Raw genomic sequence first — 56,433 nt, forward strand, 5'->3', positions numbered from 1 at the left:
GCGAGGTCCGGTAACATCATTAACCAGAGCCCTCAAAGCTTTGAGCCGGAACATCGATCTTCTCTGGTAGTTCGTCCTGGTCCGGGGATGGTGGGGCTCGAGACTCCTACAGTAGGTTGACACGATCCCGGTAAAGCCCACTTGGGATGAAAGGCGGCCCTGGTGTTAAAATAGATTAAAACGCCTGGAAATACTTCCAGGCCCAGAAGCAAAGCAGAGGCATGACCAAGGCCGAACAAATAAGGAACACCATCCGGGAAACAGGAGAGCGGCGAAAGGCCTTGAGGCCCGTTGTCTTCCAGCTCAAACTCCAGAACCTGTCCAGGAAGAAAGCAGAAATCCTTGAAAGAGCCTTCCTGGAGGCCAAGTGGCTCTATAACTGGCTGGTGTCGGACCTGGAAAGACTCAACGTGCCGGCCAACAAGGTGGACACGGTGGAGGTCAAGGTGGGAGACGTTTTCGAAGAGAGGCGACTTGTCGTCCTCGGCTCCCAGGTCAAGCAGGAGATAGCCGACAGGTTGAAAGACAACCTTCGTGCCCTCGCAAAGCTGAGAGAGAACGGCCACAAGGTGGGCCGTCTCAAGCCCAAAAGGTTCGTCAACTCGATTCCCCTCAAGCAGTACGGCATAACCTACAGCCTGGACTTTGCCCGGAACAGCTTGAAGGTGAGGATACAGAAGTTAGGAAGCTTCCGCGTCCTGGGACTTCACCAGATACCTCCTGATGCAGAAATAGCAAGTGCCGTGCTGGTGCGCAAGCCCGGCGGGTACTACCTCCACATGACCTGCTACCTCGCGAGGGAGTACTTCTGCTGCCCCTGCAAGCTGGGCGGAGCCGTGGGAGTGGACTTCGGCATCGGGACCAAACTGCAAGGAGTAGCACCGCCATGAGAGACTGGTTGGCTGGTTTGCGAGCTAGCCTGCCTATCGCTGTAGGCTACCTTCCTGTAGCCGTAGCCTTCGGGTTGGCAGCCTGCTCTGCGGGCCTGAGTGTGTTTGAAGCCGTTTTCGCGTCGGCTGCAGTCTTTGCCGGTGCCAGCCAGTTTGCTTTAGTTGGGCTGGCAGGGGCAGGAAGTGCATCGGTGGTAGCTCTAGCTACGGCGTTAGCGCTTAATGTGCGCCACTTGCTGTACGGGCCGGTTCTGGCACCACTGTTGCGCGGTTGCGCACGCGGCTGGCAAGCTTTGCTCGCGTTTGGGCTCACAGACGAGGTTTTCGCCGCTGCTGCAGCTAGGCTCGCAACCGTTCCCGAAGGTGTCCGACATCGGTAGCTATTGGGTCTGGTGACCGGTGCCTACGGAGCGTGGGTGGCCGGCACGTGGCTAGGGGCTGCCGGGGGTCGCTACTCATAGTTCTCCTTCCCCGGCTAGGGCCGGTGCTTGCATTCGCACTGCCCGTACTTTTTCTCGTGCTGCTCCTTCCTTTGCTACACGGCTCTGCGGCCGTGACCGCCGCAGTGACGGCAGTAGTCACGCTTCCCCTGCACCTCGCAGGCCGCACCGGACTGGGGCTGCTGGTCGGCACCATAATGGGAGTCCTGGCAGGGATGGTGTGGGACCGCTGGATGACTCAGAAGCACAGCCGGAGGGGGTTAATTAGCGGTGTCGTGGATCCTGCTGGTTCTGCTTGTGGCTATCGGGACATACCTCATGCGGCCCTTGCCCCTTTGGGTAACCCTCAGGGCCAAACCGGCCAGAACATCAGGGGGCAAGGCGTGTAGCCGCGCGCTGGCCCTCGCTGCACCCGCGATTATTGCTGCGCTCCTGGTGGCATCGGTAGTGCCGGTAAAACCCGAAGCTACGGCGTCCGAAATGGCGCGACGATTGATTGGCCTTTCGGTCGCTGCGGTGGCCTTCCGCTGGCGCCCGCATCTCGCAATGGCGGTGTTCGTGGGAGTTGCGGTATACGCTGTACTCTCGCTACTTTAAGCTGTCCACATCCCTCACTTCCGCCACGTCGTGGCCCATCTCCCGGAGCCACCTGGCTAGCCGGTGCCGGCGCACACGTCAACGAGAAACCTCACCGCGTCGCCTCCAGCCGGACCCCGCTCAGTTCCTCGTTGGCCACCAGACACCTGGCGTAGGCTATGCAGGCGAAGAAGCCCAGGGCATCATTGCTCTCTGATAAGGTATAAGGTTTAAAAGTTTTCACTCATAGCGGAGAGCTTCTGCCGGGTTGAGAGCCGCCGCCCTGCGGGCAGGGTAGTACCCGAAGAATACACCCACGAGCACGGCAAAGGAGGTAGCCAGCAGAATGGCCCGCGGGGAAATTACCGTCGGCCACCCGGCCAGAGCGGAGAGAAGATAGCTGCCCAGCACTCCTAATACAATCCCTATCAATCCTCCTGTGAGACTCAAAAGCACTGCTTCCAACAGAAACTGCCACAAGATCATCTGTTCGGTTGCTCCCACGGCCATGCGGATGCCGATTTCCTTGACCCGCTCTGTAACCGATACCAGCATAATGTTCATTACCCCTATGCCTCCCACCACCAAGGACACGGCGGCTACCGCTGCCAGCAGAACCGTCATAGTTTTGGCGGTGTTCTCGGCTGCCTCCATGATGGCGGTAGGATTACGGATGGTGAAGTCGTCTTCTGCGTTGGGAGGAAGGCGGTGACGCTCGCGCAAAAGAGTAGTGATCAAATCCGGGAGCCGGCTAAGATCAGCAGAAGTGGCAGCCCGCACGTAGATCAGGCGCACGTAGTCTACACCCAGAAGACGCGTCTGGGCGGTGGTCAAAGGTATGTATACAATATCGTCCGCGTCGCGCCCCATGGTGGTGGCCCCCACGGGCGCCAGAACCCCAATGACTCGGAAGGCCATCCGGTTCAAGAGCACGGTTTGACCTACCGGATCCACACCCGGGGGAAAGAGGTTTTCGGCCACCGTTTTCCCCAAGACGGCCACGTTGGCCAGGCTGCGCAAATCCTGCTCATCGAAAAAGCGGCCGCTTTCTACCTGCCGGTTGAGGACGTAGCAGAGATCGGGAGTGGTTCCGGAAACACTGGTCACCCAGGTCTGGTTTCCCCAGGCAGCGGTGGCTCCCGTGCTTATCTCCGGGGCCACCCCGGACACGCCGGGAAGCTGGGCAATAGCCTGAGCATCCTGAGCTTTCAGAGTGTTTACCGCCCCACCGGCACCCCTCACCTGACCCCCCGTCGCGCCAGCAAAGACCACCAGGAGGTTGGTCCCCATCCTCTGCATTTGCGCGGCAATGCTTTGGGAAGCTCCTTGGCCAATCCCGATCATCACGATCACTGCCGCTACCCCTATGACCACTCCCAGAACGGTCAGCAACGAGCGCAACCTGTTGGCTTGCAGGGCGGTCAAGGCTTCTTTTAGCAAAGCGCTCAAGGCAAGCATCATTCTTCTCCGCTCCTTTGCGTGGCGGCCAGTTCCTCCTTGGCCCTTCGCGGCTCCGTTACCTTCCCCTCTCCTCTTATGAGGCCGTCCTGCAGGTAAACGATGCGCTGGCAGAAGCGGGATATCGTCTGGTCATGGGTGACCAGGATTATGGTTACCCCCATCTCCTGGTGCAGTTCCTGAAAAAGGGCCATTACTTCCAGGCCCGTACGGCTGTCGAGCTGCCCCGTAGGCTCGTCGGCCAGCAGGAGAACGGGCTGGTTGACCAAGGCTCTGGCTATGGCCACCCGCTGCTGCTGACCGCCCGACAACTGTACCGGCCGGTGGTGAGCGAAGTCTTTTAGACCCATCCTCTCCAGGAGGAAAAAGGCCCTCTCCCTGCGCCTGGTGGCAGGAACACCGGCATACAGGAGGGGTAGCTCTACGTTCTGCAAGACCGTAGCGCGGGGCAAGAGGTTGAACTGCTGGAAGACAAATCCGATCTTTTGGTTGCGCACATAGGCCCGCTCTTTCCTGGAAAGCCGGTGCACCTCTCTTCCTTCCAGCCGGTAGACTCCGGAGCTGGGCTGGTCGAGAAGGCCAATGATGTGCAGTAAAGTACTCTTCCCCGAGCCGGAGGCCCCCATAACAGCCACCATTTCTCCCGCATTCACCTGCAGGGTAATCCCTTTGAGCACCCGGAAGGGCCGGCCTCCTATGGAATAGTCTTTAGTGATTTCCTCTAGCTCCACCAGAGGAGTTATCGTCGTCCACCTCCCTGCGGCGGGCCCATGGGCAAGAAGGGAGAAGCCGTCGCCGGTCTTCCTGTGTTGTCTCCTTTCCGGCCAACGATCACCAACTCGCCCTGGTTTAGTCCCCTGGTTACCTCCACCCTGTCACCGCTGCTTATTCCCAGGGCTATCGGGCGTGGCTCTGCCTTCCCGTTGTGGTAGACCAGCACCACCCCTTGGTTCTGAGCCGGGACCGAAGCTGCTCTCTCAGAGGTAAAGGATATCTTCTGGGTGGCCAGGTAGCTGCGGGCGAAGTTCAGCGCTTGGCGGGGAATGGCCAAAACCCCTTCGCGCTTCTGGGTAATAATCTCCACGTTGCAAGTCATGCCTGCTTTCAGCCCCGAAGCTTCTCCCTTTATGTCCAAGAGGACATCATAAAGCTGCACATTGGCCACCGTGTTCGCACGGGGAGTTATGGCGCTAACTTCGGCCTCAAAAACGCGTCCCGGAAAGGCATTGACGGTAAAGGTGGCTTTTTGCCCCACTTTTACCTGGCCGACATCGGCCTCGTTGACTTGGGCCCGTACGCGGAGCTCTTTACTGATCAAGGTCAGCAGGGGGCGCGTGCCGGTGCCCGCTCCGCTCACTGTCACCCCGGTCACCCGTTGTCCTGGAGTGGCGTTGACCTCCGCCACAATCCCATCGAAAGGAGCGTAAAGGCGCGTGGCCTCCAGGTTGCTCCGGGCCTGCGCCACCTGCGCTTCCGCAATCTTCACCGCTTCCCTGGCCTGGTCGATCTCTTCTTTCCTCGGACCTGCCTTCTTCAAGGCCAGGTTGCTCTGGGCCTGCCGCCAGCGCGCCTGGGCGGCGGCGAAGTTATTCTGTGCGTCATCCAGCTCCTTCTGGGTAGCTGCCCCCTGGCTGAAAAGCGTTTTCACCCGTTCTAGCTGCCTAAGAGCGGTGTCCCGGTTAATCCGTGCCGCTTCCTCTTCGGCCTGCGCCTGGGCTATCTCCTCTGGGCGGTTACCACTTTCGAGTTCAGCCAGGCGGGCACGAGCGCTTCGCAGGTTGGCCTCAGCGGAGGCCAGTTGGGCTTGCTGGTCGCTGTCGTCCTGGGCTAAGAGCAGTTGCCCTTTCTTCACCTCCTGCCCTTGCTCTACGGCCACCACTTTTATCGTCCCGGGGTTCTTAAAGGAAAGGTCCAGACTTTGCACAGGCTCTATGGTTCCGGTGGCCGGAACGGTGGCTACCAAATCTGCCAGAGCCACCAAAGCCGTAAGGAATTCTACCTTTGTCTGGCTTTTCTGGCGGTACCAAAGCCACCCGCCGACTCCGCCTGCAACCAGCAAAAGGAGAAAAGCACCGATAAACCAGGTACGGTGCCGTGAGAGAAATTCCGTAGCGGTTATAGTCCCTGCCCCCTTTCACTTTTGACCAGTTTTTCACTGCTTAAAGAAGGATTATAAGAGACATCTGTTACGAAATTGTGACGAAGGACAGCGCTTCTGTTCCCGGGCGGTTAAACTTTCGCATCGAGACCCCCGGCTGGTATACTAGCCTCTAGATAGAATAGAAAGGCGGGTAAGACCGGGCGTGAAGGAAAAAACCCTGCTCCTCTTGGACGGCTCGAGTATAGCCTACCGGGCCTTCTTCGCTCTTCCCTCCCTCCGCACCCGTACCGGCCTGCCCACCGGTGCCGTGTACGGCTTTACCTCCATGCTCTTCAAAGTGCTGGAAGAAAAGCGTCCCACGGCCATAGTGGCCGCCTTTGATAAAAGCAAAACCACCTTCCGGCACGCCCTGGCGGAGACCTACAAGGCCCAACGCCCCGCCACCCCGGACGAATTGCGCCAGCAGTTCAACCTCATCAAGGAGGTGCTGACCGCCCTCAATATTCCGGTAGTAGAAAAAGAAGGCTTTGAGGCCGACGACCTCATCGGCACTCTGGTAAGCCGGGCGGAAAAAGAGGGTTGGCGGTGTCTTATCGTCACCGGTGACCTCGATGCCCTGCAGCTGGTCTCCCCCTTCACCACCGTTGTCCTCATGCGCAAGGGGATAAGCGAGATAGCGGTCTTTAACGAGACCGAGGTGAAGCAACGCTTTGGTATCGCGCCCGGCCAGCTTCCCGACTTTAAGGCTCTGGCCGGAGACGCCTCGGACAACATCCCTGGCCTTCCAGGCATAGGGCCCAAGACGGCTTCCCGCCTATTGCAATCCTACCACAGCTTAGAAAATCTGCTAGAAAGCAAGGAATCTCTTCCGGCCAAGCTGCGCGAGACTCTAGAGAAGCACAAAGAAGAAGCGCTTCTGGCCAAGAAGCTGGCCCTTATCCGCCGCGACGTACCGCTGGAAGAAGACGTAATCCGGCCTTGGTCGGGACCCGACCTTCGGGCCACCCTGGAGGTCTTCTCACGCCTGGAGTTCCGCACCCTGGTTAAGAGATTCCTCGAGCTTTTCCCTGAGGCCCGCTTGCTTGGTCTCGAGGGGCTGGCCACCAACGCCGTCCGCGTAAAGATAGAAAGACCTGAAGAACTGAGGAGATTAGGAGAAGAGCTCAAAAGTCAGGAATTCGTGGCCCTGGCCTACCCTCCTGTTCTCAGGCGCAAGCTCACTTCTCCGACTTTAGCCCTCTGTTTGGGAGGAGAAAAGGTCTTCCTGCTGGAAGGGCCGGAAGTGCTCAAAAGCTTCCTCCGCTTGCTCGAAGCAAAGGAAAGCCTTATCAGCACTTACGACGCCAAATCCTGCCTCCACGCCCTGGAGCCTTATGGCCTAAAGCCCGAAATGATCGGGTTCGACGTTCTGCTGGCAGCCTACCTGGTGAACCCGGCTGCCAATAACGAGCTGGGGGCGATCGCCTTCGAACATGCGGGACTCACGCTCTCCCCGGGGGCTGAACTCCCGGAAAAAGCCCAAGCGATTTGCCGGCTCACCCCCATCCTAAAAAGCAAGATTAAGCTCCAGGAGCAGGAGTATCTCTATTACTCGGTGGAGCTCCCCCTGGCTGCCGTCTTGGCGGACATGGAAAAAGCCGGAGTAAAAGTTTCGGAGGAAAAGCTGCGCGCTCTCTCCCAGGAACTGGGAGAACAGCTGGCTCAGCTTTCCGAAGAAATCTACAAGCTCGCCGGCGAGCGCTTCAACCTGAACTCCCCTCGGCAGCTCGGCTACATCCTGTTTGAGAAACTGGGGCTCAAACCGGTCAAGAAGACCAAGACCGGCTACTCCACTGACGCTTCGGTTCTGGAAAAGCTGGCCGAACACGAAATCGTGGCCAAGGTGCTCGCCTACCGGCAATTGGCCAAGCTCAAGAGTACTTACACCGACGCCCTTCCGGAACTCATCGACCCGGCCACCGGGCGCCTGCACACCACCTTCCTGCAGGCGGGGACAGCGACGGGAAGACTGGCCTCCGCCGAGCCCAACCTACAGAACATCCCCGTCCGCGATTCTTTGGGGAGGCGCATTCGGCAGGCCTTTGTGGCCGAGGGGCCCGAGTATGTGCTACTAAGCGCCGACTATTCCCAGATAGAACTTCGAGTCCTGGCCCACCTTTCCGAAGATCCGGGGCTGTGTGAAGCCTTCGTCAAAGGAGAAGACATCCACGCCCGCACAGCAGCCGAGATATTCGGCGTCCCTCCTCAGGAAGTGACACCGGAAATGCGGGCCAAGGCCAAGGTGGTGAACTTTGGGATCGTTTACGGTATGAGCGATTACGGCCTTTCCCAAGAACTCAAGATCGAGCCTAGCGAGGCGCACGAGTACATAGAACGTTACTTCCGGCGCTATCCGCGGGTGAAACAGTTCATCGAACGCGTAATTTCCCAGGCCCGGGAGAAAGGCTACGTGACTACCATTCTCAACCGCCGTCGCTACATCCCCGAAATACTGAGCAGCAATCGTACCCAGCACCAGCTGGGGGAGCGCCTGGCCATCAATACCACCATCCAAGGAAGCGCGGCCGATCTCATAAAGAAAGCCATGGTGGACATTCATCGGCAACTGAAAGGGCAGGGGTTTAGATGCCAGATGATCCTCCAGGTGCACGACGAACTCCTCTTCGAAGTGCCTAAAGGAGAGCTAGAGAAGGTGGCGCCTATGATAAAAAGCACCATGGAGCAGGCCTTGCCCTTCAAGGTTCCTATAAAGGCCAATCTTAAGGTGGGGCCTAACTGGCAAGACATGGAAGAGTATGAGGTGGAATGATGCCTGAGTTACCGGAAGTGGAAACCATACGTCGCCAGCTGGTGGAGAAGGTGGTGGGGGCACGCATCAAGAAGGTGGAAGTCCGGCTGGCGAAGGTGATGAAAAACTCCACATCCGGCACGGAGCTCCTGGAGGGAAAGGCGATAACCGGGGTTTTCCGGCGGGGAAAGTGGCTCTGGCTCGCCCTGGAGGGAGATTGGGCCCTGGCTTTCCATCTGGGAATGACGGGACAGCTGGTTTGGGAAGGAAAAGGGGAGCTTCCCCCTCATACCCACCTCCTGATCGAGCTTGACCGGGGGAGACTACGCTTCACCGACTTTCGGCAGTTCGGCCGGGTAAGGCTGGGGAAGAGCAAAGAGATTCGGGATTATCTCGAGGAAAAGCTCGGTCCCGAACCCTTATCCCCCATTTTCTCCGCTAGCTACCTAGAAAACGTCCTGGCAAAAAGCCGGCGTCCGGTGAAAGCCTTGCTGCTGGATCAAAAGGCGGTGGCCGGCTTAGGGAACATTTACACCGACGAGGCTCTTTTTCTGGCCGGCATCGATCCTCGGCGCCCCGCTTGCACCCTCGCCGAAGACGAGGTAAAGAAGCTGCACGAAGCCATCCAGAAAGTGCTGGCAGAGGGAATCGCGCACCGGGGGACCAGCATACGCAATTACGTAGACGCCACGGGGGTGGCGGGAGAACACGGCCTTTTTCTGCACGTTTATGGCCGGGGAGGCCAGCCTTGCCTCCGCTGCGGCACTCTTATAAAGAAAATTAAACTTTGTGGGCGGGGAACCCACTTTTGCCCCCACTGTCAGCGCTGATATATTTGGGAAAAGAAAGGGGGTAACCGAGCGACATCATGAAGATAATCGGACTTACCGGCAGCGCCGGCACCGGCAAGACTAGCGTAGCTCGCTATCTCAAAACGCTGGGAGCAGAGGTAATCGAGGCCGACCTCATAGTGAAAGAGTTCACCGCCCCCGGCCAGCCGCTACTTGATAAAATAAGGGAGGTTTTCGGAGAAGAGTATTTTCTTCCCGACGGCTCGCTCGACCGGGCCAAGCTACGGCGGCTTATCTTCGCCGATGCCGCCGCCCGACGACGGCTGGAAGAGATAGTTCACCCTCCTGTGCTGGCGGCCATAGAGGAAAAAATCCGGAAGCTAAGGGAGTCTCCCAACCCACCCCGCGTGCTGGTTATAGAAGCGCCCCTTCTCTTGGAAACCGGACTTGACCGCTTGGTGGACGAGGTATGGGTAGTGATCGCCTCTCAGGAAGCGGCGGTGCGCCGCCTTATGGCCCGCGACCGAATCCCGCCTGAGCAGGCCCAGGCGATGTTGGCTGCCCAAATGCCCCAGGAGGAGAAGGTTCGCCGCGCCCACCGCGTAATAGACAACACAGGAGATTTCAACCACACCCGTGAACAAGTGGCTTATTTTTACCATAAACTTCTAGCGGAGGATGAAGAAGAGTAAGGGATGGGAAAGGCAAAGCTTGGCCTGTTTCTTTTCCTGATGGCCCTGTGTGGCCTTTTGTTACTCAACTGGCGTGAAATAGGACAGCGTTACTATCCCCTTAAATACCGCGAGATAATCTTCCGCCACGCCCAGGCCAACGGGATAGATCCCCTCTTGGTGGCCGCTATTATTAAAACCGAAAGCAACTTCCACCCGGAAGCCGTCTCGCCCCGAGGAGCGATAGGGCTTATGCAACTCCTGCCCTCCACTGCCCAAGATATGGCCCGGCTCCGGGACGAGCCTTTCGATCCGCGGAAGCTTTACGATCCGGAAACCAATATCGCTCTGGGCACCAGCTACCTGGCCGTGCTTTTCCAGGAGTTTCACGATCCGGTTCTGGTACTGGCCGCCTACAACGGGGGGAGGGGTAACGTAGAAAGGTGGTTAAAAAGCGCTACCTGGTCGGGAAAGGAGCTGGATCTCGACCAGATCCCCTTTCCCGAAACCAGGCAGTTCGTCCGCAAAACCCTGTGGAATTACCGGGTTTACCGCTTCCTCTACCGGGAAGAAAGCTCCCGCACCACCGCCGCACACCGCGGACAAAGCTCAGGGTAGTCTCCGTCTTTCCCTACCTCCGGGCTGTACATCCAGCAACGGGCGCACTTTTGCCCCTCTGCCGGCTCCACCTCTACCTTTAAGCTCTCGCCCGGCAGGAGTTCCAGCTGCGAGACCAGGCAGATGGTGCGCAGATCTTCCCGCGCCGCATTCCACCACTCCAACTCCTCGGCCTTAACGAAAAGCTTCACCTTGGCCTCCAGCGAATCCCCGATGAGCTTTTCCTTCCTGGCTTTTTCCAGAGCTACCAGGACTTCCTCGCGCACCCGCAAAAGCTTATCCCAGCGGGAGGCCAAGTCCGGATCCAGCAGAGAATCATCGGGCTCCGGGAAATCCAGGAGCTGCACGCTCACCGGCTTTTCCCCTACTACCTTCACGTGGCGCCATATCTCCTCGGTGGTGAAGGCCAAGACGGGGACGAGCAGGCGCAAAAGGTCCAGAAGAACCCGGTACTGCACCGTCTGCGCCGCCCTGCGCTCGCGGGCGTGAGGTAGCGAGCAGTAAAGCCGATCCTTGATGACGTTGAGGTAGAAAGCACTGAGATCAACCGTGCAGAAGGAGTAGATGCTGTGGTAGACCAGGTGGAACTCGTATTCCTCGTAGGCCCTCAAAACCCGGCGCTTGACCTCTTCCAAGCGCATGAGAAGGTAGCGGTCGAGCTCCAAGAGCTCCGAATAGGGCAGGGCCTCGGCCGGGTCAAAGTCGTAAAGGTTGGCCAGAAGGAAGCGGAAGGTGTTGCGTATTTTACGGTAGGCCTCTGCCACCTGTCGCAGGATATTGTCCGAGGCAGCCAAATCCCCCCGGTAATCGGCCGAGCAAACCCAGAGGCGCAAAATGTCCGCCCCCAGTTTGGTCATAACCTCTTGAGGGTCGACCACGTTGCCCAGAGACTTGGACATCTTTCTCCCTTCCTCGTCCACCACGAACCCGTGGGTCAGAACCGCCCGGTAGGGTGGCTGACCGGTAATGGCCACCGCCGTGGAGAGGGAGGAATTGAACCATCCGCGGTGCTGATCACTGCCTTCCAGGTAAAGATCGGCCGGCCAGTGTTGGTCCGGCCAGGGGGAAGGCTGGCGTAATACCGCCCAGTGGCTGGAACCCGAATCAAACCAAACGTCCATTATGTCCTTTTCCTGGGTGAACTCCTTAGAGCCGCAGGCCGGACAGGTCAACCCCGAAGGCACAAGCACCTCCAGTGGAGCGCTGTACCAGATGTCCGATCCGTGCTCCGCAAACAGATTCTTTATGTGCTCGATGGTGGTTTCGTTGATGATCTCCTTGCCGCAGCGGGCGCAGTAAAATACGGGCAAGGGCACCCCCCACCAGCGCTGCCGAGAAATGCACCAGTCCCCGCGGCTGGCCACCATGTTGTAAATCCGCTCCTCGCCCCAGGCAGGAATCCAGCGCACCGACCTTATAGCCTTGAGCGCCTGCTCCCGAAAGCCGTCAATGGAGGCAAACCACTGCTCGGTGGCCCGGAAGAAAACGGGGTTCTTGCAACGCCAGCAGTGGGGGTACTGGTGGGTTATACGGCCGGCTGCCAGCAAGGCCCCTCTCCGCCGGAGCTCGGCCATAATGTCTTCGTTGGCCTCCAAGTAAAACTTCCCGGCGAAAGGCCCCCCTTCCTCGGTGAAGTAACCGCGCCCGTCCACCGGAGAAATCACCGGCAAGTTGTAACGGCGGCAGGTGACGAAGTCTTCCTCGCCGTGGCCAGGGGCGTTGTGCACGCAGCCCGTACCTTGCTCCGCCGAAACGTAGGTATCCACCACCACCAGCGAGTCGCGCTCGAAGAAAGGGTGCTCGAGAACTATGCCCTCGAGCTCCTTTCCTTTAAACCGAGCTTCTACCTCTCCCCCCTCCACCCCCAGCACCTCCAGGAAGGAAGGGAGGAGAACCTCTGCCACCACCAGCCGCTCTTTCCCTACCCGCACCAGCACGTAATCCAGCTCGGGATGCAGGCAGACCGCTACGTTGGCGGGCAGGGTCCAGGGGGTGGTGGTCCAGATGACGAAGGCGGCATCGGAAGGAAGAAGCCCCTTGCCGTCCTTGACCCGGAAGCGCACGTAGATGGAGGGGGACTCTTTGGGGGCATACTCGATCTCCGCCTCGGCCAAGGCGGTCTCGCAGGTGGGGCACCAGTAAACCGGCCTCAGCCCCCGGTAGATATACCCTCGTTTGGCCATCTCCCCAAAAACCTCTATCTGCCGCGCCTCGTAGAAGGGCATCAAAGTGAGGTAAGGGTGCTCCCAGTCGGCTCGCACCCCTAGGCGCTTGAATTCCTGGCGCTGTATCTCCACGAAGCGCAAGGCGTACTCCTTACACCGGCGGCGGAACTCCACCGGCCCAACCTTGCGCCAGTCCAGCCCCAGACTCTTTATCACCTGCTGCTCTATTGGCAAACCGTGGGTGTCCCATCCGGGCACGTACGGAGCGTCGTAACCGCTCATGGAACGGTACTTGACGATAATGTCTTTCAGCACCTTGTTGAGCACGTGACCCAGATGGATGTGGCCGTTGGCGTAGGGAGGGCCGTCGTGAAGAATAAATTTAGGCCTTCCCGCCGTTTTCTGTTGAACCAGGCGGTAAAGATCAATTTCTTCCCAAAAACGCAATATTTCCGGTTCCCGCTGGGGCAGGTTGGCCCGCATGGGGAAATCGGTCTTCGGCAGGTTCAGCGTCTTGCTCCAGTCCATAGGTTTTTTGTACCGTCACCTCTCCTCTCGCGACAGAACTCTTTCTATTTTTTCCGCCACCAGGGGCAGCGGCATATCGACCAGAACCACCTTCTCCCGCCCCTTAATCCCCTTGACCAATTGCAGCCGCCGCATCGGGATACCGAATACCTGGCTTAAAAATTCCAGCAAAAGTTTGTTGGCCTTGCCCTCAACGGGAGGAGCGGTAAGGCGCACGCGCAGAAAACCCTCTCCTGCCTCCAGGGCAGAGGTGGAAGAGCGGGGAGTAACCCGCAGATGAATAAGGGTCTTCCCTCCCGCACCCTCCCGCAAGGCTCTCTGCCAGACCGCTTCGCTCACGGCTTACCCTCCCACGAGACGCAAGAGGAACATTTTGATCAGGTGCAAAACAAAAAGAGCCAAGATGGGGGAAAGGTCAAACATACCGATGGGCGGAATCAAGCGCCTGAAGAGGTAAAGATAAGGCTCGGTTAAGTCGTAAATGAACCTGATCACGGGGTTGCGAGGGTTGTGCGGAATCCAAGAAAGCAATACCCGAACGATGATGAGCCAGAAATAGACATCGAATGCTACCCGTAAAATGTACGCCAGCCAACTCATTCTAGTCCTTGCCGCCTTTCCCGTTCCTTCCGAGTCTTATTGCTTCTGCCCGGAGGGCGGCCGCCTTCACCGCCTCGATGAACGCCGCCCTTACTCCCCGCTCCTCCAGCACAAAGAGCCCCTCTACTGTGGTTCCGGCCGGGGTCATTACCCGATCCTTCAACACAGAGGGGTGCTCCTCCGAGACCAGTACCATCTTGGCCGCTCCTAAGACCGTCTGAGCCGCAAGCAAAAGTGCGTCCCTCCAGGAAAGACCCATGCGCACTCCGCCTTCGGCCAAAGCCTCGATCACCAGGTAAATGTAGGCCGGACCGCTGCCCGAGAGCCCCGTGACCGCATCTAGGAGCTCTTCCTTCGCCACCCTCACCACCCGGCCCACTGCCGACAGCAACGCTTCCGCCCGGCCGGCGTCCCGGCTTCCCGCGTGACTGCCCAGGACGTAAGCACTGGCCCCCTCTCCCACCAGCGCCGGCGTGTTAGGCATGACACGAACCACCGGCACCGCCTTCCCCACCCAACGCTGGAGTTCGGCCAGGGGAACACCCGCCGCTATGGAGATAAGGGTTTGTCCCGGATGAACCAGGTCGGCGATCTCCTCCAGCACCGGCCTTATCTGGTCGGGTTTGACCGCCAGCACAATTATATCAGCTTCCCGGGCCAGAAAGCGGTTATCGGAGAGAGTTTTAATCCCCAGCACCCGGGAAAGTTCGGCCAGGCGCTCTGCGCACACGTCGCTTACCAGCACTTGCTCCGGTGCCACCCGACCGCTACGCACCAGCCCGGTAGCCAGGGCACCCCCCATGGCCCCGCCACCAATAAAACCCACCTTGAGCCCGGCCAACGCCTGCATCTAACCTTAAACCTCCACCTAGTTTTATCCCTCGCGGAACTTCTGCCAGGGGAAAAGCCCCCTTTCCCCTCCTTCCCTACCTTCCGCCGCTATGTCCACATTGCTGGGAGCAAAGAGGAGTATGTTGGAACTCACCCGTTGCAGGCTTCCGCCCAGGGCGTAGACGGCCCCGCTGACGAAGTCTATTATCCGCTGTGCCAACTCGGTCTCCACCCGCTCCAGGTTAACTACCACCGGTCTCCGGTTCTTAAGGTGATCGGCTATCTCCTGCGCCTCGGAGAAAGAGCGCGGCTCAGCTACCACCACCCTTATCTGGCGCTGAGTGTGGAGACTTACCACCGCCGGCCCTTTGCGTGTCCGCACCACCTGCTCCTGCAGTTCCTCTTGCGGTTCGGCCTCTTCCGGCTCTTCCTCAAAACCGATGAAGCCCAACACCTTGTCCACCAGACGCTTGCTCATCTCCCTCTCCCTCCCCTAGACCTTGAAAGATGGCTCTTCCTACCCGCACGATGTTGGCGCCCTCTTCCACCGCCACCTCGAAATCCTGGGTCATGCCCATGGAGAGGTAGCGAATCTCCACCCCGGGCAGGCGGGCGTACTTCCGGGCCATTTCCGCCAGGCGCCTGAACAGGGGACGAACCTCTTCCGCCTCCGCCACCTTGGGAGCTACGGTCATAAAACCAAGTACTTTTACTCCTTCTAAAGATCGGACCGCCAGAAGAAAATCTTCTACTTCCTCCTCCAGAAGGCCGTGCTTCTGGGGCTCACGGGCCACGTTCACCTGCACCAGAGCTGGGAAGACGTACCCTTCTCGCCGCCCCCACCGGTCAAGTTCCTGGGCCAGAGACCACCGGTCTAAACTGTGCAAGAGAGCGATCTTTCTCACTAGGTACTTTACCTTATTCCGCTGCAGGTAACCGATAAAATGCCACCTTACTCTGTCGCCCAGTAACTCGTACTTGGCCACCAGCTCCTGAACGCGGTTCTCCCCCAGGTCGACCACACCCTCGGCCAGCACCTGCCTGATAACCTCCACGGGCACCCCTTTGGTCACGGCTACCAGTCGCACTTCCATCGGATCCCGCCCTGCCCGCAGGGCGGCTCTGGTTATGGCCTTTCGGACCCATTGGAGGTTTTCTCTTATCTTCGACACCGAAAAGGTAAAACCTCCTGAGTTAATTTAGAGTCTCCCATTCCCCTGTGACCAGGTAGATTACATCTTCGCCGATATTGGTAGCGCGGTCGGCTATGCGCTCCAGGCGCAGGGCTACTAGCAAAAAATAAACGCCGCAGCGAATGTTGGCCGGATCTTCTTCCATGTTCTCGATGATGGTCCGAAAAACCCGGTTGTACAGGTGGTCCACTTCGTCGTCCGCCGAGGAGAGGGAGCGAGCCCGGCTCACATCACCCCGAGCGTAGGCATCCAGACTATCCTTTAGCATTTGCTGCACAAGCTGAGCTATCCGCACGATGGCCTCCGAGATGCTGGGAGAAAGCCGGGGCACTTCGCAAACGTTTAAAGCGGCCCGGGCAATGTCTGAAGCGTGGTCTCCCATCCTTTCCAGGTTGAGAATGATTTTAAGCCCGGTCACGATCACCCGCAGGTCGCGAGCAGTAGGCTGCAGGGTGGCTATGAGGCGGATGCAGTGGTTTTCGATCTCGTCGGTCAAGGCGTCTATGCGATCGTCATTGGCGATCACCTGCTTGGCCAACGCCTCGTCTTGGTTGATAAAGGATTGTATGGCGTTGAAAACGGCCTCTTCTACCAGGCTGCCCAAACGCAAAATATCGTTTACTAGGGCCGTTAGCTCTTTCTCAAAGAATCTCTGGGTGGTCAACCAGCGTCACCCCTTTCTCGCCTAAAAATTTCTTCCAGTTTATCCCCGGCGAACCACCATGCGCAACGGTTGCTCTGTCAACCGGATATTTAACCAAACCGACCGGTGATATAGTCCTCCGTGCGGCGATCGCGGGGGCGGGTAAAGATTATGCCCGTTTCGTTGTACTCAATAAGCTCCCCGGAAAGGAAGAAAGCCGTAACGTCGGATACCCGGGCCGCCTGTTGCATGTTATGCGTAACTATGACGATGGTATAACGCTTTTTTAACTGCTGGAGGAGTTCTTCTATCTTCATAGTAGAAATGGGATCCAAGGCTGAAGTGGGCTCGTCCATCAGCAGGACTTCCGGCTCTACCGCCAGCAGTCTGGCAATGCATAACCGCTGCTGCTGACCACCCGAGAGACCCAGAGCCGAACGATGGAGGCGGTCACATACTTCGTCCCACAAAGCTGCTCCTCTGAGGCTAGCCTCTACTATCTCATCAAGGCGCCGCTTATCCCTTACCCCGTGAATGCGGGGGCCAAAAGCCACGTTATCGTAGATGGACATAGGGAAGGGATTAGGCCGCTGAAAGACCATGCCCACCCTTTTGCGCAGGGCTACCACATCGACATCGGGAGCGAAGATGTCCTGACCGTCGAGCAGGACTTTGCCTTCCACCCGCGCCCCCTCCACCAGATCGCAGAGCCGGTTGAGAATACGCAGAAAGGTAGTTTTACCGCAGCCAGAAGGGCCGATAAGAGCAGTTATCTTGTTAGCCTCTATGTCTATGCTTACATTTTTTAAAGCCTGAACATCACCGTAGTAGAAGTTGAGGTTTTCCACTTTGATCTTTACTGTCATCCGCCGATACCTCGCTACTTTCTGGTTTAAGCGCCTCAGGATTGAGGCGAGGGCAGGTAAACCCAGAAACGACTCCCCTTACCGAGTTCGCTTTCTACGCCCACTTTCCCTCCGTGGAGTTCCACGATATGCTTGACGATAGAAAGCCCTAAGCCCGTCCCCCCGGAGGCTCGGGAACGGGCTCGGTCCACCCGGAAAAAGCGCTCGAACACCCGCGGCAGGCAGTCTTGCGGGATCCCTATACCCGTATCTTCCACCTCGATGCGCACCCAGCCGGGCTGGTGTTCGCCCCTTATCCGCACTTTGCCCGCCGGAGTATATTTTAGCGCATTATCTATGAGATTGACAAAGACCTGGGTCAGAAGCTCCGGATCCCCCGGCACTGGCGGCAGACCAGGGGGAAGATCGATCTCGAAGATCAACCCCTTTTTCTCCGCCTGCCTGCGCCAGACCGGAGCGATATTGCCGATAAGCTCGGTCAAATCCACCTCCTGCCGCCGCAGAAAGGTCTGCCGGCTCTCCAAGCGGGAGAGCCTGAGCAGATCTTCCACCAAGCGAATTAGCCTTTCGGTCTCGGAAGCGATGATTTGTAAAAATTCTTGTGCCGTCTCCCGGTCCTCCAGAGCCCCGTCTTCTAGGGCCTCCACAAAACCTTTTATGGCTGTGAGCGGGGTTCTCAATTCGTGCGATACGTTGGCCACAAACTCGCGCCGCATCCGCTCTAAGCGCCGCTCATGGGTAACCTCGCGTAAAACCACCACCACTTTGTCCGGCGGCAAGGGGGAAGCCCTGACCGCAAAGATGCGGGGCTGCGGAAAAAGGAAGGTGAGCTCCTGCTCGGCCGACACCCCCGTGTCCCTAACCCTGCCCACCAATTCCTCTAGACGGTAATCCCGCGCCACTTCCAGAACCGTCTTTCCCCGCGCCTCCTCCGGTGCTATGCCAAAGAGTTCCTTGACCGCCTGGTTGGCCAGCAAAACCCTCCCCTCGTGATCTAGAGCCAAAACCGCCTCGCTAAGACCGGACAAAATGGCCTCCAGTTGCTCCTTCTCACGGGTCAGTTCGGCTAACTGGGAGCGCAGCTGACGAAGAGAGAGGTCTGAACCGAGAGCCGCTGGAGAGTCCGGCCGACGAAAGACGGCGAGGACGAAAGCCAAAAGTCCTAAAAGCCCCGCGCCCCAGATAAAGGAGAGCGGAGAAAACTTGTTCTCCATCACTGTAATCCCTAGGTAAACGGCTAAGGGTAAAGAAAGAAAAAAGATCGACCATCCGTAGAAGCGCCTAGCTACCATTGGGCAGGCTCCCGGAAGCGGTATCCGACCCCTCTGACGGTCTCTATGAGCTGCGGAGCGCCCGGCATTTGCTCCAGTTTCTGCCGGATATAGCGCACATGTACATCCACCGTGCGGGGCCCTCCTAGGTAGTCGTAGCCCCAGATCTGGTCAAGCAGCTGCTCCCGGCTGAAAACCCTCCCGGGATGGGCGGCCAGGAAATACAAGAGCTCGAACTCTTTCGGGGTGAGGTACTGCCAGTGCTCTTTCCAGGCCACGGCGTAGCGCTCCCGGTCGATCACCAGCGGGCCGTACACCAGCTTCTCCCGCTCGGTTTGGCTTTGGCGCCTTCTCAGCTGGGCCTTTACCCGCGCCACCAACTCGCGCAGACTAAAAGGCTTGGTGACGTAATCGTCGGCACCGATATCCAGGCCCCGCACTTTGTCCTCTTCCGCTCCCCGCGCGCTAAGCACAATCACGGGTATCTCCTTCAGGCCAGGATCCCGGCGCAAAAGCTCACAAACCGTAAATCCGTCGAGGGCCGGCAGCATGAGATCGAGAATGATGACGTCCGGCCGGTGCTGCCTGGCCATCTCCAGAGCCTGGGGGCCGTCGGCAGCTACCAGAACCTGAAAGCCCTCCTTGGCCAGGGTGAAGTGTAAAAGCTTCTGGATGTGCTCCTCGTCGTCGACCACCAGCACCAGCGGCAAAGACGCTCCCCCCTTCACTTGAGCATGACCACGCCCGCCATACGTCCGGTCTTGCTTCCGTCGCGCCGGTGGGAAAAGAAAAGCTCAGGATGGCAGGAAGTGCAAAGGGGCAGGACCTCCACGTTGGCCTGAGGCACTCCCGCCTCCAGCACGAGCTGGCGGTTAGCCTCCCGCAGGTCAAGCCGCCACCCGCCCCCTTCCCGTACAAGCACCTTCCCTTTCCAAGAGGCGAACTGCTCCGCCACCTCTTCCCCGATTAGATAGCAACAAGGACCTATGGCCGGCCCCAGCACCACCAGGCAGTCGTTTAAACTGGAGGAGAAGTATTTCTGCATGAGGGCCAAGGCTTCGAGCACTATCTTTTGAGCCGTGCCCCGCCACCCCGAATGCACAATACCTGCTACCCTCTTCGCTTTGTCCACCAGGAAAATAGGGACACAGTCGGCAAAAAGAGCCACCAGCGGGATCCCCGGCACCACTGTCAAGAGCCCGTCGGTGGCCGGGAAAACTTCACCAGGGAAATTTGCCACGGCAACTTTGGTACCGTGAACCTGTTCTCCCTGCGCCGCTTCCTCCCAGGAGAAACCAAGAGCCTGGGCCAGCCTCTCCCGGTTGCGCCTGACCTTCTCGGGATCGTCTCCCGTGCTCAGGCCCAAATTGAGCGAAGCGAAAGGACCTTCACTCACTCCACCTTGGCGGGTGGTAAAGGCGTGCATAAGCCAGGGAAAGTGAAGCTTGGGGGATATTACCGTCCTGATCTCCCCGTAGCTGCGCAAAAACTTATTAACGGCAAAAGCACCTTCCCCAGGTGAATGATTACATAAAAGATTATATCACGGGCAGGGAAAGGGCAGGTTAAGCCGTTGTTAAAGAATCGGGCAGCAGGAAATTGGGCTTCCTCCGCCAAAATCCTAAGAAGGTGATGAAGGATGGCGGCACGTTTGGGACTGGTCTTCTTTCCCGCTTTCGACTGGGCCATCTCCCCTACCCATCCGGAGAGAGAAGAAAGGCTCCTTTACACCAAAGACCAACTCTTCGAAGAGGGAGTGCTGGACCTTCCCGGGGTGGTGGAGTACCGCGCCCGCCCGGCCTCTTTTAAAGATGTGGCCCGCGTGCACTTCTGCGTGCCCCAAGTAAAGAGCCTGGCAGGAGAAGCACACCTGGTAGCGGCGGGTAGCGCGATCCACCTGGCAGAAGCCTGGCGGAGGGGAGAAATAAAGCGGGGTTTTGCCCTGGTCCGCCCGCCGGGACACCATGCCCGGAGGATAGTGCACGGCAACCGAGGCTTTTGCAACATCAACAACGAGGCCATCATGATAGAATATCTGCGCCGCCACTACGGAGTTAGGAGAATAGCCATCGTGGACACCGATGTGCACCACGGCGACGGCACCCAAGACATTTACTATCACGACCCGGAAGTGCTCTTTATTTCCCTGCACCAGGACGGGCGAACCCTCTACCCGGGGACGGGTAGTGTAAGCGAGTTGGGCGGGCCAGGGGCCTTCGGCTACACCTTAAACGTCCCCTTACCGCCCCGCACCAACGATGAGGGTATCCTTTACGTTATGGAAGAGCTGGTTCTACCCGTGCTGGCCGACTTTAAGCCCGAACTCGTGGTCAACTCCGCCGGACAGGACAACCACTACTCCGACCCTTTAGCTGACATGTGCTTCAGCGCCCAGGGGTACGCCCATCTAAACGAGCTCTTGAAGCCCGACCTCTGCGTACTCGAAGGGGGGTACTCCATCGAAGGGGCCCTACCCTACGTCAACCTGGCCATAGTGCTGGCCCTGGCGGGGTACGATTATAGCCGGGTAAGGGAGCCTGACTATGACCCCTCAGCCTTCCCCCTCACCCCGGCCCACCGTGAGTACATCCGCTCTCTGGTGAGGGATTTAAAGCGTATATGGGAAAACCGAGAGGAGTTGGCTTGGCAGAACCGGCCCGCTGGGGATTTGGCCGAGTTTCGCCGCCGTGTCTTCTACGACACGGATGGGATCGAAGAGTTCCAGGAAGAAAAGGTGCGCCTCTGCCCTCGCTGCCCTGGCTACCAGGAAATAAGCTCCTACGCGCTTCACCCCGACGGCCGTCGTCTGGAGGTGCTGGCCATAAGCCTACCCCTGCCAGCTTGCGAGAAATGCCAGCAGGAAGCCAGGGAGATTTATACGCACCACAAGGAAAAGCGCACCCCTAAATACGCGGTGATCTACCTTCAGGACCGGCCCGCTGACCGCTACTACCACTACTACCCGGATCAGGATCGGGAGGAAGTGCTTTAAAATTTCGAGCATACGGGGCAAGAGGGGTTGCGGGTCACCTGCACCTCGTGGAAGGTAGCCGAGAGAGCGTCGTAAACCAGGAGACGCCCTACCAGGAGTTCTCCCAAGCCCAGCAGGTACTTGAGCACTTCCACCGCCTGCAAGGTCCCTATTACCCCGGGCACCGGGCCTAACACGCTGCTGCCCTCTGTCTGAGCGGAAGCCGCCTTGGACTCCAGAGGGAAAAGGCAGGCCAGACAGGGACCAGAGCCGGGGAGAACGGTCATGACCTCCCCGGCGAAGTTACGCACGCCACCGTGAACCAGAGGCTTGCTGCGGGCCACGCAAGCGCGGTTGAGGAGAGCGCGGGTGAAGAAGTTGTCGGTGGCATCGACCACCACATCGAACCTTTCCACCAAGGAAAGGGCATTATCTTCCGCAAAGCGCTCACGCCAAACCTCTACTTTGACTTCCGGGTTCAGGGATAGAAGTTGCCGGCGCGCCACCTCCACTTTTGGCCGCCCCAGATCCTCCGTGCGGTAAAGAATCTGGCGCTGCAGATTGGAAAGCTTCACCACGTCGTCGTCTACCAGCCCCAGGGTACCCACCCCGGCCGCCGCCAGGTAACAGGCTACCGGCGCCCCCAGCCCTCCGGCTCCCACCACCAGAACGCGGGAGCGTAAAAGCTTCTCCTGCCCCTCTTCTCCCACGCCTGGGAGGGTTATTTGCCGGAGATAGCGCTCTCTTTCCAAAGTCAACCTCCCCCCAGGGGCGGGAAAAGGGCTACCCGATCCCCCTCCCGCAGAACGTCGGCTAAAGAGGCGTGACGCCCGTTTATCAGGACGGAAAAGACCTGGGAGGGGGGAATACCCAGGCGGTCGAGCAATTCGGCCACCCGTCCCCCCTCCGGCAGGTCCACCGGAAAGCCTTCGCCGAAGCGCACGTCTTTTACAAACTTTTCCAGTCCACCGAAAAGACGCACTTCTACGCGCAAAGTTTCTCCCTCTTAGAAGTCAAACACCCGATCGAGTTCTTCTCCTGGCACATCAAAGACGGTGTTGTGCGGGGGCAAGGGCTCGTAGGTGAAGAACTCCGGCAGCCGGTCGTCGGCGCGGGTGAAGCCTGCCCACAGGTTGAACTCCCGCTCCGCTTTGAGCACCCTCTTGCCCATTTCCATGGCATCCTCCACAGTGAGAGAGGTGCCGTACTGAGCGTTGATCATCTCCAGGATGGTAGGCAATCCCTCGGGGTTATCCAGCACAGCGAAGGCCACGAAGAGGCATAGGCCGGTGCTGTCGATGAAGGCAGTGGCTATCTGCAGATTGCGGGAGAGCTCCACCTGACCCTCCGGCTTTAAGGGGTCGACGTAGCCGCCCACCTTAAGAATGTTGGCCGTAACGGCGTAGCCGGCGGTATGGTCAGCCCCCATAGGAGAGGTAGCGTAGGTAACCCCGTTGCCCTTGCAAGCCCGAGGATCGTAAGCGGGCAGACCCTGACCTTTGACCACCGGAACCCGAGTGACGCCGAAGATCCGGCCTGCTGCCGCCGCCCCACTGCCCACTATCCGGCCCATGGGAGTCCCTTGGTAGACCTCCTTCAAAAGCCGGATCGCCGCTTCGCCGTCGCCGAAGGGGATCACCCCCGCCTCCATCAGCACTCCCAGCGTGACCCCCGTCTCGATAGTATCCAGCCCCAGGTCGTTGCAAAGATAATTGAGCTCGCCGATCACGTCCAGATCACCAATTTCCAAGTTGGGACCAAAAGCCCAGGCGGTCTCGTATTCTATAGGAGCGCAGACCCTACCGTCAGGCAAGGGATAGACATTGGAGCAGCGCATTACACAACCCGGATGGCAGGCGTGCGTGGCCAAGCCTCCCCGCGCCACTGCTACCTCGGCCAGCTTTTCCCCACTCACCTCGGCTGCCTTATCAAAGCGCCCGAAGCGGAAGTTGCGGGTGGGAAGGGTTCCAGCTTCGTTGATGATGTTCATGAGAACGTTGGTGCCGTAGGCGGGCAAACCCTGGCCGGTAACCGGGTGCTGGTGCAAGATATCGGCGAAACGCTTGGCTGCCGCCTTGAAGCGTTCGGGCTCCTTAAGGGGAGCATTGAAAAGGGAAGGGCTGTCCACCACGATGGCCTTGAGCCGCTTGGAGCCCATCACTGCCCCCAGGCCTCCGCGCCCGGCGTAGCGGCTGCTGTTACCTTCAGGATCATTGTTGGTGACCCCGGCGGCGGAAAGCATCATCTCGCCAGCGGGACCTATGGTGATCACCCCTACCTTGTCCCCGAAGCGTTCCCGGCAGATCTTGGTCACCTCGTAGGTTCCCTTCCCCGCCAGGTCGTCGGCAGGGAGGAGCTCCGCCCCTTCAGGCGACAGCCGCAGAAGATACCAGCCTCCATCCTGAGGGCGTCCCTCCACTACTACAGCCCTTATCCCCAGGTTGGCCAGCTTCTGCGAGGAAATACCGCCGGCGTTAGCTTCCTTGATCCCTCCCGTCAGCGGGCTTTTGCCGCCCACGGAAAGGCGCCCCGAAGAAGGAGCTGGAGTACCGGAAAGAAGTCCAGGAGCGATTACCAGCTTGTTATGGGGTCCTAGAGGGTGGCAGGTGGGTGGGACTTCGTCGTGGACGACCTGGGAGGTGAGAGCGCGCCCGCCCAGAAGCCGGTATTTTTCCGGCACTTCCTCCACGGTCACCTTCCTCGCCGTCATATCTACCCGTACGATCTTTCCCATACTTATCCCCTTCACGAGGTGAAGTTCTTGCCTCTATTGTAAGGCTCCTCAGCAAAAGCGTCAATCAGCCTTCCTTTAGATCCCTGACCCGCAAGAGCGAAACCGAAGCCCTACGAGTGCTCTTCCAGGAAGAAGAGCACGCCCGCTGGCAGGCGCACCTCTATCTCGTATATCCTGCCTACCCGGCGCCAGTGGCGCACCACGTTAAAAACTTCCGAGGAGGTAATCCGCGCCCCTTCGGGGTCGATGCCCGAAGCTCGGGCCTCGCGCCGGAAAAGTTCCAAAGCCAACTCTTCCGCTTCCGGGGGGAGAAGGTCTCCCCCTTGGTTCAGCCTTTCTTGTTTTCCCGTTTCCAGAACGCTTATCCGTCCCTGCTGAGTGTCGAGCACATAAGTGCGGCTGAGGGTGACCCGAGCTAGAGCCGCCCCCAAAGCGTTGGCCACCGGGGCCAGGTGAGGTACAAGAGGTTTTAACCCCAGCCGGCGGGCCACTTCCGGAACCAGCCCCCAAGCAGCTGCCCCCACTCCGACAAGCTTCTGGGGTCGAGGGAGTTGATATTTAACCTGCCAGAGGCGGTAGGCCGGCTCCTGCGCCCAGCGTTCAAAGGCAACTTTGACAGCCTCCGCCAACTTCCTAACAGCCTGGCCTAAAACGGCTCGGGCGGTAGCCTGGGGATCTTTTTCACCCAGCCCCTCCCCCACCTGCCGCATTGCTTCCCAGGCTCTCCTCTCGTCCCCGAAGGAGGAAAGATTTAACACCCGGAGCGCATCGGTCAGGGTGGGTACCGGCCCCCCGCAGGCATAGGGCACGCCTTTCCTCTCCGGCCCTACCCGCAACTCTCCTCCCTCCACCCGCACCCAGCTGTCGCCGCCCAAGGGAACGGAATGTACCGCCAGCGAGGCCAGTTGCAGGAGTCTGCCCTCTAAAACTGCTCCCCGGGAGTAAGTCAGGGGACGGCCTTCCAAAAGAAGAGCTATGTCGGTGGTGGTTCCCCCCACGTCCATTACCGCTGCGCTCAAGTCCGGCTGGGACAAAGCCAAGGCTCCCATAGCGCTGGCGGCGGGGCCGGAAAAGGCCGTCTCCACAGGGCGCTGAAGGGCGTAGGCAAGGGGCATGGTGCCCCCGTCGGCCCGCAGGAGAAAAAGGGAAGCCGGGCAACCGGCGCGGCCGATCCCCTCCTGGAGCTCGCGGTAAAAAGCCTCGAAGCGCTCTTTTATGGCGGCGGTGAGCACGGCGGTAGCCGCCCGCCGAGGGAAACCCAGCCCTCCGGCTACTTTGCTCCCCAGAGTGATCTCTAGCTCCGGGGCAATCCGGCGCAACCACTCTGCCACCCTTTCCTCCTGAGCCGGGTAGCGGGAGCTGAACTTGCCCACCACCGCCACCCGCTTTAGCCCCTGTCGGCACAAAAGGCGCGCCGCCTCTTCCACTTCTTTTTCGTCAACGGGTACCAATTCCCGTCCCCGGAAATCGACCATGCCCCGGATTTCCAAGGTGGAAGCGGCACCGTAATAGAACAGGGAGGGATCAACCCCTCCCCCGGGAATGAGCACCAGCCCTACCGGCGGAAGCTCTTTTTTAGCCACCAAGTTGGTGATCAGAGTGGTGCTAAAAGTGATACGCGAAACCTCCTCCGGCTTCACCCCTCCCTCTTCCAGCAGGCGGTGCCAGACCTCGGTCAATACGGCCCCCAGATCTTCGCGCGTCGGCAACTTCGTCCAAGCCTTCAAAGTCCGGCCTACCAGCAAAACTCCGTCGGTATGTGTTCCGCCGACATCGATACCTACAATTGCCATTAAATGCTTCCCTCTCCTGTGGCCTTGCAGGTGCTGCGCCGGTGCAGCCAGAGGTAGACCCATGCCTGAAGTTCCTTCCCGTCTTCCATCATTACCGGGAAGAGTTCCCGCCGGAAAAGCTTCCCGTTTCCCTGCAGGCGGTCGAGAAAATCGAGGGTCAACCGGTCGACGGCGTAAACCTCGCCGTAGAGCTCCCCTTCCGGCTCCCGCACCGCCCCCACTAGCCTAGGAGTAACCGCCCAAAGGCCCAAACCTTTAACCTTTCCCCGCCCCAGGAAGCGCGATCCCCGCAAAGCGCCGTGGCTACTCCGGTTCTGCATGAAGAAGCCGTAGGCAAAAACCAGAGCCTCCACCGCCTTTAAATGTCACACCTCCGCGCCTAGCTTCCTAGAGAAAAGGCCTTACGGAAGCAAAGATAGTTCTCCGCTATGTGGTTCAGCGACTTGCGCAGGAGCAGGAAGTTGTCCGCCACCGTCCGCAGCAAAGCCGCTTCCTCGGGATCAGACTTTTCCCGCAGGGAAGCCGCCAGGCGATAGTATCTTTCTCCCTCGGTAGTGTATTCTTCTACTCCCCACGGGCAACGGAAAAGCTCCTCCACCCTGGTGGCCCGCATAAAATGCTCTTTGACCTTCTCCTCGATATAGTCGGGAAAAACGGCGGAAAGGAAGAGGCAAACCTCCCCTATCCGCCGGTAAAGAGGATAGCGATAGGGCTCCTCGACCAGACGCACCAGCCCCAGAAGATCATCTACATCGAGGTCAGAATAGCGCCGCTTGTAAAGACGGGTGCCCACCTTGAAGTAAAAGACGGCGGTGTTGGTCTTGGTAAAAGAAGCCAGCAGGTTGGCAAGATAACCCCGTACGTCTTCGCGTCCCAAAAGCTCTCCCACCCGCGTGCCGTCGAGCACCGGCACCTGGCGGTAAATACCCACCCTCTCCACCGTGTACCGGCGGTGGCTGAGCTCCTTCCGCGCCTGGCGCAGCAGGACCTCGAAGAAAAGGTAGGGAGAGATCTTGAGTAACACGTCCTCCTCGCTTACGATGCGCCGAAAGAGCTTGGGATCGTCCAGCAGAAGATCCACCAGGTCGGGTTTGTCGTGCAGCAGCTCCTGCAAGTACCCGTAATCGTCGCGCTTATCCACCACCGTCCGGAGCACGAAGTCGAGGTCCTTGGCCGACAGACCCTGCATGGGGCATCACCTGCCTACCTTTTTACACTTCCAAGATAACATATGCTTGCAAAAAAAGAAAAGGGGGCAGCCGAGCCCCCTTAAGGCCTGTCCTTTTTGCGCTATCTTCGCTTAAACGAAAATGTTAATGTCGGAGGCCAGGGCGAGCTCCATGTAGCCGGGAGCGTCAATGATCTCCACCCCTGGAATGAAGTCCTCCTTTTTAAGTCCCATCATGTCCACCGTCATCTTACAGGCATAAAGCTTAACCCCTTCCAGCTGGCACATCTCCATAAGGTCTTCCGGGCGGGGAATGCCGGCTCTCTCCTCCGCCATCTTGATCATCATCCTAGTGGCCAGGGCGGGAACGCCTGGGATTACTCCCAAGATACCGGGCGGGAAATACTTGGCCTTCTTTATACCTTCTTTGCGCACGGCGTTGATTCCGTCGAAGGTGAAGAAGACAGAGGTGTCCGCTCCTGCTCTCACCGCTTGCAGGGCCAGGATGAGGGGAGGATAAACCCCTTCCAGCGTGTTGCGGGCGCAGATGAAAGTGGCCTTTTTTCTGTCGCTCGTCCTCTCGGCCATAACGTCACTCCTTCTGGCAATATACCCTATACCCTATTCAGATTCTAACACGCCCCGCCCACCCCATGTCAAGGCAAAAATTAAAGCGCCCGCCGGCGCCCCTCACTAGACGGCTACAATTTATCACGTCCCTTCCAAGATACCCGCTTAAGCAACTCCCATATCGCGATCGAGCAGGTGGTCAGCGGCAGGGACCCGTCCGGTCCAGCTACCGTTGCGGGAATTCGTCCACCTGCCTCGTCTCGAGCCGGTCTAGGGTGGTGATGCTTCCTATGAACCCCCCGGACAAGCCCCTAACCGCTTCCCCAAGGAAGGTTAGCAAGCTCCTCCGGATGGCCATGGACATCACCCCCCTTCCCGAGAGTTTTCATTCTGCTTGTTTAGGTAACCTGGTAGAGGGGCTACCGGCAGCGCATCCTTTGCTCCTTCCGGAATATTATGTTAACTAAAGTCCCACCCTTTGTCAAGAGGAATTGACACCCCTCGGAAGTCGTGCTACCATCTCTTTGGTAGCGAGTAACTAACTGGTTAGTTACCAGAGGGGAAAAATGTCCGCCAAAACCGATTCCCTGGAACAGCCTGCTAAGACCCGGATTCTGAAAGCGGCCGAAGAGGTCTTTGCCGCCAAAGGCTTTGCCGGAGCCCGGGTGGACGAGATAGCTACCCGCGCCCGCATAAACAAACGCATGCTCTACCACTACTTTGGAGACAAGGAAAAGCTTTACCTCAGCGTCTTGGAAAACAACTTTGCCCGGGCTCTGAAGCTCACCCACCAAGCCTTGGGGGGAAACTCCACCCCACCTGAGCAGGCAGAACAGGTCATTACCCGCTACTTCCTTTTCCTGGCCGAGCATCCCCGCTACGCCCGGCTGGTGGCCTGGGAGATGCTGGAAGGAGGAAACTATGCCCGCAAGATACTGCCACCCATATGGGAAAGGGGCCTAAGTTCCCTGCGCTCCATCCTGGAAAGAGGGATGAAAGAAGGCTACTTCCGCCAAGACATAGACGTGGACCAGCTCCTCATCACCCTTCACACCCTTTGTATCGCCTACTTCACCCACAAAAGCATGCTGGCCATCTTGTGGCACGGCGACCCGCATAGCCCCGAAAACCTAAAAAGGCGCCTTGACCACATTCTCCGCCTGTTTCGCCAGTACGTCACTCCGCATCCGGAAGGGGGAGCAAACGCATGATCTCCAGGAAGTTTGGCCTCTGGACGGCTCTCGTCTTAAGCCTTTTGCTTCTGGCCTCCGGCTGCCGTTTTAACAACCTCAGTACCGAACTTTCCGGCATGGTAGAAGCCCGAGAGGTAGACATAGCCGCTAAGATCCCGGGCCGGGTGGTGGAGCTCAAAGTAGAAGAAGGAGATACGGTCAAGGAAGGTCAGGTCATAGCGGTGATAGAGGCTAAGGAACTGGAGGACAAGAAGCGGCAGGCCGAAGCCCAACTCTCCGCTGCCCAGGCCCAGTGTCAGAAGGCCCGAGACGCCCTCTTACTGCAGCAGAAATTGAGCGACGCCGATTACCAGGCCGCCCAGGCAGCCCTCGACCGGGCCTTGGCCGAGTATAACAAAGTAAGTAGAGGAACCCAGACCCAGATAGAACAGGCCCAGGCCAAGCTGGAGGAGGCCAAAGCCCAGCTTTCGCTGGCCGAGAAAACCTTTCAGCGTTACCAGCAGCTTTATAGCGCCGGGGCCGTGCCGCAGCAGGCCCTGGACGAAGTGAAAGCCAAGTACGAAACAGCCCGGCAGCAGGTGCGCCAGGCTGAAGAGGGATTGGAGTTTCTGAAAGGAGTGGCGCGGGAAGAAGACGTGCGTGCGGCCGGAGCAGCGGTAAGCCAGGCTCAGGCAGCCCTCTTGAAGGCCGAGGCAGGAAGGATGCAGACCCTGCTGGCGCAAAGTGATCTGGCGGCCGCCGAAGCCAAGCGCCAACAGGCGGAAGCCGCCCTGGCCGAAGTGAAGCACAGCCTGGAGGACACCGTCATTAAAGCCCCCTGCGATGGGGTAGTGGTGACCAAGTACGTCCAAAAGGGAGAACTGGTTGCCACCGGCGCCCTCATCGTCACCATACAGCAGCCTTCCCGCAACTGGGCCGACTTTAAGGTCAACGAAAAGCTCGTAAGCAAGTTCAAAGAAGGACAGGAAGTAAAAATTTCCTCTCCTGACCTGCCGGGGAAGACCTTCACCGGTAAGATAGAGTCTATCAACCGCAAGCCGGACTATGCCGCTCAGCGTCCCACCCACGAGCGGGGAGAAAAAGAGTTGGTAGCCTACAACGTAAAGGTGCGGCTGGACAACCCCGAGCTGCGGGCAGGCATGACCGTCATCTTATACCTTCCTTAAAGAGGAGACCGGGCCATGTTCAAGCAGATAGCCTACGTCTGGGAAAGGGAATGGCGCTACATTTTCCGGAATCGCCGCCTGCTGGGGATATTGCTGGGGGTACCCCTTCTCTACTGCACCCTCCTGGGAATCCTCTACTACGAGAATACGGTAAACCGTATTTCCCTGGGGGTACTGGACCTGGACAACTCCTCTCTAAGCCGGGCCGTAATCCGTGCCTTTCAAGACTCCGATCGCTTCCGGCACATTATGAGTTTTACCGACCAGAAAGAGCTGGAGCAGGCCATGCACCAAGGCAAGATCATGGTCGCCCTCTTTATTCCACCTAACTTTTCCAAGGAAGTAAAGACGGGCAAAGGCGGCAAAGTGATGCTGATAACCAACGGCACCAATCTGATTATAGCCAACACTTCCCTCACGGCCGCCAGCGAAATCGTGCAGACCCTCTCGGGCGCTACCTTGGTTCGCTACCTAGAAAAAGGCGGGATGTCGCCCGAAACGGCCTTGCGTCTGGCCCAGCCCATATCCTTCAAGGTGCGCGTTTGGTACAACCCCACTCTCAACTACTCCAACTTCCTACTCCTGGGGCTCATAGCCACCATCACCCAGCAGGTGGCCCTGCTTTACGTAGCGGTTGCCATCGTGCGAGAAAAAGAGCTCGGTACTCTAGCCGAAATTAAGGCCCACTGCTCCAGTGTCTTCGCCATAACCTTAGGCAAGATCCTCCCCTATTTCGTCTTCAACTTTGTAACCCTGAACCTCATGTTTGTTGAAGCCATACTCCTCTTCCGCATTCCCTTCAGGGGAAGCTACCCCCTCCTCCTTCTGCTCACCGCCTGCTTCCTGGCTTGCATCTTAAGCTTCGGTGTCATGGTCTCGGCCCTCTGCCGCAATGAACTTGAGGCCACCCAGATAGCCATGCTCTTCGCTGTCCCCTCCTTCCTCTTTTCTGGCTTTACCTGGCCTTTCATGGCCATGCCCCTCCCAGCCAAGATACTGGGCCACCTCATGCCCCTGACCTACTACGCCGAAAACGTACGTAAAATCTTCTTGATGAACGCCGGATTCACAGACATAGCCAAGGACCTGGGAATTCTTACTCTGATGACCCTCTTCTGCTTCGGGGCGGCGCTCGTGGTGGTCAAGTGCAAGTACTTCGCGACCAAGCCGGAAGAGGCAGCGAAAACACAATGTTAACTTCATCTTATCCAGGTGGTTGACAATCGAGTCTTCGGCTAGTAAACTTTTGAAAAACGATTCTCGAGGAGGGGGAGAATTTGGCTCTGAGTCTCACCGAAAGGGTAGAAGTTTTTCGCGGGAGGATTTTCGAGTTTACCCGGAGCTCCGGACTTTCCACCCAGATCGCCTTGGCCCTCTTTGGAGCTGCCTTCATCGGGCTGGCGGCACAGATAAGGATACCCCTACCCTTCACCCCCGTACCCATCACCGGCCAGACCTTCGCCGTACTCTTCCTGGCCATCCTGATGGGAACCAGGGCCGGCACTTTAAGCTCCCTCTTCTATGTCCTTTTCGGCGGCCTGGGGCTTCCCTGGTTTGCCGGCTTCAAGGGAGGTTTTGCCGTCCTGGCCGGACCTACTGGCGGATACCTCATAGGGTTTATTCTGGCCGCCCTCTTGGTAGGTTACCTTTGCGACCACTTCGCCTGGGCCCGGCGGCTCCCAGGCCTCATAGCCAGTCTGCTGGTGGCTAACTTCTTGGTCATACACGGCCTCGGGATCCTCTGGCTGGGAGCGGTAACCGGAACCCATTCTTTAAGCAAGCTTTTACTTTTAGGCAGCCTTCCCTTCGTGCCCGGTGACCTTCTGAAGATAGCCTTCGCCGCCAGCCTGGGACGACTCGTCCTTCCCAGCAGATAAGCCGCACCATGGTACGCTTAAGAGGTCATCACCTGATTTGTTTGCAGTTTTTCCGGGGGGAAGGGTACAGCCAGGAATTCGTGCGCAACCTGGAAGAAATTCTATGCCGATTATCCAGGGGAGAGGAAGTAGAAATAGTGGAGGGAGCAGACCTCGTCTGCTCCCTCTGCCCTTTTCTCCAGAAAGGTCGGTGCACCAACGGCCCGGAAGCCGAGGTGAAGGTTAAGGCCAGAGACGCCTTCGCCCTGGCCGGACTGGGCCTGCAGCCGGGAACCCGGGTAGACTGGGTAGAGGTAAAGAGAAGGTTTCGCCGCTTGCCACTGGAATGGCTAAAGGAGCACTGCAAAGGTTGCGAGTGGCAGAGGATTTGTCTTGAGTCGGCTGAAATCTTTTAGAGTAAAGGAGCGGCTGGAGGTATCTCCGGCGTGACTGAAGCAGGTTTTCCTCAAGAGTGGCAGCAGAAAGCGGCGGAGATCATAGAAAGCGGCCGCCTCATTGTGCTGGTGGGAGGAGTAGACAGCGGCAAAACCACCTTCGCCTCCTACCTGGTGAACCGGATTATGGAAGCGGGGCTTTCCTGCGCGGTGGTGGACGCCGATGTGGGGCAGGCGAGCATCGGGCCCCCGGCGGTCATAAGTCTGGGTTTTCCGGAGAGTCCGGTGGAAAGGCTTTCCGACATTCCCATGGACTCCTTTTACTTCGCCGGAGCCATAAGCCCCCAGAATCACCTGCTCCCCTGCGTAGTAGGAACCAAAAAGATGGTGGAATTGGCCCGGAAAAAGAAAAATCCCGACCGGATCGTAGTGGACACCACCGGGCTGGTGCGGGGAAGAGTGGGCAGGACGCTTAAGGCTTATAAGCTCGACCTTCTGGAGCCCGACGTCGTGGTCTTCTTTCAGCGCCGGAAGGAGCTTGAGGACCTAGCAAGAATCTGGGAAAGAAGGGCCAAAGCTTTCCGCCTGCGGGTGGCGGCGGAAGTACAGCGCAAAACCTTCGAGGAGCGGGCGCGCAACCGGGAAGAAAAGTGGCGCCTTTACTTTGCCGAAAGCACCAGACACGAGCTTCCTTTGAAAGAGCTGGCCTTTTCCCGGGGCATTCTAGGAGCAGGCCAGCCTTTGGAACGGGAAGAAAGAGAAAAGCTCTCTTCTTCTCTGGGGAAAAAGGTTTTGTGGGCGGAAAGCTCTTCAGAACAGGGTATTCTGGTGGTGGAAGAGAGATTGAGCGAAGATGAGCTTCTGTGGGTCAAGGCCTGCCTGGGTTTGGAGCAGGCAGACCTTCACCAACTGAGCCCCCTTTACTTCCGGGGGCTGCTGGTGGCGCTGATAAGCGAAGGAGGAGAAGCGCGCGCTTTAGGGATAGTGCAAGAGCTCGACTTTGAAGGCGAAAAGATAAGCATCCTCTCCCCTCTTCCGGCCGGGGAAAAGATCGCGGAAATCCAGTTCGGCTCCTACCGCTTCCCCCTCATAAACGGCCAGCCCGCCTTTCAGCGCGCGGCTTTCCGTCCACCGGAGCACGGCCAACCTTCCGAGGATTAGCCCCCTGCCTTAGCCAGGCGGATGGCCCAGCCCCAGGCACGAGCTTTGTCCCGCCCTTTCAAGCCGGTGTTCCAGTTGAGCCAGAGATCGTAAAGCTTCTGATAGTACCTCTGGGTTCTTTTGCTCCGCGGAGGCGGATTGAAAGCCATAATCTGGAGATAGCGAACCAAGGCCTCCTCGTCAAAACGCTTGTACACGTAATAGTCCAGCACCTTTTTCGCCTCGTTAAGGTCAACACCGTTCTGCTTAAAGCGGCGTGCCATCCCTTCCGCCTCGCGTGTGATGATCTCCCAGTCCACCTCTCCTACCCCCTCAGTAAGGACCTCCCGGCATCTCCCGCCGATCGAGTTCTTCCCGCGCAAGAATGGCGGCTACCTTCTCCAACCCTTCGCAGAAAAGAAGACCCTGCTTTTCCGCTTCGCGGCAGCACTCTTCCACCCATTTCTCCAACTCCTGCCCCTCAAGAAGGCGAGCCCCGACTCCCAGCCGCCCCGCCTCCGCATTCCGAAGAGTCGTAGATAAAAGCTTGATTTCTACGCTTCCCATTCCCACGGGCTTGCCCGCCCCCATTTTCACCGGAAACCGGTGGGCCGGGTGCAACCCCATGGCCGTGAGCAACACGCCCATCAAAGCGGCATCGAGATTATTAAAATGAAGCGTCGCTTTGAACGATTGTCCTTCTTTTAAGACCACCCGCGCATCCGGCCCCGAAGCTATTTTCCCGTGGTAGTAAAACTTTCTGCCCCTGGCCTCTCTTTTTCCGCCCAGATAGCTCCGGGGCAAGCCGTTTTTGACCCGAGCCGGAGTCCACAAGATGGGGATGCGAGTAAGAACCGCTTTGGTCCCTTCCGGCATCACAACGTCGGGAATCTGCACATTGCCCTGATAACTTTCGCCTCTAGGGCCGGTCATGCCGAAAATTCGGCAAGCAGGGCAAAGCTCGTCCACTCTGGTGCAACGGTTAGGTCTATTCGGAACAAAAGCCCGCACCTTATCGTTCGTTATCCTCAGACAAGAATAGGAAATGGCTTCTGTGAGACTTCTCAAAGCTCCTTTGAGCGAAGATCCAGGTATCACGTGAAGCCGCTTACCTTCCCTTTCCACGCCCGCATGGCAGGCAGCCAATACTTCTGCTCCTTGCCTGGTTTTAACGAAGTCCGAAAACCCCGAGCCCACCTGCAAAGGGCGCAGTAAGTGGAGCTCGCACTCCAGGGTTCCGGTATAAGAAGCAAACCGGTGATGTCCGGGACAAAGAGCACGGACGCAGCGATCGGGAAAAGGGACGAAATCATAAGGCTTCCACTCCACCTCTCTCCCTCCCTAGCCTCCGTAAGGTTTCAGCTGCCACTTCTCCTGATCCCGCTCCTTTTTAGGCACCAGAACCAGGCCGGCGTAGCGAACCAAAGAAAAAGAAGGATTTTCCCGGTCGCGGTACTTGTACACCCGGACGACCACGTAAGCGTCATCGTTACCCGCCACTCCGTAGTCCAGATACCGCGGATACTGGGTCTTAACCCACCGACCTCCCCTAGGCTCCCCCGCTAGGAGGTGATATCCTTTCTCGACCAGGAACCAATCGCCCTTGCCTTTCAGCTCCGGAGGAAGGGCAGAATAGGCCTCTTCCTCCACAAGTAGGGAAAAAACCACCTGCCTCCCCCGGCGCTCCTGGCGCAGCTCGGCCTTGGGACTGAAAATCCTGAGAACTTCCCACTTTTCGGCCAGTGCCTCCCTCCAGCCTTTCAAAAGAGTTGGCAGGCGAATTTCCCCTTCATTCCACCCGAACCACCAGGTTTCGCCCACCGGCCAGAGGTCGGTTTCTATGGCCTTGCTAACTAGCTCCTCCCGCAACAGAAGCAACCAGCCCTTCAAGCTATCTCCTCCAACCAGCGGGGGACGGCTTTCTCCATCCACCTCACCGCTTCTTCGCCCGCAGCACTCAGCACATGATAGATGCCCTTCTTGGCCGCATCCTTTGCTCCCAGATCCAGCCGTTCCCTCTCGGCGGGAGGAAGCCTGAATTCCTTCCTGACCTCTTCCTCACAAAGAGCCCCCACTCCCCACAAAGCTCCTTCAGGGGAGCGAAGGGTGTAGATGGCAAGCCTCTCCACTTCCAGCCTGACACGTCCAAGGCCCCGGGATTTGCCGAATCCTATGGGAACCAGCCCTTCACCTATATCCAGAAGGGCTGCCAAGAGAAGGCCGAACTGGCCCAGAGTAAAGTTGCGCAGGGTTATGGTGCCCCGGAAACTCCCGTCGGTGACCACCTCCATCTCAAAAGGTCCCTTGGCCACCGCTCCAGTCACCCGGTCGATGGCCACGCCGTAGCGGGTGGAGCAGACCGGCTCCTTTTCCGGGTAAAAGTCGCTCACCCGCACCCGGCCGGCCAGACCGGTGGTGCCGAAAAGACGGCAGATGTAGCAAGATTTCCGGTAGGCTTCGGGTCCTTTATCTTTGTCCCTGACCAGGCAGGCGGTTTTTAAGTTCCAGCTCTCCCTCTCCCTGTGGTTTAAGGGATCGCAGGCTTCTTCCTTTTTCACCGAGCGCACCAGACGCTCGGCGTGACTGCGCAGAACCCCGCGAAAAGAGGAGCCGGGGATGAAAGGCACTTCCTCGCCGCCGGCTCGCCTCATACGCACGAAGCTCATGTCCGGCAGGGTGGGGTCCAGTGCTTCCATCCCTTCTCCTCCTGCCTTCACCAGCAGAGGAGTGTCCGGATAGAGCAGGAACTCGAACACGGCCTCGTTGAAGAAGCGGCTATGCACCCTTCCCACCTCCGCAGGAGTTCCAAAAGCTCTCAAGCCACCGCTCAAGTTCCTCCGGAGCAACGAGCCTCATTTCTCCTCGGGTGATGTAGTTCTTCAAAGCCTCCCTATCGGTTCCGTCCACCGTGTGCACCTGCACCTTCTCCAGGCGCACGAAACCCAAACCCCGCCCCTTAAAGCCCCCCACCTGGATACGGCCCTCCCAAAGCTCCCGGATACCTAGCCACACAAGTCCTAGCTCGTCCGGTGAGAGGTTTTCGGCCAGCAGCTCCAGGCGGAACCGGGTACCGGGAGGCACGACCTCGAAATCGAACTTATTGCGCACTGCTTCCTTTTCCCGGTCTATGGCCACCCCGTCTCTTATCTGGGGCTTGACATTTTCATCTAGGCAAAAGAGATCGCTTACCCGCACCCGGGAAGCCAGCCAAGGACTGCCGAAGAGACGGCAGATGCGGCAGGATTTATCCCAAACCCTAAAAGCCAGATCCTTCTTGCTCTGGCGTAGTTCCCTCATATCCTCGGTCTTGATGCACCACTCATTCTTGTCCACCGGGTTGCAGGCTCCTTTCCCTCCCCCTGGGCTGGGCTCGAGGGTACGAACCAGGCGCTCCAGGTGGCTCCGGAGCACCCCCCGCAGGGAGGAACCGGGAATGTAAGGTTGGCCGTTTAAAAGTAGTATGGGCAAGTCACTGGCCGTGGGAAGGAGGGGGTCGCTCCCCGCTCCTATGCGCAGGGCCGTCTGGCAGACCAATTCACCTCGAATTATCAGTCTGTTGATGAAGGTATCCCAAAGTGGAGGCCTGACCTCTAAGCTCAACTGCGATCCCCTCCTAAGTAGTCGCGCCCGATAAAGGCCCGCCGCAGAAAGCCTAAAAGGCGCACCAATGCTTCTACTTTCATCGCCTTGTCGGGTAACCGCTCATCTTTCTCCAGAGATCGCATGACCTCACGGATATGCTCGATAAGTCCGAGTTCCTTCCAAAATTTACTGGATTGCGGCCGGCTCGCCTGATAAGCCATCCAGTTGTCGAAAACTTTGAAAGATTTAGCGCTGCGCGCTACTTCAATGGCCCGCGAAAGCTGCGAGCTTCCCATGTCATCTGATTTTCCTACCCGGCCTTTTATCTTCTTTACAATATCTTCCGCCTTGAGCACCAGCTCTTCATTAATTTCCTCCAGCTGCCGATATGCGGAACTCATCCTTCCCCTCCTTTGTCCGCACCGAAATTTTGTCCGCATCGAAATGGAGATGAAAAGGATCGCACACCACCGCTTCTCCCCAGCCTTCCGCAGTTTTCTCTCCCAAGCCCCTCTCCTCTACCTCCTGAAGAAAGGCCAGAACCTCGTCTCTTGCTGCCAGCGGCGCCCGATACACGAGCACGCTCCCCGGCACCGCCGCCGTCACCACCGGCTTGGGCAAGCCCCAAGCTTGCGACCAACCTTCCCAGGTCTCCCATTCAACCGCCGAAACCTCCTCGAGATACGCAAGCCCTGAGGGTACGGTGGTTACATACCTGGCCAGCACCCCGGCATCGTCCCATCCCCAAGGTTTTCCTCCTTCTCCCGGAAGCAGAAGGGGGGAACGAAGGGTGAGGGAGAAGTAAAGATAGGAACGATCATTGCCGAGTCCGAGTTGCTGCTGAAAGTCATTCAGCCTCGCTTCCAAAGGAGCCAAATAAGGATCCTCTACTTCATCCAGCCTTAACAGAGCCTTCCCTAACCCCCTGGCCTTTGCCGTGCCCAGGTATACCGGCCAACCCCCATCGACAAGCGGACGGCAGGCGGCAAGAGCTTCTCTGAGCTTAAAAAACTCCTCCTCTGTTCCTTGCCACCATCCAGAGAAGTAGGGCCACGTGGCCGCATCTAGAGCGTAAAGAATGCCTTCCGCTGCCGTTTCCGTACGACGGTCCAGCCCCACCCGCATAAGCCAACGGCGCTCGATCTTCATCTCCCGGTACCCTTCCCCGCGAAGCGAGCGGGCGGCCAGCCCCCGGTAGCGCTCCAAGCGCTCGCGGCATACAGAACATTCAAAGGGCGCTTCACTCCTAAGGCCCAGGCGGCGGCGCAAGTTGGGAAGCAGCCAGTCGCTGGCTCCGTGCTTCCCGTCACCTAGTCCCCCTTGGACTTTACATTTGCGGGCGGTCAAGGGGAGAGGGAAGCCCTCCCACCCCTCCTCCGCCGGTACGGGATAAAGAAAGCCAAATCTCGCGCCGGAGCTGAAAATCGCCGCCAGTTCGGCTTTGCCCCTTCCGGCGCTGAGAAGCATCTCGGCCAGGGCGCCGCGCCAGGCACTGCCGGGCACGTAATCGCGCCCCCGCACTACGTTTTGTACCGCCACCCCCCTGCTAACAAGCCAGGAACCTTCAAACCGAAGCTGCGCCCGACAGCGCACGCTCGATCACCTCCTCAGCAAACCGCTTCACATCCGACACGGCAACCCAGCCCCTTTCGGGATCCCAACTCTTTATCTCGCTGACCTCGATCCTCGCCCTCCCCAGACCCCGGCTCTTCTGCCCGCCCATGTAGGTAACAAGGCGCAAAGAAGCCAGGAGCCAGCCAAGGAGTTCCGGAGCACCCTCCCTGAGCTCGACCTCCCCGACAAAACGCAGTTCCTTTCCCCCAGCAGAAGAAGAAACTACTTCCGTGAAAAAGAGCCTCTCCTCCTCCACCGTGTTCCGGCGGCGATCGATCCCTATACCCATCCTAAGCAAACGAAGTTCTGCAATCTCGGCCTCACCGGGCTTTGGATCCAGCACAAAATCCCTGAAATACAAAGCTCCTTGGCGCCAGGGACTGCCGAAGAGCCGGCAAGCCGGGCAGTAATTCTCCTCCGGGTAACCCTGGGGGCACATGAGCTCCGGATAAGGAGGAGAACAAACCGGCTGATTTAAAGTTTTAAGGAGCCTTTCCAGGCAAGCCCGCAGTCTCCCCCGCACGGTAGAAGCGGGAAGATAAGGCCGACCTTCCTTATCTAGCACCACCGTTCGGTCTACCAGAAGCTGTGGGGAACCGGTGCCGCCTATGTGAAGCATGCCCTCAAACCTCACTTCTAGCTTCAAAAGCCAAAGCTTTCCCAATTGCACCTCTCCCCTTTAACCGAGGATCTTAAGCAACTCCGCCAGATCAACAAGCACAGAAAAATGGTAGAAACCCTCCTTTTGCTCATCAACACCGAAAACCTTTCGTTCAGGGCTAAAGAAGGTAGGGAACATCAACTCGCGAAGCGTCGGCGGGACTTTCTCTCTTTTTTCGAGCTCATCAAAAAGTCCCTTTTCCCTCTTGCGCTCTTTCTGGTAAAGATACAAAAGCGTGGCTACTTTCGGGCTTCCCTTAACGAAAGCCGTTGCTAGGCGCAAGAGGGAACCGGAGTAAGAACGGAGCTCCCTTGCCTTGTCTATCAAGAAGCCCAGTTCCTCTGCGCTCAGAGGACGCAAGGTAAGGCAGAGGTTCATAACCTTCCCCGGCTTCAAAAAGGCTCTACGCAGGAAATCATCCAGATCACCGGGAATTTGATCGGCGGAAGGAGCCAGGAAGAAAGCAATTGTCCCGCCTCTCTCGTATCCTCGCTCGCGCGCCGCGCGCTTGGCCCACTTGAGGAGCTCTTCTTCGGTAAAGTTAAGAGTACGAAATACAGGGGCTTTCTCATCGGTTACCAATACGCCCAGAGAAAAGGAGATGCGTCCCTTGACATCTTGAGCCGGAGCAAACTCCCGATCGGTAAGCTCCACGAAATAACGGGCAAAGTGAAGCCCGACCGGTCCCCAGGCAAAAAGGCTGATATCTTCTCCTCCCAGAAGCAGCATCTGGAAGGGAAGACGTTTTAGCTCTCGAGAAGCCTCTTCACTATTCATGGCCTCCCTCAAGGCTTGAGCTGCGGCCTTCCAGGTGACCCGCTTTATGCGCTGCGTCCACTGTAACGCAGAGGCTAGCTTATCGATCTTCTGCTGGAGTACCCCGCCAAAGTTATTGCCGTCCCCGTAAACCACCGCTACCCACTTGTGGGCAAGATTTTCGGGAGGAAGTTCGTTTAAAGAGTCGGGCGGTTCCAGGCGGACAAAAGCCTCCCTGTCCACTACTTCCTCCCCAAGCTTTTTCACCATGCGACACCTTAACTCTCTACCTTTTTCCCGCTTGGTGTAACACACACGGCAAGCAGGCTCGAGTTGCTTCTCTGGTGTCTGATACCATCCCTCGGCCACCCGCTTTTTGCATATAGAACAGCGCTCCTCAAAAGGAAGGGCTTCGCCCGCTACCGGAAAAACCAGATTTCTTTCTTTTTCTAATTCCCGGTTCGCCCTACGCAGCACTTCCTGGAACTCGGTAAGGAGCCCTTTGACTTTCACCGGGCTGGCGGCAGTAGCCACCAGGCTACTTCCTGTTCTCTCAAAGAACCTTTGCTTGATTTTTTTCTGCCAGTATTTGCCTTCTTCTTCGTCGGGAACCAAGAATTCTAAGCGTGATCCCGCTGCACGCAAAAGCACCTCAACACCCAGCTCGCTCTCCACATCCCTTTCCAGACTTTCGGTAATCTCGTCAAGCAAAGCAGAAGCTCCCCTTATTTCGTTGAGCCCCGGGCTGGCAAAAACATACTGTTTAACCCGCTGGACCGCACCTATAACCAGAGTTACACCTAACTCATCCGGCAGGCTCTGGGCCTCGGAAGAAAAAAAACCGCCTCACTCACAGCCCGAACCAGATCGCCGTCGACATCCCGGGGGAACGGGGCTTTTCCCTGGAAAGCAGAGAGGAGAAGCTCCATCCCTTTCGGCCAAGAGAGAAGATGCTCCTCCAGTTCTTCAGCCAGGGGGGAAACGAGCGAAGCCAGCCGAACCGCGTTGAGGAGTTCTTTCTCGACCTTCCGCTGCCGCAGAAGAAGGTTTAAGAGAGCCGTCCGGATTACCACTGCGTCGGCCAAAAGGGTTTCCGTAATTCCGCTTCCGAGAGCCGGGAGTATGGGAGGAAAACCGGGGTCTTGTTTCCTGCTCCGGAAGTTAATGCTTCCGTCTATCTTCTCTACCTCCGGCGCATCCAAACGCAAGGGGAAAACCAACTCATAGTACTCTTTAGCCCAGGAGCGAGCTGCTTTGTCAGCCATATCTTCCAAGCTGGAGCCAGCTTTAATCCTCTGGGCCAGCAAATCGGCCACGTGCTTCCGAACCCGCTTTAAGCCCTCTTCGGTGAAATAATACTTGCGTCTGGTAAAGATATCCTGCCACTCCAGCAAAAGGATTACCCCCTTACATATCCAGCAGTTCCTCGCGTGGGAGCTGACGGCGAGGCAATCTCACGCCCGTTAGTTGAAAAACTTCTTCGATGAAACCTCCGATAACCGAACCATACTGCCTGTAGCTCGCCTCACTTAGCGGAACGGTTCCGTGAGCCAGAATAGAAGAATTTCTGGCCTCCAAAGCATTGCGCATCTTAGACTCCTGCTGGCGCCAGAGCTGCCCGACGGGATCATTGAGCTCGGCCAAAAGCTCAAAGCTTTTCACCAACCCCAGCCTTATGCGCCCCTTTTCGTCCTGCCAGGGAAGGTGCTTATCCCGTAACTCCGGAGGTAGCTGATCTAGAGCGAGGTTTCCGGTATCCAAGTTCCACGCCTGCCGCAGGCGCACCTGAGCGGTCATCTCTAAGGCCCGGTAAAGTCGGGCCACCGCATCATCGTACCGGCCTTGCTCTGTCCGCCGCTCGGCATTAAGCAAAAGATCCATTACCGGCTCATAGCCCGTAACCTTTTTCTTTTCTCCGGCCAGCCCCAGAGCTACTTCAATATAAGGAGCAACCTTCTCCCCACCTACAAGGCGCAAGAGCTCGAGCGCCTTCCGGTGGTCGAAAACATCCCAGGCATAAAATGCTTGGCACAACAGGCGAATCCGGAGGAAGCGGTCTCTTAAATCCGAAGAGAGCCGGTATCTGGTCGTTAGCTGGGACAGAACTTTGTCGGCCGTATCGTAGGCATAAGAGCGCAAAAACTCGGCTGCCTGCGAGCGGTAGAGCTCAGCAGCTACCACCTGCTTATCGGCAAACACGGCGTGATCGCCGCCCCGCACCTTGATCAGATCAAACCGAGGCCCTATGTTAACGGACAGGTCCCAGCCCTCCCGCAACGCTGCCAGCAAGGCTAGGGCTACCGACATAGTCTTGGTGCCACCGGTGTAGTTGGCAATTACTTCTGCGTCCGGACCAAAACGTTCTCTTATCCGGTTTTCCAGATCAACCAGCTTGCGGTAGCAAGAGGCAAGGTCATCCGGATCGTCAACTTCTACTTTTTCGTACGATCCGGGCGGCAACTGTAACTGCCGCACGATAGATTCCCCTTTGGGGTTGTTGCCAAGAGGTATTTCTGTTTTGCACTTCGGGCACTTGATGGTTCGGGAATCGCCGCAAGGATCTCCTTCTCCATCTACCGCAACCGTACTGCCTTTGGGACCCCCGGAGCAAAAGAAGTAAATGAAATCCGGTTTGTACTCCCGACAGGCATTAACTACGGGGGCACAAGACCCTCCGACCGAAAGGACCAGAATTCTGGGCGGCAACTTATCTCCCACCTCTCATGCCAGCGATGACTTTTTCGGCTACCCGAGGCAAGTCTTCAGCGGTAACAATGTCGCGCACACCATAATGAATGGCTCTCGCCTTGTAAACAGGAGGAATCTTCTCGGAAAGCTGGCTGGTCACTATGAAACTCCGAGCGAACCTGCCCAACGCAGTGGCCACGGCCCTGACTTTGGGAAGAGCCCCTTTTAGGCTTCCGATCTTACACTCAATGACCGCCAGTTGCCCGTGCCGCACCATCACCACGTCGAGTTCGTTCTCCAGACCGGCCACACAAATACCAGTGGCGATATCGTCAAAGTAACCGCTTTCCTTCAGGAGTAGAAAAACCATGACCTCAAGCCACTCCCCCCCGAGCACCGGCTTCCAGTCAGGGACTACTTCCCAATAGTTTCCGCTTCGTTTTATGGCCCCGTATTTGAGAAGCAAACTAACCAGCTGCTCATCAAGTCCTTCGGCCTCAACCATAGTTTACTTGTTGCTAATGACTTTGGCAAACTTTTCCAGAAAAGAGATCATAACGGAAAACCGCTGAGGCCAGAGGGTATAAAGATCCCATGCAAAATCAAAAGCAGCATCAGGAAATAACTGGCGAGACGAAGGATACACTGGCTTGCCGTAAGACTTGAAGTAGATGGGAACGGTGAGACGGCCCGCCAAATCAAAAGGAAGAGATTCCTGAGATAAAGATACGGGATCATATCGGATAAGGCGGAGGTTGGCAGTATCCACGTAAAGACAGGGGAGGCCGGCATCTTGGGCGGCTAAGAAGGCTCCGACAGACATGCACTTAGTACCTCCGGTGAAATTAACTAGCACTTGAGCAGAAGTTCTCTTCTGCGCGTCCTTTATCGCCTCGTATACAACTCGACGAGCACTTTCCGGGTCGTAAGCATCGACGAACTGATCCCACACTCTAACCTTGACGCCGGCTTCTGATTCTAAGGTAGCTTGGAGATCATCCAGAGCTCTCCGCAAGGGCGAATTTTCTTGTCCGGCATCGCGAGAACATATCAGGTAGACCTTGCTAATATTTAAACCATGCTGGAACACAGGAATAATGTTCTGCATCCTTTCCTCGCTGACCAAACAGACCATCGCGTACGACACAAGAACCCCTCCAAAAGAAAGTCAACACTATTCATAGGTAGGCTACAAACCTGGCCGCACGCCCTCAGCACCCCGGCCACCTCGGCGTTTCAATCCCTCATAGGTAGGCTACAAACGGGACGAGGAGCATGTCGGGGTACGTGCGTAAGAAGTGTTTCAATCCCTCATAGGTAGGCTACAAACTTCTGGGAGGGGCAGGCGCGCACTTCTACGAAACACCGTTTCAATCCCTCATAGGTAGGCTACAAACTTCTGGGAGGGGCAGGCGCGCACTTCTACGAAACACCGTTTCAATCCCTCATAGGTAGGCTACAAACTCCGCACGAATAGCCCTCTCCAAACTACCCCCCTCCCTGTTTCAATCCCTCATAGGTAGGCTACAAACCATTGCCCAATATGGGGAAAGGCCAGAGGTGTGGTTGTTTCAATCCCTCATAGGTAGGCTACAAACCAGCTACCTCATAATTCACGACATCAGGAGCCTTCCGGTTTCAATCCCTCATAGGTAGGCTACAAACACCTCGAAGAAGTTAGGATCACGCTCCTTCTTGCCCCGTTTCAATCCCTCATAGGTAGGCTACAAACTCGGGAAAGAGCTATCATGCTCTCCGGAAAGCTTTAGGTTTCAATCCCTCATAGGTAGGCTACAAACAACTCATACAGTGGCCGAGGGGAAGCGCCAGCTTCAGGTTTCAATCCCTCATAGGTAGGCTACAAACTGAAACCCCTTGGAAACCGTATACCCACAGTAAAAAAGTTTCAATCCCTCATAGGTAGGCTACAAACTTATACACAGGCAAAGCAGCCGAGCTAGCCTAGCGTTTCAATCCCTCATAGGTAGGCTACAAACCTCACACGGGCCTTCGCCGACCAGGTGGTTCCCGTCATGTTTCAATCCCTCATAGGTAGGCTACAAACAATATCATCTAGGGGGAATGTGACCGTGCAGATAGAGTTTCAATCCCTCATAGGTAGGCTACAAACTCGCATTCGCTTCATTAGCTATCCTGCACCTTTCCTGTTTCAATCCCTCATAGGTAGGCTACAAACTCGTTAGCAGGCACCCGGCCGCCGTCCAGTTCATCCGGTTTCAATCCCTCATAGGTAGGCTACAAACTGCGGGCCCGCCGGGAAGGCCCTAGAAGCACGCCTGTTTCAATCCCTCATAGGTAGGCTACAAACCGACGGGAACAACAAATACATGATCATCCACTACCCTGTTTCAATCCCTCATAGGTAGGCTACAAACTAATGGTAGTCGTCTTATTGTTTATCCAGCATATGTGTTTCAATCCCTCATAGGTAGGCTACAAACGCACCTCAGGACGCTGGTGCGGGCGCTCTCGGAGAAGTTTCAATCCCTCATAGGTAGGCTACAAACTCGGCTGGAACTTGGTAACCTGGGCAAGACAAATGTGTTTCAATCCCTCATAGGTAGGCTACAAACACAGTGAAGGTGGATCCGATGTCTTTGCGGGAACTCATGTTTCAATCCCTCATAGGTAGGCTACAAAGCCACAAAAGCCATCGACAGACAGCCGCTGGTAGGCATGTTTCAATCCCTCATAGGTAGGCTACAAACCGAAGCGAGCCGCATATATGTGTTTTTCTTAAACAGGTTTCAATCCCTCATAGGTAGGCTACAAACCCGCGTCTTCCGTCTCAAAAATGCCCTCTTTAAACTGTTTCAATCCCTCATAGGTAGGCTACAAACAAGTACCACAAGCACGTGCTGGGATTCTTTGAAAAGCGTTTCAATCCCTCATAGGTAGGCTACAAACAGTCAAAGCCCCCCTGCGTGCCATTGCCTGCCTACTGTTTCAATCCCTCATAGGTAGGCTACAAACCTGTCCTGGGGGTACTGGGGAGAGCGGAAGCCCTAAGGTTTCAATCCCTCATAGGTAGGCTACAAACCTGGCATCAATATCGGCCACGAACATGGGGTTGTTGGGTTTCAATCCCTCATAGGTAGGCTACAAACCTGGCAAGAGTTATCATGCTCTTCGGCGGGCGCTGGGTTTCAATCCCTCATAGGTAGGCTACAAACACCCGAACGCCACCCTTTCGCAAGGCCCATGGCCAGTTTCAATCCCTCATAGGTAGGCTACAAACCGCCGTTCCCAGTGTTTTTTTGTATGTGTAAAATTTGGTTTCAATCCCTCATAGGTAGGCTACAAACAGGGGGTTAGTACCGTGAGGATAGTGACGTGGGACACGTTTCAATCCCTCATAGGTAGGCTACAAACGTTTTTGGAGCTAGAGGACTGGCTTCTGGTGGCGGGGTTTCAATCCCTCATAGGTAGGCTACAAACTAAAGAAAAGCGTCTGGGGCTACCTCCGCAAGTATCGTTTCAATCCCTCATAGGTAGGCTACAAACAGGATCTCACCAGTCCCCAGATCCACCGCTACCCAGGTTTCAATCCCTCATAGGTAGGCTACAAACGGGAGAAAGGTGGTTTTGGTGGGACAGTGCTACACCGTTTCAATCCCTCATAGGTAGGCTACAAACACGGTAGGCGTACCCCGGAAAGCCCCCCCCTGCCAGTAGTTTCAATCCCTCATAGGTAGGCTACAAACTAAACCATATCCCTGCCTCGTCTATAACTAAGAGAGCAGTTTCAATCCCTCATAGGTAGGCTACAAACCCTTTGTACACCCGCAAACCCGGCATATAAATCGTTTGTTTCAATCCCTCATAGGTAGGCTACAAACTTACTACATACTCAGCACAATTTCTAATCTGCCTATGTTTCAATCCCTCATAGGTAGGCTACAAACTTCTAACATCCTGCGTAATAAGTACTACATCATAGCGTTTCAATCCCTCATAGGTAGGCTACAAACCCGTTTTGTATGCACGAACTCCGGCTTTGAAAGCTAGGTTATCGAACTCGCGAATGACCATTCGCCGGGAGCTTGCCGGATTATCGGTCAGCCTAATGCTACCACACTGTAGGCTTTCAGGTCAATATTTAAAAGATTTAAGTAGTGTCGTCGACCTCCAGGGGTTTTTGCACTACCGGAGGTCGACGACATTTTCATGCCCAGCAAAATTCGGCGTAGGCGCACTTACCGCAGAAGCGAGTGCGCGCCGGGGCAGGAGGAATCGGGCGAGCTATGATCTGGACTATATTTTCCTTCATCTTGGCTACTTTTGCTTCCAGCTCCGGCGTCAGCACTAGATACTCCTTTCTCCTCTCTTCCGGAAAAAGGAGCTCCCCTTCGGCCTCTAGGCCCATCTGCTTGAGTTCGTAAAGGTAAAAGGCCAGTTGCATCCGGGCTGCTTCGGCGGCGCGGGAGCTCTTTTTGACCTCGGCCACCACGAAGTTTTTGCCCGCGCGGCGGACGAGATCCAGGGCCAGGTGCTCAATGTGCACCTCTTTGCGTTCGCGGGCGTAGCTCTGGCTTTGAATGAGCCGCCCGATCTGCAAAAGCTCGTGGTCTTCGTCCGGGCAGATCTGGCGGGACATGAGCCAGACCTGCCGGGGACAGATGAGGAAGGCCTGGACGTAGCTCCCAATGACCTTCGGAGAGGAAGAGATCATATTATCACCGCCCCTTCGTCTACCCGCTTGAAGCCCGTTTCTGGATCGTAAAGCTCTTCCACCAGGTAGGGGGGTATATAGGGCAGAGCTTTGGAAGTGTCTACTTTGCCAGCCAGGGATCTAACAGGAACAGAGATGATGTAGCGGCTGAAGTCACGCTTGATCCGGTAAAAGGCTTCCCAGCGCGAACGGCGGTCGGGCGCGTTTACCACTTCCTGCTGGTAGGCTTCCCATACTTCCTCGGCTTTGGGGTCAAGGGCCACGAAGACCTCAATGTGGTTGGGCAGATCTTTTATGAGCTGAAAGCCTGCCACGCCTTTCTCTTCCCCGTCCCCCTTGAACCGCAATTCCTTCATGGCTTTCAAAATTGTGTCACTTGCGCTCGGATCTTTTCGGGCCCTGACAAAGGAGAAAAAGTTCTCCACCAGCGAGTGGAATTCCGCTTCTGGGAACTCCGGACGGCCGGAGAAAAACTCCCGGGCGCCCTTTATGTGAATGGCCCCGTAGACGCGGACGGCCAGAGAGTGGCCTTGTTCGTCTACCAAGTTGAGTAGGTAAACATCCCCTTTATCTCTCTTGAAGTTGCGGTTGCAGCGCCCCGCCACCTGAACTACCGCATCTACAGGCCCTATGTCCCGCCAGGCTACGTCGAAGTCTAGGTCCACTCCCGCTTCCACCACCTGGGTAGAAACGAGAACCGGCTTCTCTCCCCGGTGCAAGGCCGTGCGCAGGGCTTCTATCCGCTTCTCTCGCTCGGCCGGCACGATGTTGGTGGAAAGGTAGTAAAGAGGGGTTCCCTCCGGCAAGAGATCTTTCAGGTAGTGGTAGAAGTCTACGGAGCTCCGGATGGTGTTCAGCACCACCAGGTGCGATTGGCTGGGATCATAGCGCCGGGCGAAAAGCTCGGCCGCTTCTGCCACGCGGTACTGTCCGGGTTCGACCAGCAGGCGGACGCGGTCAAGCATCTTGAAGTAGCGCTCGATATCCTCCAGCTCTCCCGCCAGCTCCAGGGCTTCTCCCGGCTCGAACCACTCCGGGCGTGTAGCCGTCATGAGGATGAGGCGCAGATCAAGCTCCTCCGCCGCCCGCTTCAAGACTTCGGTGACCAGGGGCCAGTATTCCACGGGTATATTCTGTACTTCGTCCATGATGATAATGGCCCGGCCCAGGTGGCAGAACTTTTTGAGCATCCGATTGCGGTAGCCGATGAGGGTGTGAAGGAGTTGTACGAAGGTGGTGACCACCACTTCGCTTTGCCAGCTCTCGATGAGGAGCATGGCTTCGTCGAAGCGGCGGGGATCTTCGTCCTCCGGATCCTTATAGGATATTTCCGCCAGGTGATGATGCTTGAGCAGGTAAACCGAAGGAGCGGAAACAAAACCGGGCAGGGTCTCCTCCATGAGTTCGTAGAGGACCTGGTAGGTCTGGTCGATGATGCTGGTGAAGGGAAGGGCGTATATAATCCGGGGAGAAAAGCCGTAAGCTTCCTTTAGGCGCTGGCGCAAGATGAGAGCGGTGTTGAGTACGGTGAGGGTCTTGCCGCTGCCAGTAGGAGCGGTAAGGGTGAAAAAGCGCTGGGAAAAGGGAGCGCGGGCTATTCTTTCGGCGGCGTGGCGAAAAATCTCCTCCCGCAGGGCGTTAATACCTTGAGTTCCGGCTCCGGAAAACTTCCTTTCTTTGTAAAGGCAAATCAGGTCGGAGGGGAGTTCCGGCCTCTTAACTTCGCGCACGCGGGCACTGTGCCTCTTATCGGCATCGATGAGAGCGGAGAAGAGGAGAACCACGCTGAAATAAGGAGAAAGGGAAGGTTCCTGCCTTTCAAACTTGCGCCAGTGCCGGTAGAGGGAAAGATAGACCTCCCGCCAGGAGCCAAGAAACTCTTCTAAGCACCGGCGCCAGTCCTGCGTCAGAAAAGGAGGGGGAGCAAAGCCGAGCCGCGCAAGAAGACGGGCGAGGTGCCGGGCAGCAGAAATAAGAGAGGTCCCCACCTTCTCTACGTTTCGCCGGAGATCTTCCACTTGCTTCTCCACTACCTCCAGGCGCCGGTACTTGTCGGGATCAAGACGGGATATGTCTTCCATTTCGCGGCGCGACGCCAGGTAGCGGTCGAGATTGTCCAGGTCCCGGTGGTGCCAGAGCACGGCCATGAAGGCCGCCAGTTGTTCCAGAGGCTCCGCCCCCTGCCGGGCGGCAAGGTAGGTAGCCCAGAGGCCGGATATAAAAGCGTGCTCTTTGTAAGGATTGACTTCGCCTTTTAAAAGGTAGTTTTGAAAGTAAGAGGTGTACTTGCCGAAATCGTGGGCTAGACCCACGGTGGCGGCCAGAGGCAGGAGCTTTTGGTAGCGGGGAAGCCGGGCCAAAGAGGTGTAGCTTGCGGCCGCCACCAGGGCCAGGTGGGCGCTTAGGCGATAAAGGCGCTTTATGCGCTCTCCCTCGCGGTCACAGTGGGCGTAGAAGGCCATAACTTTCCCTCCATAAAGGCCACCGTTTCCTTTCCGGAAGGAAGAAAGAAAGAGTAGGCGGGGACCAGAAGCTCCGCCCGCCAGGGGCGGGCTTGCATTTCGTAGATGTAACTCATAGGCGGCATGAGCTTCCGCCCTGCCCCAAAGGACTGGGGTGCCCGCTCCCGGTTAAGGGCCACTTCTCCTTTAAGCACGGGCCGCTGGAGGTAGTCGGCCGCCAGCACCGAATGGAGTTCTACTTCTTGACCGGCAGGGATTATTTCGTCCGGCGGTCCGTAGTAGACTAACCGGGCCTGAGCAATGAATTCGGCCAGCCCCAGGTAAAGGGGGTAATGGGATCGGCCAGCGGCCAGTCTCTCCTTGAGCTCCCGGGTCACGTTTTCGTCGCGATGAGCAAAGTACACCCGGAAGCAAAGGGAGGAGGCCGTGCTGCCGGGCAAAAGGAGCTCCAGAGGCACCTGGGTACCCTTCATGGCCTCCAGCTTTCTTAACCGGTTGAGGTCTTCTTCTTTGGTGCGGATGTAGTTCACGGTCTGGATGAGGCGCCGGACCGGGACTTTGATTACCACCGCGAAGCGGGCTTCATTAAGCCCCAGCTTCTCGTAATAGCTGTCGCGCTCCCAGCCCAAGACAGCCGCCACCGTTCCCATAAGTGCCGTCCGGGGTGGGAAGGCGTAAGAAAGCGAAGAAGAGTTGGTGTAGTATTTGCGAAAGTGGGCGAAGGGGCCGACCAGATCAAAGACGGCCACGTTGACCACGGCTTTTTACTCCCTTCTTAGAGGTATGACCCGCTCCGAACCCAGAAGTTCTGCCAGCCACTCCCCGCAGTTCTTGGGAGAGCCGTTGACCTGAGTAGTGAGCTCCCGATCCTGCCACCAGAAGACCCGGTTGATACGATTCTTGACCTCTAGAATCCGGTCTTCTAGTCCCCCGATTTCCAGCTTGACGTCTTGAATGGAACGTAGGTCGGTATCGGGCTCCAGGCGCAGGTCTTCTCGCATGTCCCCCATGAAGGTGTCGGCATCGGTGAACTCGAAGCGCAGGTAAAGGCGGGGGTACTGGCCGATCTTGGAGCGGGTGGCCAGGAGGGGTATGGCCTTGAGCATGGCCTGATCGAGAAGCTCTAGATCGCGCTCGCTGGTGGCTCCGGCCGGGTTTCCATTCGCCAGTTCATACATAACCGCCGCCCTACGGGCGCTGATAATACCGTGGAAGGCGATGAAGGAGTAGTAGAGCCGGTAGTCCTTGCCGAAAGTGCCCTGGCGGGCGTCGGCCTCGGAAGCAAACTGGGAAGAGAGGGTGTTGGACTCTACCAACTGCACGCGGTTGAGGGAATAGCCCCAGTTGAACTGCACCGGACCGGTGAGGTTAATGGCCTCTCCTTCGCCCCGCCGATCGCCCTTCACCGGCATGGTAGCTCCGAAAAGGCGAACATCAACGAGTTTTTGCAACAAGGTGGGCAAATGTTCCCTTGTCGGCTGCTCTTTTTCCCCCAGGCCCAGAAGGCGTTTGAGTCTTTCGGTAGCATTAACCACCCCTTCTGCCTTGGTTACGTAAATGGTCTGGTCGCCGCCGTTTTTTTGGAAGTAATCGTAGAGGAAGTCGCGGATGTAGCGCTTGAGCCTCACGTCGGAGACCAAGTTGCGTTCCCGGTCGAGATCCATGCGCGGGCGGTTTTCGTCGTCGGGATCACCGTTGGGATTGCACATCTTGGCATCGTAAAGGTAAAGAATTTCCCCGTTTTTCTCGATGAGCTTAATCTCGGCCATATTATTACTCAACCTCCTTTTCTTTCTTCAGAACCGTTGTCCTGGTGCCGTAAGCGTAGCCGGAGAGAATGTAGAAGACGTTTTCTTCCGGGCCCAAAGGCCATTTGCTGTCGCGGTAGCGGTCGAGAAGCCTTTTCATTTCAGCGTAAAGGACCTCGTTTTGCCCCCGGAGGCGGTCGTACTGCCTTAACTTTTCAAAGAGTTGATTGGCCAAACTGAGTACTCGGCTCCAGTTCATGCCTTGGTAGTTGATCTTGTCCAGCACCGGTTTGCTCTGATGTCCGGAAGAGTACTGGCCCTTTCCCACCTCGTTTAGCAGGTAGCCCAGGAGGAAAAGGGCCGCCTGCGGCTCGGAGTAGTTCATGGACTTCAGGTATTCGCGCATTTCCTGATTGACCATAAGATCCTGGCTCGGTTCGAAGCCCGGCAAATCTTTCACCCCCTTAAGAATTCCTTCTTCGCGCAGAAGCTTTAGCAAGAAGCCGGCGTGCAAAAGTTTGGTGGCCAGAGCCCGCTCTTCCTGTCCGGAGTTAGGCTTGCGCTGGTTGGTGCCTTCAAAGCGGCCGGTGAGGTAAAGGTGGGCCAGCTCCAGAAACTCCTTCACAAGGAAGGAGTAGTCGATGGGTTCGCCGCGCAGCAAACCCTGGTAGAGGTAAAGGAGTTTCTTGTGCTCGGCCCTGTCCCGCTCCCGCAAAGGCAGAAGGTAGTAAAGGCGGGTAAGGTCGATCCACCAGTCCTTTGGCTTCCCTCCCAGAAGGCGCCTGCCTTCCTGGGCCAGCAGGTTTGAGCGGCGGAAGAGCCGGGAAAGCCGACTGGGAGCCACATCTTTTATCAGGCCCAAAATGCGGAACTCGCTTTGCGTTTTCTGGTAAAAGAGGAAGTTAAGTAGCGCCTGGTCTTCTACTCCTTCCTCCTCGAAGAGATCTTCCAGTAAGCGCTCAAGCTCTTCTTCAAACTCCCTCTCGCCTTCAAGCCCCTGTATTGGAAGATTGGTAAAGGCCTGGGTTTTGCGGGTAAGCTTATTCATAAACCGGGGAAGCTCCTCCCGCCAGGTGGGAGAATCGGAGAAAAGGATAAAGGTGGGAAGAAGAAGGAAGTTAAGGGTACCCACCCGCAAATTCAGGTTCTGGGGCAGGTAGTTCTCCACTACCAGAAAAGAGCGGAAGCATTCCTCGCAGATGAGGAAGTTGCGGATAAAGCCCAATTCGCTGACCCCGGAAGCGAAGCCCACTTTATCGGTGATGTAGGGCTTGAAAAACTTCAAGCGCTTGAAGGCCACAGCGCTTACTTTTTCTTTTTCCTTCCCGCAGACCAGGCAGGTACCCGGCACCAAGTCTTCTCCCTCAAAGCCGGCCAGGCGGTAGCGCAAGATCACCTGGTCGTAAGGCTCGGCCTGTACCAGTGGTTCGCCGTTAAAAAGCAAAGTCCAAAGGCCCACCTGCTTCTTTTTGATTCCCAGCTCTTGTCCCACCAGCTTGACCAGGCCCTCCTCCACCTGCTTGGCCCGCTCCTTGGCCTTCTTTTTCCCCTGCTTGCTCTCCTCTTTTGCTGCCTTTTCCTCCACCGCTATGCCCAGACGCCCAAGGTCAAGCACTGCCTCCCCACCCTCGAGGCGGGAAAAGGCCTTATTGTAGATTATCTTGAGTTTCCGGGCCAGCTCCGAATCTTCCTCCCCTATGCTGCTGAGCTCCTGAAGTAGATTAGGGATAACCTGTCCGGTTAGGTAGTGCAGAGTGTTGGTGGTGAGAAACTTCTGGGGGTTGTTGCCGGAAGCGTTGCCCACGTGCCGCCAGCGGGTAAGAAATTCGTACCGCTGTTCTTTGTTTTTCGGTATTTCCTCGAAATCGAGGCGAAGCCGCAACTTCCCTGGCTCTTCTTCCCGAAAGTCGAGCTTGACTAGGTAAAATCCTTCTTCCGGATCTTTCGGAATGTTTTTTAAATCCTCGATTATTCCTGCGATTAAGTCCCCGCCGCCTACCGTCTTTCCCAGCAGCTCTATGGCTTCCAGCAATTCTCTTCCCTCCTCAATCTTCCTCCTCTACCAATTCACAGCACCCGAATCCCTGCGAGTTTTTGGCCCCCAGGCCCGCGCTAAGCGCCACCTCCAGCAACTGCGGATCGCCGGTGAGCCGGTACTTACCCATCCACCCCTTGATGATTGTGCCTTTGTAGCGGACCACCTTGAAGTCTCGCTCCCGCACCTCCACCGGAGTGAAGCTGAAGCCGGTCGGGTCCGCTGGCCGCCCGAAAATAAGCTGATACTTTTTGGCCATGTTCTCTTTGATGAGCTCGGGGAAACGGGGTTCAAAAGGCGAGTAGTAGTAGGTGAAAGGCTTGCCGTTGCCGTTAAAGGTGCTATAAACGGTTAAAGGCGATAGCATACGCACAGTGATGGAACTCTGCCGCACCACCGTATCCCGGGTTTTAATGGAGCCCACCGCCAGCCGGTTTTTACCCAGATAAAATCTGCCTTGACGCATAAGGCTTCGGACCAGGTTTTCTAAAAACAAAGAGAGGGGAGAGCAGATTACCAGCCGGCAGGGAGGGGTAAAAACTATCTCCCGCTTCTCTTCGTCCATGCGAAATTTCCCCATAAGGCGGGAAAAGACGAAAAGTTTAAAGCGCCTGTGCCCCAGGGCAAATCCTTGCTCGTGCAGGAAGTTCCTGAAGGCCGGCTGCTCTATCTGGTGGTAGATGGCTGCCTGGAGAAGGTAGTTGTGCTCCAGCGGCAAAACTATCGCTCTATCGCCTATAAACTCTATGATCATTTGCATTTTTCTCTCCCTCCCCTCATCTCCAGAGTCTATCAGAGAGCACTGAAATAGCCTTTCAGTTTAAAAATTTTCTTCGTCGTTTCTCTCTTCGTACAAAGCAAGGGTACGCTTGAGCTCTTCTTTCACCGCCTGGCGCAAAGACTCCGGGGCCAGCACTTCAGCGTGGCTGCCGTAGCTCATAACCCAGCGCTTTACTTCCTCCAGTCCTCCGGTGGTGAAATATAAAATTAAGCCCCCGTCGGGGAGCTCTTCTATGCGCTGGGTAGGGTGCCAGCAACGCTCACGAATGTAGCGAGCTTGATAGGCGTCGAAGCGCACGGCCACTTCCACCGGCTCCTCTCCCCTTTCGGCGATAAAAGCTTGCTTCATCCACTCCTGCGGCGAAAAGTGAGGATCACGGACGAAGGTCTCAGGGAGAACCCGCCACCGGTCTATCCTGCCGGTGTGAAAGACCCGCATGGCCTGGCGGAAGTGGTCGAAGGCCACCAGGTACCAGTCGCCGCGCAGGTTGAAAAGGTGGTAAGGCTCCACTACCCGCTCCTGCCAGCTTCCGCGACTGGCGGTAAAGTAATTGATTTTTACTTTGCGGTTTTCGACGATGGCACGCTGCAGCTCGAAAAGAAGCCTCTCGTTGACCGCCACGGAAGAAGGAGAAGTGAGGAAGGACACCGCCTGGAGTTCGGCCAAGTTCACTTCCACCTGGCCCTTGAGACTGCGCCTTATCTTCCCTACTGCCGAAAGGAGGGGCTTTTCGAAAGGGGTGCCCAAATAGCGCTTGGCTACCTCGACGCTGAGGAGAAAGGCCAAGAGTTCTCCCTCGGTTACAAAGACGGTGGGCAAAGCCCAGTTAGGATCGGTGTAGTACCAGCCTCCCCGGCGGCGGTCGTAAGCTATGGGAGCCCCCAGACGATCCACCATGAACTGGCGATCAAGGTAGATGGTGCGCTCCTGCACCCCGAATTCCCGCGCCAGCTGCCGGGGATTGGGGTACTTACCGGCCCGGATGAGTTCGTCTATCTTGAGAATGCGCTCCAGCTGTTGCCGACTGGCCACTACATCCTTCCCCTTTTTCCTGCGCTTCCAGTCGATTCTTTTGTTTCGGGTTTAAAATTAGCATCGACCGGAAACGGGAAGCAAGGGAAGAAAAAGGGCAAATCGGAGCAAATTCTGCTCCTAGCGCGAACTCAGTTCCTTTCTGGCTTTTTAGCTCCCTTTTGCATAGTTAGCCAGCCATGCCTTTACTTCTCTACAGAAAGTCCGGAAAATCTCCGGCGCCCGGTCAAGTGCTCGGGCGACTTCATTAAGGTCGAGGCGTCCAGCACGTTGCGGAAACCACCGGCTCCTTTTAACTGCTTATACAATCCCGCTAGGGCCTCCAACACAAACTCCGCCCGGAGCTCTATCGGCCTTCCCTCCTGCAAGGCATGTAACCACCGGTACCGCTCGTCGCGCCACTGTCCCCTTTTCCCCGTCTCGAAGTGATATTGCTCCTCTTTTGAGCTTGCGTAGAGGCAACGACCGGAACCTATTATCTCGGCCTGGAGGTAAGTGGGTGCCAACCGGAGAGCCACCAAATCTAGGCGGTCGCTTTTAAGCACCACAGATAGATCGGCATAAAGCGCAGCATAGGAGAAGCCTTCGGCGGGCAAAACGGCTATGTCGATGTCGGTACTCTGCGCAGCGAACGTGCCGCCGAGCCGAAGAGGTACGCCAGGCGGATAGGATGACGCCGCAAGATTTCCGGTATCCGCCCAAGGCGTACCTCTATGTCGTTAGGCAAGGGTGGCAGGTGAGCGTACTTTTCCTTGACACTCATTTCCCTTCCTCCAGATGCCGTTGACTCCCTCCCCGGGGCTTTATGCCCGGGGATTCCTTCAGGCGGCTTTAAGCCGCCATCCGGCTGCCGCTCGCCGCTTTAAGCGTGCCGGCAGCAGGTTTACGGCGGCTTTCCCACCGGTGTCTGTTCCACCGGAGTACTCGCGGCCGCTGGGGCGTGGCCTCCGCCCCGTGCTCCTTCA

Annotated in this window: 60 protein-coding genes and 1 CRISPR repeat array (1 of these 61 only partly in view); of the genes, 15 read left to right on the forward strand and 45 right to left on the reverse strand. The window is 57.1% G+C overall.

From position 1 onward, the window contains the following. The first annotated feature begins 221 nt into the window (after positions 1-221). Genes DXX99_RS04400 through DXX99_RS12105 form a run of 4 tightly spaced genes read left to right on the forward strand, consistent with a single transcriptional unit; the run spans position 222 to position 1,927 of the window. A complete protein-coding gene (locus tag DXX99_RS04400; RefSeq protein ID WP_240610816.1) occupies positions 222-890 on the forward strand; it encodes a hypothetical protein in 669 nt (222 codons plus the stop codon). Then, entirely contained in the window at positions 887-1,270 is a 384-nt protein-coding gene (locus DXX99_RS12100) for an AzlC family ABC transporter permease (protein WP_205664633.1), read from the forward strand. Before DXX99_RS04400 ends, DXX99_RS12100 begins: the two co-directional genes overlap by 4 nt. A gap of 47 nt (positions 1,271-1,317) precedes the next feature. Beyond that, positions 1,318-1,719 carry a hypothetical protein gene (locus DXX99_RS11685; protein ID WP_205664640.1) on the forward strand — a complete coding sequence of 134 codons (402 nt, stop codon included), beginning with the start codon at positions 1,318-1,320 and terminating at the stop codon, positions 1,717-1,719. Then, positions 1,649-1,927 carry an AzlD domain-containing protein gene (locus tag DXX99_RS12105; protein WP_115792310.1) on the forward strand — a complete coding sequence of 93 codons (279 nt, stop codon included), beginning with the start codon at positions 1,649-1,651 and terminating at the stop codon, positions 1,925-1,927. Before DXX99_RS11685 ends, DXX99_RS12105 begins: the two co-directional genes overlap by 71 nt. Before the next feature lie 91 nt (positions 1,928-2,018). On the opposite strand, the gene DXX99_RS11990 is transcribed toward DXX99_RS12105, so the two are convergent. From DXX99_RS11990 to DXX99_RS04430, 4 genes are read right to left on the reverse strand one after another with little or no spacing between them, the layout of a single operon-like run. After that, positions 2,019-2,150: a hypothetical protein gene (locus DXX99_RS11990; RefSeq protein WP_276308326.1), complete on the reverse strand. Its 132-nt coding sequence runs from the start codon at positions 2,148-2,150 to the stop codon at positions 2,019-2,021. Further along, entirely contained in the window at positions 2,147-3,367 is a 1,221-nt protein-coding gene (locus DXX99_RS04420; protein WP_240610817.1) for an ABC transporter permease, read from the reverse strand. The genes DXX99_RS11990 and DXX99_RS04420 overlap by 4 nt, the downstream gene beginning before the upstream one ends. Then, positions 3,364-4,098, reverse strand: coding sequence for an ABC transporter ATP-binding protein (locus DXX99_RS04425; protein ID WP_115792312.1), 735 nt, complete (start codon positions 4,096-4,098; stop codon positions 3,364-3,366). The genes DXX99_RS04420 and DXX99_RS04425 overlap by 4 nt, the downstream gene beginning before the upstream one ends. Positions 4,099-4,103: 5 nt before the next feature. Then, positions 4,104-5,342, reverse strand: coding sequence for an efflux RND transporter periplasmic adaptor subunit (locus DXX99_RS04430; protein WP_338065868.1), 1,239 nt, complete (start codon positions 5,340-5,342; stop codon positions 4,104-4,106). 325 nt (positions 5,343-5,667) lie between these two features. Here DXX99_RS04430 and polA point away from each other — a divergent pair, with 325 nt between their 5' ends. Genes polA through DXX99_RS04450 form a run of 4 tightly spaced genes read left to right on the forward strand, consistent with a single transcriptional unit; the run spans position 5,668 to position 10,333 of the window. Further along, positions 5,668-8,274: a DNA polymerase I gene (gene polA, locus DXX99_RS04435; RefSeq protein WP_115792314.1), complete on the forward strand. Its 2,607-nt coding sequence runs from the start codon at positions 5,668-5,670 to the stop codon at positions 8,272-8,274. Then, positions 8,271-9,083, forward strand: coding sequence for a DNA-formamidopyrimidine glycosylase (mutM, locus tag DXX99_RS04440; protein WP_240610818.1), 813 nt, complete (start codon positions 8,271-8,273; stop codon positions 9,081-9,083). Before polA ends, mutM begins: the two co-directional genes overlap by 4 nt. A gap of 38 nt (positions 9,084-9,121) precedes the next feature. Then, positions 9,122-9,736: a dephospho-CoA kinase gene (coaE, locus tag DXX99_RS04445; protein ID WP_115792316.1), complete on the forward strand. Its 615-nt coding sequence runs from the start codon at positions 9,122-9,124 to the stop codon at positions 9,734-9,736. A 3-nt stretch (positions 9,737-9,739) separates the two neighbouring features. Further along, entirely contained in the window at positions 9,740-10,333 is a 594-nt protein-coding gene (locus DXX99_RS04450) for a lytic transglycosylase domain-containing protein (protein WP_115792317.1), read from the forward strand. Here DXX99_RS04450 and ileS read toward each other — a convergent pair. The 11 genes from ileS to pgeF form a co-directional block, all read right to left on the reverse strand. Continuing rightward, positions 10,276-13,026, reverse strand: a complete 2,751-nt coding sequence (gene ileS / locus DXX99_RS04455) for an isoleucine--tRNA ligase (RefSeq protein WP_115792318.1) — start codon at positions 13,024-13,026, stop codon at positions 10,276-10,278. The genes DXX99_RS04450 and ileS overlap by 58 nt on opposite strands. A gap of 15 nt (positions 13,027-13,041) precedes the next feature. Continuing rightward, positions 13,042-13,365, reverse strand: a complete 324-nt coding sequence (locus DXX99_RS04460) for a DUF167 domain-containing protein (protein ID WP_205664635.1) — start codon at positions 13,363-13,365, stop codon at positions 13,042-13,044. Between the two features lie 3 nt (positions 13,366-13,368). Then, positions 13,369-13,626, reverse strand: a complete 258-nt coding sequence (locus DXX99_RS04465) for a YggT family protein (RefSeq protein WP_115792319.1) — start codon at positions 13,624-13,626, stop codon at positions 13,369-13,371. A gap of 1 nt (position 13,627) precedes the next feature. Further along, positions 13,628-14,476: a pyrroline-5-carboxylate reductase gene (proC, locus tag DXX99_RS04470; RefSeq protein WP_115792320.1), complete on the reverse strand. Its 849-nt coding sequence runs from the start codon at positions 14,474-14,476 to the stop codon at positions 13,628-13,630. A 24-nt stretch (positions 14,477-14,500) separates the two neighbouring features. Beyond that, complete coding sequence (locus DXX99_RS04475) at positions 14,501-14,935, reverse strand: cell division protein SepF (protein ID WP_115792321.1); 435 nt, start codon at positions 14,933-14,935, stop codon at positions 14,501-14,503. Then, the gene (locus DXX99_RS04480; protein ID WP_205664636.1) at positions 14,889-15,629 is read right to left on the reverse strand and encodes a YggS family pyridoxal phosphate-dependent enzyme; all 741 of its coding nucleotides are present in this window, start codon (positions 15,627-15,629) and stop codon (positions 14,889-14,891) included. The genes DXX99_RS04475 and DXX99_RS04480 overlap by 47 nt, the downstream gene beginning before the upstream one ends. 22 nt (positions 15,630-15,651) lie before the next feature. Further along, positions 15,652-16,314 carry a phosphate signaling complex protein PhoU gene (gene phoU, locus DXX99_RS04485; RefSeq protein ID WP_115792322.1) on the reverse strand — a complete coding sequence of 221 codons (663 nt, stop codon included), beginning with the start codon at positions 16,312-16,314 and terminating at the stop codon, positions 15,652-15,654. Positions 16,315-16,403: 89 nt separating this feature from the next. Beyond that, on the reverse strand, positions 16,404-17,159 hold the full coding sequence (pstB, locus tag DXX99_RS04490; RefSeq protein ID WP_115792323.1) for a phosphate ABC transporter ATP-binding protein PstB: 756 nt from the start codon (positions 17,157-17,159) through the stop codon (positions 16,404-16,406). Between the two features lie 35 nt (positions 17,160-17,194). After that, positions 17,195-18,451 carry a two-component system histidine kinase PnpS gene (pnpS, locus tag DXX99_RS04495; protein ID WP_115792324.1) on the reverse strand — a complete coding sequence of 419 codons (1,257 nt, stop codon included), beginning with the start codon at positions 18,449-18,451 and terminating at the stop codon, positions 17,195-17,197. Continuing rightward, positions 18,445-19,131, reverse strand: a complete 687-nt coding sequence (locus tag DXX99_RS04500) for a response regulator transcription factor (protein ID WP_476692341.1) — start codon at positions 19,129-19,131, stop codon at positions 18,445-18,447. Before DXX99_RS04500 ends, pnpS begins: the two co-directional genes overlap by 7 nt. Before the next feature lie 23 nt (positions 19,132-19,154). After that, entirely contained in the window at positions 19,155-19,856 is a 702-nt protein-coding gene (gene pgeF, locus DXX99_RS04505) for a peptidoglycan editing factor PgeF (RefSeq protein ID WP_276308328.1), read from the reverse strand. A 213-nt stretch (positions 19,857-20,069) separates the two neighbouring features. Here pgeF and DXX99_RS04510 point away from each other — a divergent pair, with 213 nt between their 5' ends. Next, the gene (locus DXX99_RS04510) at positions 20,070-21,422 is read left to right on the forward strand and encodes a histone deacetylase family protein (protein ID WP_115792327.1); all 1,353 of its coding nucleotides are present in this window, start codon (positions 20,070-20,072) and stop codon (positions 21,420-21,422) included. Here DXX99_RS04510 and DXX99_RS04515 read toward each other — a convergent pair. From DXX99_RS04515 to DXX99_RS04545, 7 genes are all read right to left on the reverse strand, one after another. Next, positions 21,419-22,153 carry a HesA/MoeB/ThiF family protein gene (locus DXX99_RS04515; RefSeq protein ID WP_115792328.1) on the reverse strand — a complete coding sequence of 245 codons (735 nt, stop codon included), beginning with the start codon at positions 22,151-22,153 and terminating at the stop codon, positions 21,419-21,421. The two genes, DXX99_RS04510 and DXX99_RS04515, sit on opposite strands and share 4 nt — an antisense overlap. 2 nt (positions 22,154-22,155) lie before the next feature. Continuing rightward, positions 22,156-22,395 carry a MoaD/ThiS family protein gene (locus DXX99_RS04520; RefSeq protein ID WP_115792329.1) on the reverse strand — a complete coding sequence of 80 codons (240 nt, stop codon included), beginning with the start codon at positions 22,393-22,395 and terminating at the stop codon, positions 22,156-22,158. Positions 22,396-22,407: 12 nt separating this feature from the next. Continuing rightward, positions 22,408-24,135: an aldehyde ferredoxin oxidoreductase family protein gene (locus tag DXX99_RS04525; protein ID WP_115792330.1), complete on the reverse strand. Its 1,728-nt coding sequence runs from the start codon at positions 24,133-24,135 to the stop codon at positions 22,408-22,410. A gap of 110 nt (positions 24,136-24,245) precedes the next feature. Then, positions 24,246-25,928: a hydantoinase/oxoprolinase family protein gene (locus DXX99_RS04530; RefSeq protein ID WP_165847716.1), complete on the reverse strand. Its 1,683-nt coding sequence runs from the start codon at positions 25,926-25,928 to the stop codon at positions 24,246-24,248. After that, entirely contained in the window at positions 25,928-26,281 is a 354-nt protein-coding gene (locus DXX99_RS04535; protein WP_115792332.1) for a gamma-glutamylcyclotransferase family protein, read from the reverse strand. The genes DXX99_RS04530 and DXX99_RS04535 overlap by 1 nt, the downstream gene beginning before the upstream one ends. Positions 26,282-26,307: 26 nt before the next feature. Beyond that, positions 26,308-27,117: a hypothetical protein gene (locus tag DXX99_RS04540; RefSeq protein WP_115792333.1), complete on the reverse strand. Its 810-nt coding sequence runs from the start codon at positions 27,115-27,117 to the stop codon at positions 26,308-26,310. A 111-nt stretch (positions 27,118-27,228) separates the two neighbouring features. Next, entirely contained in the window at positions 27,229-27,684 is a 456-nt protein-coding gene (locus DXX99_RS04545) for a DsrE/DsrF/DrsH-like family protein (RefSeq protein WP_115792334.1), read from the reverse strand. Between the two features lie 548 nt (positions 27,685-28,232). Here DXX99_RS04545 and DXX99_RS04550 point away from each other — a divergent pair. The 6 genes from DXX99_RS04550 (at position 28,233) to DXX99_RS04575 (ending at position 33,437) form a co-directional block, all read left to right on the forward strand. Next, the gene (locus tag DXX99_RS04550; protein ID WP_115792335.1) at positions 28,233-28,877 is read left to right on the forward strand and encodes a TetR/AcrR family transcriptional regulator; all 645 of its coding nucleotides are present in this window, start codon (positions 28,233-28,235) and stop codon (positions 28,875-28,877) included. Continuing rightward, positions 28,874-30,025 carry an HlyD family secretion protein gene (locus DXX99_RS04555; protein ID WP_115792336.1) on the forward strand — a complete coding sequence of 384 codons (1,152 nt, stop codon included), beginning with the start codon at positions 28,874-28,876 and terminating at the stop codon, positions 30,023-30,025. Before DXX99_RS04550 ends, DXX99_RS04555 begins: the two co-directional genes overlap by 4 nt. 15 nt (positions 30,026-30,040) lie before the next feature. Next, on the forward strand, positions 30,041-31,222 hold the full coding sequence (locus DXX99_RS04560) for an ABC transporter permease (protein WP_115792337.1): 1,182 nt from the start codon (positions 30,041-30,043) through the stop codon (positions 31,220-31,222). An 80-nt stretch (positions 31,223-31,302) separates the two neighbouring features. Continuing rightward, positions 31,303-31,902 (forward strand): biotin transporter BioY, encoded by a 600-nt coding sequence (locus DXX99_RS04565; RefSeq protein WP_205664637.1) that lies wholly within the window; start codon positions 31,303-31,305, stop codon positions 31,900-31,902. An 8-nt stretch (positions 31,903-31,910) separates the two neighbouring features. Continuing rightward, positions 31,911-32,297 carry a DUF1284 domain-containing protein gene (locus tag DXX99_RS04570; RefSeq protein ID WP_115792338.1) on the forward strand — a complete coding sequence of 129 codons (387 nt, stop codon included), beginning with the start codon at positions 31,911-31,913 and terminating at the stop codon, positions 32,295-32,297. 30 nt (positions 32,298-32,327) lie between these two features. Further along, entirely contained in the window at positions 32,328-33,437 is a 1,110-nt protein-coding gene (locus DXX99_RS04575) for a Clp1/GlmU family protein (protein WP_165847717.1), read from the forward strand. On the opposite strand, the gene DXX99_RS04580 is transcribed toward DXX99_RS04575, so the two are convergent. The 23 genes from DXX99_RS04580 to DXX99_RS04685 all read right to left on the reverse strand — a co-directional run. Continuing rightward, positions 33,434-33,736 carry a hypothetical protein gene (locus DXX99_RS04580; RefSeq protein ID WP_115792340.1) on the reverse strand — a complete coding sequence of 101 codons (303 nt, stop codon included), beginning with the start codon at positions 33,734-33,736 and terminating at the stop codon, positions 33,434-33,436. The two genes, DXX99_RS04575 and DXX99_RS04580, sit on opposite strands and share 4 nt — an antisense overlap. 13 nt (positions 33,737-33,749) lie before the next feature. Beyond that, positions 33,750-34,745 carry an RAMP superfamily CRISPR-associated protein gene (locus DXX99_RS04585; RefSeq protein WP_115792341.1) on the reverse strand — a complete coding sequence of 332 codons (996 nt, stop codon included), beginning with the start codon at positions 34,743-34,745 and terminating at the stop codon, positions 33,750-33,752. Between the two features lie 12 nt (positions 34,746-34,757). Next, a complete protein-coding gene (locus DXX99_RS04590; protein ID WP_115792342.1) occupies positions 34,758-35,306 on the reverse strand; it encodes a hypothetical protein in 549 nt (182 codons plus the stop codon). Beyond that, positions 35,303-36,199 (reverse strand): RAMP superfamily CRISPR-associated protein, encoded by an 897-nt coding sequence (locus tag DXX99_RS04595; protein WP_115792343.1) that lies wholly within the window; start codon positions 36,197-36,199, stop codon positions 35,303-35,305. Before DXX99_RS04595 ends, DXX99_RS04590 begins: the two co-directional genes overlap by 4 nt. Next, the gene (gene csx7 / locus DXX99_RS04600; RefSeq protein ID WP_115792344.1) at positions 36,192-37,016 is read right to left on the reverse strand and encodes a type III CRISPR-associated RAMP protein Csx7; all 825 of its coding nucleotides are present in this window, start codon (positions 37,014-37,016) and stop codon (positions 36,192-36,194) included. Before csx7 ends, DXX99_RS04595 begins: the two co-directional genes overlap by 8 nt. After that, positions 37,013-37,399 (reverse strand): hypothetical protein, encoded by a 387-nt coding sequence (locus tag DXX99_RS04605; RefSeq protein ID WP_115792345.1) that lies wholly within the window; start codon positions 37,397-37,399, stop codon positions 37,013-37,015. The genes csx7 and DXX99_RS04605 overlap by 4 nt, the downstream gene beginning before the upstream one ends. Next, positions 37,365-38,591: a hypothetical protein gene (locus DXX99_RS04610; protein WP_115792346.1), complete on the reverse strand. Its 1,227-nt coding sequence runs from the start codon at positions 38,589-38,591 to the stop codon at positions 37,365-37,367. The genes DXX99_RS04605 and DXX99_RS04610 overlap by 35 nt, the downstream gene beginning before the upstream one ends. Further along, complete coding sequence (locus DXX99_RS04615) at positions 38,563-39,276, reverse strand: RAMP superfamily CRISPR-associated protein (protein ID WP_115792347.1); 714 nt, start codon at positions 39,274-39,276, stop codon at positions 38,563-38,565. Before DXX99_RS04615 ends, DXX99_RS04610 begins: the two co-directional genes overlap by 29 nt. Before the next feature lie 15 nt (positions 39,277-39,291). Then, a complete protein-coding gene (locus tag DXX99_RS04620) occupies positions 39,292-40,740 on the reverse strand; it encodes a hypothetical protein (protein ID WP_115792348.1) in 1,449 nt (482 codons plus the stop codon). Between the two features lie 89 nt (positions 40,741-40,829). After that, positions 40,830-41,423, reverse strand: a complete 594-nt coding sequence (locus tag DXX99_RS04625) for a hypothetical protein (RefSeq protein ID WP_115792349.1) — start codon at positions 41,421-41,423, stop codon at positions 40,830-40,832. Between the two features lie 13 nt (positions 41,424-41,436). Beyond that, positions 41,437-42,504, reverse strand: coding sequence for a TIGR02710 family CRISPR-associated CARF protein (locus tag DXX99_RS04630; RefSeq protein WP_165847718.1), 1,068 nt, complete (start codon positions 42,502-42,504; stop codon positions 41,437-41,439). Between the two features lie 232 nt (positions 42,505-42,736). Then, positions 42,737-43,222, reverse strand: a complete 486-nt coding sequence (locus tag DXX99_RS04635) for a Card1-like endonuclease domain-containing protein (protein WP_115792351.1) — start codon at positions 43,220-43,222, stop codon at positions 42,737-42,739. A gap of 3 nt (positions 43,223-43,225) precedes the next feature. Then, a complete protein-coding gene (locus DXX99_RS04640; protein ID WP_115792352.1) occupies positions 43,226-43,864 on the reverse strand; it encodes an HFX_2341 family transcriptional regulator domain-containing protein in 639 nt (212 codons plus the stop codon). Positions 43,865-43,950: 86 nt separating this feature from the next. Further along, positions 43,951-46,709: a CRISPR direct-repeat array (repeat unit 30 nt; unit sequence GTTTCAATCCCTCATAGGTAGGCTACAAAC). 194 nt (positions 46,710-46,903) lie between these two features. Next, complete coding sequence (gene cas4, locus DXX99_RS04645; protein ID WP_115792353.1) at positions 46,904-47,410, reverse strand: CRISPR-associated protein Cas4; 507 nt, start codon at positions 47,408-47,410, stop codon at positions 46,904-46,906. Beyond that, the gene (cas3, locus tag DXX99_RS04650; protein ID WP_115792354.1) at positions 47,407-49,872 is read right to left on the reverse strand and encodes a CRISPR-associated helicase Cas3'; all 2,466 of its coding nucleotides are present in this window, start codon (positions 49,870-49,872) and stop codon (positions 47,407-47,409) included. The genes cas4 and cas3 overlap by 4 nt, the downstream gene beginning before the upstream one ends. Beyond that, positions 49,830-50,630: a type I-B CRISPR-associated protein Cas5b gene (gene cas5b, locus DXX99_RS04655; protein WP_115792355.1), complete on the reverse strand. Its 801-nt coding sequence runs from the start codon at positions 50,628-50,630 to the stop codon at positions 49,830-49,832. Before cas5b ends, cas3 begins: the two co-directional genes overlap by 43 nt. Before the next feature lie 6 nt (positions 50,631-50,636). Further along, positions 50,637-51,641, reverse strand: a complete 1,005-nt coding sequence (gene cas7b / locus DXX99_RS04660; protein WP_115792356.1) for a type I-B CRISPR-associated protein Cas7/Csh2 — start codon at positions 51,639-51,641, stop codon at positions 50,637-50,639. Positions 51,642-51,645: 4 nt separating this feature from the next. Further along, entirely contained in the window at positions 51,646-53,652 is a 2,007-nt protein-coding gene (cas8b, locus tag DXX99_RS04665; protein ID WP_115792357.1) for a type I-B CRISPR-associated protein Cas8b/Csh1, read from the reverse strand. A gap of 13 nt (positions 53,653-53,665) precedes the next feature. Then, positions 53,666-54,415, reverse strand: a complete 750-nt coding sequence (gene cas6, locus DXX99_RS04670; RefSeq protein WP_115792358.1) for a CRISPR-associated endoribonuclease Cas6 — start codon at positions 54,413-54,415, stop codon at positions 53,666-53,668. 60 nt (positions 54,416-54,475) lie between these two features. Then, entirely contained in the window at positions 54,476-55,468 is a 993-nt protein-coding gene (locus DXX99_RS04675) for a helix-turn-helix transcriptional regulator (protein ID WP_115792359.1), read from the reverse strand. 185 nt (positions 55,469-55,653) lie between these two features. Further along, a complete protein-coding gene (locus DXX99_RS04680) occupies positions 55,654-56,064 on the reverse strand; it encodes a nucleotidyltransferase domain-containing protein (protein ID WP_165847719.1) in 411 nt (136 codons plus the stop codon). Between the two features lie 5 nt (positions 56,065-56,069). Then, positions 56,070-56,231 (reverse strand): nucleotidyltransferase domain-containing protein, encoded by a 162-nt coding sequence (locus tag DXX99_RS11485; RefSeq protein ID WP_165847720.1) that lies wholly within the window; start codon positions 56,229-56,231, stop codon positions 56,070-56,072. A 68-nt stretch (positions 56,232-56,299) separates the two neighbouring features. Beyond that, positions 56,300-56,433, reverse strand: partial view of an RNA-guided endonuclease InsQ/TnpB family protein gene (locus tag DXX99_RS04685; protein ID WP_115792361.1) — the 3' portion only. It continues 1,162 nt past the right edge of the window; the window shows 134 of its 1,296 coding nt (coding positions 1,163-1,296); its start codon lies off the right edge, out of view; it ends in the stop codon at positions 56,300-56,302.

The sequence above is a fragment of the Ammonifex thiophilus genome (assembly GCF_003368535.1).
In the GTDB taxonomy this organism is placed as follows: Bacteria; Bacillota; Desulfotomaculia; order Desulfotomaculales; family Ammonificaceae; genus Ammonifex; species Ammonifex thiophilus.

What these genes read in the sequence shown, in the direction of transcription:
- DXX99_RS04400 (WP_240610816.1), top strand. Translation starts at nt 222, where the DNA reads ATGACCAAGGCCGAACAAATAAGGAACACCATCCGGGAAACAGGAGAG.
- DXX99_RS12100 (WP_205664633.1), top strand. Translation starts at nt 887, where the DNA reads ATGAGAGACTGGTTGGCTGGTTTGCGAGCTAGCCTGCCTATCGCTGTA.
- DXX99_RS12105 (WP_115792310.1), top strand. Translation starts at nt 1,649, where the DNA reads ATGCGGCCCTTGCCCCTTTGGGTAACCCTCAGGGCCAAACCGGCCAGA.
- DXX99_RS04420 (WP_240610817.1), bottom strand. Translation starts at nt 3,367, where the DNA reads ATGATGCTTGCCTTGAGCGCTTTGCTAAAAGAAGCCTTGACCGCCCTG.
- mutM (WP_240610818.1), top strand. Translation starts at nt 8,271, where the DNA reads ATGATGCCTGAGTTACCGGAAGTGGAAACCATACGTCGCCAGCTGGTG.
- coaE (WP_115792316.1), top strand. Translation starts at nt 9,122, where the DNA reads ATGAAGATAATCGGACTTACCGGCAGCGCCGGCACCGGCAAGACTAGC.
- DXX99_RS04450 (WP_115792317.1), top strand. Translation starts at nt 9,740, where the DNA reads ATGGGAAAGGCAAAGCTTGGCCTGTTTCTTTTCCTGATGGCCCTGTGT.
- ileS (WP_115792318.1), bottom strand. Translation starts at nt 13,026, where the DNA reads ATGGACTGGAGCAAGACGCTGAACCTGCCGAAGACCGATTTCCCCATG.
- DXX99_RS04465 (WP_115792319.1), bottom strand. Translation starts at nt 13,626, where the DNA reads ATGAGTTGGCTGGCGTACATTTTACGGGTAGCATTCGATGTCTATTTC.
- proC (WP_115792320.1), bottom strand. Translation starts at nt 14,476, where the DNA reads ATGCAGGCGTTGGCCGGGCTCAAGGTGGGTTTTATTGGTGGCGGGGCC.
- DXX99_RS04475 (WP_115792321.1), bottom strand. Translation starts at nt 14,935, where the DNA reads ATGAGCAAGCGTCTGGTGGACAAGGTGTTGGGCTTCATCGGTTTTGAG.
- pstB (WP_115792323.1), bottom strand. Translation starts at nt 17,159, where the DNA reads ATGACAGTAAAGATCAAAGTGGAAAACCTCAACTTCTACTACGGTGAT.
- pnpS (WP_115792324.1), bottom strand. Translation starts at nt 18,451, where the DNA reads ATGGTAGCTAGGCGCTTCTACGGATGGTCGATCTTTTTTCTTTCTTTA.
- pgeF (WP_276308328.1), bottom strand. Translation starts at nt 19,856, where the DNA reads ATGCACGCCTTTACCACCCGCCAAGGTGGAGTGAGTGAAGGTCCTTTC.
- DXX99_RS04510 (WP_115792327.1), top strand. Translation starts at nt 20,070, where the DNA reads ATGGCGGCACGTTTGGGACTGGTCTTCTTTCCCGCTTTCGACTGGGCC.
- DXX99_RS04525 (WP_115792330.1), bottom strand. Translation starts at nt 24,135, where the DNA reads ATGGGAAAGATCGTACGGGTAGATATGACGGCGAGGAAGGTGACCGTG.
- DXX99_RS04530 (WP_165847716.1), bottom strand. Translation starts at nt 25,928, where the DNA reads ATGGCAATTGTAGGTATCGATGTCGGCGGAACACATACCGACGGAGTT.
- DXX99_RS04540 (WP_115792333.1), bottom strand. Translation starts at nt 27,117, where the DNA reads ATGCAGGGTCTGTCGGCCAAGGACCTCGACTTCGTGCTCCGGACGGTG.
- DXX99_RS04545 (WP_115792334.1), bottom strand. Translation starts at nt 27,684, where the DNA reads ATGGCCGAGAGGACGAGCGACAGAAAAAAGGCCACTTTCATCTGCGCC.
- DXX99_RS04550 (WP_115792335.1), top strand. Translation starts at nt 28,233, where the DNA reads ATGTCCGCCAAAACCGATTCCCTGGAACAGCCTGCTAAGACCCGGATT.
- DXX99_RS04555 (WP_115792336.1), top strand. Translation starts at nt 28,874, where the DNA reads ATGATCTCCAGGAAGTTTGGCCTCTGGACGGCTCTCGTCTTAAGCCTT.
- DXX99_RS04560 (WP_115792337.1), top strand. Translation starts at nt 30,041, where the DNA reads ATGTTCAAGCAGATAGCCTACGTCTGGGAAAGGGAATGGCGCTACATT.
- DXX99_RS04570 (WP_115792338.1), top strand. Translation starts at nt 31,911, where the DNA reads ATGGTACGCTTAAGAGGTCATCACCTGATTTGTTTGCAGTTTTTCCGG.
- DXX99_RS04605 (WP_115792345.1), bottom strand. Translation starts at nt 37,399, where the DNA reads ATGAGTTCCGCATATCGGCAGCTGGAGGAAATTAATGAAGAGCTGGTG.
- DXX99_RS04635 (WP_115792351.1), bottom strand. Translation starts at nt 43,222, where the DNA reads ATGGTTGAGGCCGAAGGACTTGATGAGCAGCTGGTTAGTTTGCTTCTC.
- cas4 (WP_115792353.1), bottom strand. Translation starts at nt 47,410, where the DNA reads ATGATCTCTTCCTCTCCGAAGGTCATTGGGAGCTACGTCCAGGCCTTC.
- cas3 (WP_115792354.1), bottom strand. Translation starts at nt 49,872, where the DNA reads ATGGCCTTCTACGCCCACTGTGACCGCGAGGGAGAGCGCATAAAGCGC.
- cas7b (WP_115792356.1), bottom strand. Translation starts at nt 51,641, where the DNA reads ATGGCCGAGATTAAGCTCATCGAGAAAAACGGGGAAATTCTTTACCTT.
- cas6 (WP_115792358.1), bottom strand. Translation starts at nt 54,415, where the DNA reads ATGCAAATGATCATAGAGTTTATAGGCGATAGAGCGATAGTTTTGCCG.
- DXX99_RS11485 (WP_165847720.1), bottom strand. Translation starts at nt 56,231, where the DNA reads ATGAGTGTCAAGGAAAAGTACGCTCACCTGCCACCCTTGCCTAACGAC.